Annotated in this window: 47 protein-coding genes and 5 pseudogenes (2 of these 52 only partly in view); 38 read left to right on the top strand and 14 right to left on the bottom strand. The window is 58.3% G+C overall.

Features of this window, described 5'->3' with window-relative positions; genetic code table 11:
• From LMTR21_RS24880 to rplJ, 7 genes are all read left to right on the top strand, one after another.
• Positions 1–1,058, top strand: partial view of a trypsin-like serine peptidase gene (locus LMTR21_RS24880; RefSeq protein WP_065754861.1) — the 3' portion only. Its footprint begins 127 nt before the window's first position; the window shows 1,058 of its 1,185 coding nt (coding positions 128–1,185); the start codon falls outside the window, past its left edge; its stop codon occupies positions 1,056–1,058.
• Positions 1,059–1,079: 21 nt separating this feature from the next.
• Positions 1,080–3,212 carry a trypsin-like serine peptidase gene (locus LMTR21_RS24875; RefSeq protein ID WP_141688471.1) on the top strand — a complete coding sequence of 711 codons (2,133 nt, stop codon included), beginning with the start codon at positions 1,080–1,082 and terminating at the stop codon, positions 3,210–3,212.
• The gene (locus LMTR21_RS24870) at positions 3,209–4,081 is read left to right on the top strand and encodes a hypothetical protein (RefSeq protein WP_065754863.1); all 873 of its coding nucleotides are present in this window, start codon (positions 3,209–3,211) and stop codon (positions 4,079–4,081) included. The genes LMTR21_RS24875 and LMTR21_RS24870 overlap by 4 nt, the downstream gene beginning before the upstream one ends.
• Complete coding sequence (locus tag LMTR21_RS24865; RefSeq protein ID WP_141688472.1) at positions 4,066–6,918, top strand: pYEATS domain-containing protein; 2,853 nt, start codon at positions 4,066–4,068, stop codon at positions 6,916–6,918. Before LMTR21_RS24870 ends, LMTR21_RS24865 begins: the two co-directional genes overlap by 16 nt.
• 674 nt (positions 6,919–7,592) lie before the next feature.
• Positions 7,593–8,852 (top strand): hypothetical protein, encoded by a 1,260-nt coding sequence (locus tag LMTR21_RS24855; protein WP_065754866.1) that lies wholly within the window; start codon positions 7,593–7,595, stop codon positions 8,850–8,852.
• 11 nt (positions 8,853–8,863) lie between these two features.
• Positions 8,864–9,985, top strand: a complete 1,122-nt coding sequence (locus tag LMTR21_RS24850) for a CHAT domain-containing protein (protein ID WP_065754867.1) — start codon at positions 8,864–8,866, stop codon at positions 9,983–9,985.
• Between the two features lie 49 nt (positions 9,986–10,034).
• Positions 10,035–11,453: a 50S ribosomal protein L10 gene (rplJ, locus tag LMTR21_RS41625; protein WP_347339125.1), complete on the top strand. Its 1,419-nt coding sequence runs from the start codon at positions 10,035–10,037 to the stop codon at positions 11,451–11,453.
• Here the strand turns inward: rplJ and LMTR21_RS24840 are convergent.
• Positions 11,399–12,556: a S8 family peptidase gene (locus LMTR21_RS24840; protein WP_065754869.1), complete on the bottom strand. Its 1,158-nt coding sequence runs from the start codon at positions 12,554–12,556 to the stop codon at positions 11,399–11,401. The genes rplJ and LMTR21_RS24840 overlap by 55 nt on opposite strands.
• A gap of 139 nt (positions 12,557–12,695) precedes the next feature.
• Between LMTR21_RS24840 and LMTR21_RS24835 the strand changes: the two genes are divergently transcribed.
• From LMTR21_RS24835 to LMTR21_RS24770, 14 genes and pseudogenes are all read left to right on the top strand, one after another.
• Positions 12,696–12,932: a hypothetical protein gene (locus tag LMTR21_RS24835; protein ID WP_065754870.1), complete on the top strand. Its 237-nt coding sequence runs from the start codon at positions 12,696–12,698 to the stop codon at positions 12,930–12,932.
• 272 nt (positions 12,933–13,204) lie between these two features.
• Positions 13,205–14,501: pseudogene (locus LMTR21_RS24830) on the top strand (DUF2130 domain-containing protein); the annotation flags it as partial.
• Positions 14,502–14,546: 45 nt separating this feature from the next.
• Positions 14,547–14,798 carry a hypothetical protein gene (locus LMTR21_RS24825; RefSeq protein WP_141688473.1) on the top strand — a complete coding sequence of 84 codons (252 nt, stop codon included), beginning with the start codon at positions 14,547–14,549 and terminating at the stop codon, positions 14,796–14,798.
• 448 nt (positions 14,799–15,246) lie between these two features.
• Positions 15,247–16,545 carry a hypothetical protein gene (locus tag LMTR21_RS24820; protein ID WP_141688474.1) on the top strand — a complete coding sequence of 433 codons (1,299 nt, stop codon included), beginning with the start codon at positions 15,247–15,249 and terminating at the stop codon, positions 16,543–16,545.
• A 31-nt stretch (positions 16,546–16,576) separates the two neighbouring features.
• Positions 16,577–16,912, top strand: a complete 336-nt coding sequence (locus tag LMTR21_RS24815) for an antitoxin Xre/MbcA/ParS toxin-binding domain-containing protein (RefSeq protein WP_065754873.1) — start codon at positions 16,577–16,579, stop codon at positions 16,910–16,912.
• Positions 16,909–17,469 (top strand): RES family NAD+ phosphorylase, encoded by a 561-nt coding sequence (locus tag LMTR21_RS24810; protein WP_065754874.1) that lies wholly within the window; start codon positions 16,909–16,911, stop codon positions 17,467–17,469. The genes LMTR21_RS24815 and LMTR21_RS24810 overlap by 4 nt, the downstream gene beginning before the upstream one ends.
• 78 nt (positions 17,470–17,547) lie before the next feature.
• On the top strand, positions 17,548–17,763 hold the full coding sequence (locus tag LMTR21_RS24805; RefSeq protein ID WP_065754875.1) for a hypothetical protein: 216 nt from the start codon (positions 17,548–17,550) through the stop codon (positions 17,761–17,763).
• Positions 17,760–18,296 carry an ATP-dependent metallopeptidase FtsH/Yme1/Tma family protein gene (locus LMTR21_RS24800; RefSeq protein ID WP_141688475.1) on the top strand — a complete coding sequence of 179 codons (537 nt, stop codon included), beginning with the start codon at positions 17,760–17,762 and terminating at the stop codon, positions 18,294–18,296. The genes LMTR21_RS24805 and LMTR21_RS24800 overlap by 4 nt, the downstream gene beginning before the upstream one ends.
• Positions 18,297–18,844: 548 nt before the next feature.
• Positions 18,845–19,458, top strand: a pseudogene (locus LMTR21_RS24795) (IS3 family transposase); the annotation flags it as partial.
• Between the two features lie 43 nt (positions 19,459–19,501).
• Positions 19,502–19,570, top strand: a pseudogene (locus LMTR21_RS41040) (hypothetical protein); the annotation flags it as partial.
• Positions 19,571–20,413: 843 nt separating this feature from the next.
• The gene (locus tag LMTR21_RS41905) at positions 20,414–20,569 is read left to right on the top strand and encodes a helix-turn-helix domain-containing protein (protein ID WP_430642468.1); all 156 of its coding nucleotides are present in this window, start codon (positions 20,414–20,416) and stop codon (positions 20,567–20,569) included.
• A pseudogene (locus tag LMTR21_RS41900) lies at positions 20,566–20,720 on the top strand (mobile mystery protein B); the annotation flags it as partial. The gene LMTR21_RS41905 and the pseudogene LMTR21_RS41900, both read left to right, overlap by 4 nt.
• Positions 20,721–20,870: 150 nt before the next feature.
• A complete protein-coding gene (locus LMTR21_RS40240; protein WP_065754877.1) occupies positions 20,871–21,113 on the top strand; it encodes a hypothetical protein in 243 nt (80 codons plus the stop codon).
• A gap of 301 nt (positions 21,114–21,414) precedes the next feature.
• On the top strand, positions 21,415–21,717 hold the full coding sequence (locus tag LMTR21_RS24770) for a DNA -binding domain-containing protein (protein ID WP_065754879.1): 303 nt from the start codon (positions 21,415–21,417) through the stop codon (positions 21,715–21,717).
• A gap of 389 nt (positions 21,718–22,106) precedes the next feature.
• Here the strand turns inward: LMTR21_RS24770 and tnpC (LMTR21_RS24765) are convergent, their stop codons facing one another.
• The 12 genes from tnpC (LMTR21_RS24765) to nodD1 form a co-directional block, all read right to left on the bottom strand.
• Positions 22,107–23,759, bottom strand: a complete 1,653-nt coding sequence (tnpC, locus tag LMTR21_RS24765; protein WP_065756977.1) for an IS66 family transposase — start codon at positions 23,757–23,759, stop codon at positions 22,107–22,109.
• Positions 23,760–23,805: 46 nt separating this feature from the next.
• A complete protein-coding gene (gene tnpB / locus LMTR21_RS24760) occupies positions 23,806–24,153 on the bottom strand; it encodes an IS66 family insertion sequence element accessory protein TnpB (RefSeq protein ID WP_065756978.1) in 348 nt (115 codons plus the stop codon).
• Positions 24,150–24,551: an IS66-like element accessory protein TnpA gene (gene tnpA, locus LMTR21_RS24755; protein ID WP_148636019.1), complete on the bottom strand. Its 402-nt coding sequence runs from the start codon at positions 24,549–24,551 to the stop codon at positions 24,150–24,152. The genes tnpB (LMTR21_RS24760) and tnpA (LMTR21_RS24755) overlap by 4 nt, the downstream gene beginning before the upstream one ends.
• A gap of 2,278 nt (positions 24,552–26,829) precedes the next feature.
• Positions 26,830–27,255 (bottom strand): hypothetical protein, encoded by a 426-nt coding sequence (locus LMTR21_RS24740; protein WP_065756050.1) that lies wholly within the window; start codon positions 27,253–27,255, stop codon positions 26,830–26,832.
• A gap of 192 nt (positions 27,256–27,447) precedes the next feature.
• A complete protein-coding gene (locus tag LMTR21_RS24735) occupies positions 27,448–28,539 on the bottom strand; it encodes an LLM class flavin-dependent oxidoreductase (protein WP_084030957.1) in 1,092 nt (363 codons plus the stop codon).
• Positions 28,540–28,792: 253 nt separating this feature from the next.
• Positions 28,793–29,902 carry a histidinol-phosphate transaminase gene (hisC, locus tag LMTR21_RS24730; protein WP_065756048.1) on the bottom strand — a complete coding sequence of 370 codons (1,110 nt, stop codon included), beginning with the start codon at positions 29,900–29,902 and terminating at the stop codon, positions 28,793–28,795.
• A gap of 607 nt (positions 29,903–30,509) precedes the next feature.
• Positions 30,510–31,616 carry a branched-chain amino acid ABC transporter substrate-binding protein gene (locus LMTR21_RS24725; RefSeq protein WP_065756046.1) on the bottom strand — a complete coding sequence of 369 codons (1,107 nt, stop codon included), beginning with the start codon at positions 31,614–31,616 and terminating at the stop codon, positions 30,510–30,512.
• A gap of 1,086 nt (positions 31,617–32,702) precedes the next feature.
• Entirely contained in the window at positions 32,703–33,410 is a 708-nt protein-coding gene (locus LMTR21_RS24720; RefSeq protein WP_084030956.1) for a MerR family transcriptional regulator, read from the bottom strand.
• Positions 33,411–33,555: 145 nt separating this feature from the next.
• Complete coding sequence (locus LMTR21_RS24715) at positions 33,556–33,768, bottom strand: hypothetical protein (protein ID WP_246174170.1); 213 nt, start codon at positions 33,766–33,768, stop codon at positions 33,556–33,558.
• A 234-nt stretch (positions 33,769–34,002) separates the two neighbouring features.
• Positions 34,003–34,200 carry a hypothetical protein gene (locus LMTR21_RS24710; protein ID WP_141688615.1) on the bottom strand — a complete coding sequence of 66 codons (198 nt, stop codon included), beginning with the start codon at positions 34,198–34,200 and terminating at the stop codon, positions 34,003–34,005.
• 162 nt (positions 34,201–34,362) lie between these two features.
• Complete coding sequence (locus LMTR21_RS24705) at positions 34,363–35,316, bottom strand: LysR family transcriptional regulator (protein WP_065756044.1); 954 nt, start codon at positions 35,314–35,316, stop codon at positions 34,363–34,365.
• 799 nt (positions 35,317–36,115) lie between these two features.
• Positions 36,116–37,060: a transcriptional regulator NodD1 gene (gene nodD1, locus LMTR21_RS24700; RefSeq protein WP_065756042.1), complete on the bottom strand. Its 945-nt coding sequence runs from the start codon at positions 37,058–37,060 to the stop codon at positions 36,116–36,118.
• 400 nt (positions 37,061–37,460) lie between these two features.
• Here nodD1 and LMTR21_RS24695 point away from each other — a divergent pair, with 400 nt between their 5' ends.
• The 13 genes from LMTR21_RS24695 (at position 37,461) to tnpC (LMTR21_RS24635) (ending at position 51,344) form a co-directional block, all read left to right on the top strand.
• Complete coding sequence (locus tag LMTR21_RS24695; RefSeq protein WP_141688614.1) at positions 37,461–37,889, top strand: hypothetical protein; 429 nt, start codon at positions 37,461–37,463, stop codon at positions 37,887–37,889.
• On the top strand, positions 37,886–38,518 hold the full coding sequence (locus LMTR21_RS24690; protein ID WP_065756040.1) for a NodA family N-acyltransferase: 633 nt from the start codon (positions 37,886–37,888) through the stop codon (positions 38,516–38,518). The genes LMTR21_RS24695 and LMTR21_RS24690 overlap by 4 nt, the downstream gene beginning before the upstream one ends.
• Complete coding sequence (gene nodB / locus LMTR21_RS24685) at positions 38,515–39,174, top strand: chitooligosaccharide deacetylase NodB (RefSeq protein ID WP_065756039.1); 660 nt, start codon at positions 38,515–38,517, stop codon at positions 39,172–39,174. Before LMTR21_RS24690 ends, nodB begins: the two co-directional genes overlap by 4 nt.
• A 15-nt stretch (positions 39,175–39,189) precedes the next feature.
• Positions 39,190–40,542: a chitooligosaccharide synthase NodC gene (gene nodC, locus LMTR21_RS24680; protein ID WP_065756038.1), complete on the top strand. Its 1,353-nt coding sequence runs from the start codon at positions 39,190–39,192 to the stop codon at positions 40,540–40,542.
• A 27-nt stretch (positions 40,543–40,569) separates the two neighbouring features.
• On the top strand, positions 40,570–41,193 hold the full coding sequence (nodS, locus tag LMTR21_RS24675) for a nodulation methyltransferase NodS (RefSeq protein ID WP_065756037.1): 624 nt from the start codon (positions 40,570–40,572) through the stop codon (positions 41,191–41,193).
• 9 nt (positions 41,194–41,202) lie between these two features.
• On the top strand, positions 41,203–42,912 hold the full coding sequence (gene nodU / locus LMTR21_RS24670) for a nodulation protein NodU (protein WP_148636008.1): 1,710 nt from the start codon (positions 41,203–41,205) through the stop codon (positions 42,910–42,912).
• 9 nt (positions 42,913–42,921) lie between these two features.
• Positions 42,922–43,836, top strand: a complete 915-nt coding sequence (nodI, locus tag LMTR21_RS24665) for a nodulation factor ABC transporter ATP-binding protein NodI (protein ID WP_065756035.1) — start codon at positions 42,922–42,924, stop codon at positions 43,834–43,836.
• A gap of 3 nt (positions 43,837–43,839) precedes the next feature.
• Positions 43,840–44,628, top strand: coding sequence for an ABC transporter permease (locus LMTR21_RS24660; protein ID WP_065756034.1), 789 nt, complete (start codon positions 43,840–43,842; stop codon positions 44,626–44,628).
• 94 nt (positions 44,629–44,722) lie between these two features.
• Positions 44,723–46,768, top strand: coding sequence for a carbamoyltransferase family protein (locus LMTR21_RS24655; RefSeq protein ID WP_065756053.1), 2,046 nt, complete (start codon positions 44,723–44,725; stop codon positions 46,766–46,768).
• Between the two features lie 391 nt (positions 46,769–47,159).
• Positions 47,160–48,149, top strand: coding sequence for a nodulation protein NodZ (locus LMTR21_RS24650; protein ID WP_065756052.1), 990 nt, complete (start codon positions 47,160–47,162; stop codon positions 48,147–48,149).
• Positions 48,150–48,897: 748 nt separating this feature from the next.
• Complete coding sequence (gene tnpA / locus LMTR21_RS24645; RefSeq protein ID WP_148636007.1) at positions 48,898–49,299, top strand: IS66-like element accessory protein TnpA; 402 nt, start codon at positions 48,898–48,900, stop codon at positions 49,297–49,299.
• A 23-nt stretch (positions 49,300–49,322) separates the two neighbouring features.
• Positions 49,323–49,643, top strand: a complete 321-nt coding sequence (gene tnpB / locus LMTR21_RS24640) for an IS66 family insertion sequence element accessory protein TnpB (RefSeq protein ID WP_430642467.1) — start codon at positions 49,323–49,325, stop codon at positions 49,641–49,643.
• 48 nt (positions 49,644–49,691) lie between these two features.
• Complete coding sequence (tnpC, locus tag LMTR21_RS24635; RefSeq protein WP_148636006.1) at positions 49,692–51,344, top strand: IS66 family transposase; 1,653 nt, start codon at positions 49,692–49,694, stop codon at positions 51,342–51,344.
• A gap of 143 nt (positions 51,345–51,487) precedes the next feature.
• Here tnpC (LMTR21_RS24635) and noeE read toward each other — a convergent pair whose 3' ends face one another.
• Positions 51,488–52,450 (bottom strand): nodulation protein NoeE, encoded by a 963-nt coding sequence (gene noeE, locus LMTR21_RS24630; protein ID WP_084030788.1) that lies wholly within the window; start codon positions 52,448–52,450, stop codon positions 51,488–51,490.
• A 742-nt stretch (positions 52,451–53,192) separates the two neighbouring features.
• Here noeE and LMTR21_RS24625 point away from each other — a divergent pair.
• From LMTR21_RS24625 to nifA, 4 genes and pseudogenes are all read left to right on the top strand, one after another.
• Positions 53,193–53,448 (top strand): annotated as a pseudogene (locus LMTR21_RS24625) (IS66 family transposase); the annotation flags it as partial.
• 434 nt (positions 53,449–53,882) lie between these two features.
• On the top strand, positions 53,883–55,061 hold the full coding sequence (locus LMTR21_RS24620; protein ID WP_246174169.1) for a leucine-rich repeat domain-containing protein: 1,179 nt from the start codon (positions 53,883–53,885) through the stop codon (positions 55,059–55,061).
• A 110-nt stretch (positions 55,062–55,171) separates the two neighbouring features.
• On the top strand, positions 55,172–55,894 hold the full coding sequence (locus LMTR21_RS24615) for an SDR family NAD(P)-dependent oxidoreductase (RefSeq protein ID WP_430642594.1): 723 nt from the start codon (positions 55,172–55,174) through the stop codon (positions 55,892–55,894).
• Positions 55,895–56,113: 219 nt separating this feature from the next.
• On the top strand, positions 56,114–57,671 hold the 5' portion of the coding sequence (gene nifA, locus LMTR21_RS24610; protein ID WP_065754580.1) for a nif-specific transcriptional activator NifA. The gene runs 266 nt beyond the window's last position; 1,558 of the gene's 1,824 nt are visible here — the first part of the coding sequence; it begins with the start codon at positions 56,114–56,116; its stop codon lies off the right edge, out of view.

Below are 57,671 nucleotides of genomic sequence, written 5' to 3'. Positions count from 1 at the left end.
GTAGTAGCGCCGGCTTGCCAAACGACGCAGATGCCAGGGCAATCGCAGACGCACTAAAGCGCGAGTCAGGGCGGCACGCGGCGGCTGGCCCGGTTGCCGGACGAGATCTCAACATCGAGGCCGATGCGATCGCGGCCCAACTTGTGGCGCGTGCGAACGAAGTGCTGGCGCAGCTGCGTGCCGGCGGCTCGCTCGGGGAGGTGTCCGCCGAGGGCGCCTACGCCTTGGAGTCTGTCATGCGAGTGCGCGGCCGTCCCGCGCTGAATGTCGAGGGCGATTCCATCGAGCCGATCGATGGCCAAAAACATCCGGGCTCGGAGTTCTGGCTGACGTTCCGCAGCGATTACGAAAACGATCTCGTCAGCGTTGCGAGCGCCACAGGCGCAGTGATGGTGAAGGATCGTATGGGCATTCAACCAAATTGGGTCCAGGGGACCGCCTGGCTGGTAAAATCCAACTTGGTGATGACCAATCGACACGTTCTATTCCCTCCATGGGGCATGCGATTGGCGCGTCGCACTCCGGGAGAGACCACGACTGCGCGCTTCAAGAGTGATCTTGAGGTCACTATCGATTTCTCCTTCGATGATCGCCAAGCCGGACGTCCCTTGACCTGCCCCGTGAGTGAGGTCCTGTATGTATCTCAAGACGCCGACCCAATAGACGTTGCCTTGATCAGGATCGGATCGCCCGTCGAAACCGCGCAGGAGTTGCCGGCGCCGCTTTCGATCTCGAGCAGTCCAGGCGACTATCAGTACATCTACGTGATGGGGCATCCGGGCAAAATGCCGAAGGTGCCTGAAAATGTGCTGGCCGTGTTCGGCACGCCAAATGAGCGCAAACGGGTGAGCTTCGGTGAGACGATCGACACCAGTGCGCCGGGACCCAACGAATTCCTGCACGATGCGTCCACGATCGGGGGATACTCCGGTGGTTGCGTCCTGCCTTTCCTGAAGAGGGAGGTAATCGGTCTGCACTACTACGGTGATCCACTGAGCGGTAACCGTGCATTCACAGCAGCAGCATTGCGCGCGCACCCAGTCGGGCAGTTCTTGTAAGTTTTTCGTACGAGGGCGAATTTGGAAACGTTGACTGTTGAAAGGAAGCAGCAACTCGCTGACCTGATCGCCAGGAACGTCTCCCTGGTGATGTTGGCCGACATTGTCAGCTCGCAGGGCGTCGTGGCGAATTTTGACGAAATCCGCAAGGCCGCACCACCAGATCCGCACGAGAATATCAAGAGCGTCGCGCTCGCGGTCATCGAGATCTATGAAAAATCTCAGCTGCTATTGCGTTTCATTCAGGAGCTCTATCGACGCGGCTGGTCCGATAGCGGTTTTGCTCAGGCAATGTCGGGCTTTCTGCCTCTCGACAGAGCCGGCGAACAGCAGGCTGCTTTCGCACTTCGTGCAAATTTCCTGCAGTCACCTCGGTTGAGCAGATTTCTGAACGACTGCGAACCAAAGCTCTGCGTCATTACGGCAAAGGCAGATCTTGGCGGTCACGTGCAATACAGCAACGGCACAGGCTTTCTAGTGGGGCCGGACTTGGTCCTGACTGCGCGACATGTCTTGAAGTATCACATTTCCAAGGATGGCCAGCAAATCACGCCCTCGCCAGGCCCATTGTACGCGTTTTTCGATCATCTCTTCGGTGAACCCATCATAAATATCGATGCTATTACGCCGCAGTTGCGGACGCGTGCTCGCGCGGTCGAGTTTGCCAATAATTGGCTGGTCGCCGCGTGCGACGACATCCCCGGGGAGGCGTTCGACGAACCGACTGCAGAACAAATCCTGGAGCTACAGGAAAAGCTCGATTACGCGCTGGTTCGCCTCGTTGAGCCGATTGGAGCCTACTCGCGGCATGTCTATGGCGGAACTCGTCGAGGGTGGTTCGATCTTTCACGCTTTCTTGAACGGACGCCGAGAAGAGACGACCGCATCATTATCCCACAACATCCCAGTGGCCAACCGCAACGTATCGATTTCGGTCGCTTCAACAAGCTCGATGCGTCCCTTACTCGGCTTCGGTATGACGCCGAAACTGCGGGTGGGACATCTGGGGCCCCATGCTTCGATCAGGACTACGAATTGGTCGGCGTGCACAACGCGGCGTACCGACCCCACAATATCGCCGTCTTCAATCAAGCCGTTCATCTCGCAAAAATAATGAACCAACTCCGCGACAAGTATCCTCCCAATGCGGATGCCGGCACGTCTGCTCTGTGGAGCGTCAGTCCGGATTCTCTCAAGCCGCGAGTCATCGTGGGGCGAAAAGCGCTAATGGACTGGATCAGCGGGGCAATGGCGGAGTTCCCGGCCAGCCGAAGCCAGCGGGTCCATGCGGTAGAGGCCGAGCGACGTGGTGGCAAGACATTCTCGATTGAGATCTTGAAGGCCGCGCTGAGAGATGCGTCAGATCGGATCGTCGAATTTGGCACCGGCGTGGAGAAGATCCCAACCACCCCCGCCGATTTTGCCTCCGCTGTTGTTACCCAACTCGGAATCCCACCCGAGAGCATTCCCGCGATGCCACCACGTCCTTCCGTTGAACAATCCGAAGGGCAGTCAGAGGATAAGCTCAATGATTGGTTGTCGGACGGGATTCCACGGTGGTTCAACAACATCCTCTTGGGGGCGCGTGAATTGAAGGGAAATCTGACTAAAGAGGCCAAGATGCGGATCGATAATCCAGTCCCAGGCGTCCCACCCGACCCTCGGGACTTGGACATAGCGAACGCAGTGCCGCCTATCACAGAAAGGCGCAGCCGCTGGAAGCGTATCTGGATCGTTATTGACAATGCCGCCAAGGAAAATATCGGCCCATTGAGTGAGATCATCACTGCGCTGGTAGGTTCCCGTCCTGAGGAAACTGCCGTGCCCAACGAGCTACGGCGGATCCGCTGGTTGTTCCTCGGCGAAAAGCCGGCCTTCCTCGGAACCATATCTTGGGAAAACCTTAACCCATCGGCAGTCCTGGCAAATAGCGAGGCGGTGAGGGAATGCATTCGCAACTTTGCATCGAGCTACAATTCGACTCCACAGGATCAGATGCTGGGGTTGGCTGCTATCCTTGTCGAGGAGCTCGTCAGCCTGGAGCCTTTGAAGTCTGAGTATGAGAACCCGCTCAAGCGGCTTGAGGCGCTGCAAATCGCTATCGGCTCGTTGCAATCAAAGTTCGCTCGTCTCTTTGGAGCATCTTTAACGTGAACGAAGATCAGTCCGGCACGAAAGCTGATCTGGAGCGCCGCAAGGCCGAATTAATCGCGCAGATTGATAATCCAGCGCTCCGCGAGATGTTTGCCACATTCAGCGATAGCCTGAAATCGGCACCTGTTCCTACCCCCACGTCAACATCGAACGAGCCGCCGCCGTTGCCAGAAACGGAGGCTGCGATTTATGCCGCCATTGCCCACACTTTCACGATCTCCCAGGCGACAGCGTCTGAGGAGGGGACCGGAAGGGGCCTTGTTCCAGAGACGCGTGGCATCCAAACGATAGGCGAGGACGAGCGTAGCGCCATTCTCGCCAATTCAACCCCCATCATGGTTGGTGGTCACCGACGTGTGCAGCTTTCCGACGAGGCGCGAGGGGATCTGCTGACTCGCGTTCATAATACCGAGCTTTTTGGGCGCCTTTTGTCCAGCGCGGCAAAGGTGGATGAAGATGATTTCGAGGAGGTGGGAAGAGACGATATTCGTCTACCGGGCGCATGGCTGCGCAGCTTTCTAATAGGTAAGTCGGGCGATGTGCTCGAGGCGCCGCCCCGTGAGGTGCGCGCCGCGGTGGATGCGTTGAGCCGGTTGCGGTTTGCGGGTCCTGGCGTCGTCAAAACCAAAGTCTCCCTTGCAGATGCCCAACGTGCTCTCGGGCTGAGCCAACTCCTCGAGCCCCTTCGAATTCTGATAGGCATGCAAGGCGGCTGGAACGGTGCACCCTTGAGGGATCGTTTCGTCGGCCGGCAAGAAGAACTCGCTCGATTGCGCGCGCCTTTGTCGACGAGCTCCACTCTGAGACTGCTTTCGAGGCGGTTACGCGAGGCTTCGATCGCCTGTTCAAGGGCGTGCGATACTATTTGAACATCGGCGAAGAGGCCGTCTTTTTTCTCATTGCGCGTGGAGGTATCGGCAAGACGACACTGCTTGCAAAATTCATGCTTGATCATGCCATGAATCAGTCGCGACAGTTTCCCTTTGTCTACCTCGATTTCGATCGAGCGACGCTTCATACGCGCGAGCCCCGCCAGCTGCTGTTCGAAGCGGCGCGTCAGGTGAGCTTGCAGTTCCCCGAAGTGGAGGCTGAACTTGCTGAGCTCACCGCAGGTCTACATGAGGAAATGGCGGCCGGTCGTTCATCTTCAATTACTTTCTTTGATCGCTTTCGCCATGTGGTTCAGAAGCTTACACGAGGAAGCCGCGCGTTTCTTATCGTGTTCGACACGATGGAGGTCGTACAATATGATCCGGCATCGTTAGCGGCAGTCATTAATTTCGTTACCTATCTCAATGGGTTCACGGCCGCTGGAGCATTTCCCGAACTGAGGATCGTTGCTTCCGGCCGGGCCGACGTGCCCGAATTGAGGACCGAGCAAGACCTGCGGTCCGACAGAAACCGCTTAATTCTGCAGCCGCTTTCGTGGTCGGACGCCGGTCTGATGGCCAGGAATGTTGGGCGCGACTTCATAGGCGATGAATGGCAAGCTCACTGGGAAAGTTTGGTGGCCGGTAACCCATCGGATCCGCCGGAGCGCCGTGAGCCGCTGGTCATCCGAGTTGCGATCGAACTCATTCGGTCATGCAAGCCTGAGGATCGCGAGCGCCTGGTGCAGTCCATTGCTAAAGATGGTGAGAATGCCAGCGACGGCTTCGTCGGGTTGCTTTACGAGCGGCGCATCCTCGAACATGTCCAGGAGGAGGAAGTACGCAAGCTGGCTTGGCCTGGCCTCGTCGCTCGTCGGGTGACGCGCAACATTATTGCGACGACGTTGGCGCCGATTTGCGACTTGGATCCTGATAAGGTCGATCAAGTATTCAAGGCCCTCGCAAATGAAGTCTGGATGGTGGAGGAGGAAGACAATGGCGAAGTGTTGCGGCATCGTACCGACCTTCGTTCGCGCACACTTCCGCTCATGCGCAAACGTGATCCAGAGAAGTTTGACAACGTAAACAGCGCGGTCCGGCAATACTATGAATCCCGGCAGCTAACACCCAAAGCCCGCGCGGAATGGCTTTACCACCGCTTGCTTGGTGGCGAGCATCCCGATCGCGTCGATCGCGACTGGACAGACGACATGGCAATGCTGCTGGCAGGGGCTGCCGACGATTTCGCCGCGGATAGTGAGGCGAGAGCCTACGTTATGGGCCGCACGGCCGAAGCGTTGCTCCCACCGCAATCCGTTCAGAAGCTTTCCCCGCGCTTGGCGCTCGATCATGTTGCACGGACAGGGGCGCAACTCGGCTCGTTCGACGACACGCGGATCGAACCGATTGTCTTGAGCTTATCTCAGCGCATAGCAAATCCACAGATCGCCTCAAGCTACCCGCACCCCGTCAAGGCTGTCCTGCTCGCCAAGACCGGGCAGTGGAATGTGCCTGCAAGTTTCGAAGGAGGAACAAGCGAATGGCGCGCGCACGCCGAATTCGCCAGGCTTTTCAAGCGGGCCCGAGATGCCGGCGAGCTGCAAGACGAATCGACGGAAACAATCGACGATAGACTTCCTCTGAGGACCCTCGTTCAGGAGCTTGCAGCAGCCCGAATTGCACGCTCACCAAGGGAATCTCTGCTCGACAGAATGGTGACGAATAGATTGCGTGAGGCCACAGGCTATGTACAACCTTCCGACTTCGCTACCTTGCGCACGGCTGTGGTGTTCGGCTGGCAGTCGTCTGTTCCGGCCGCTCGCGCATGGTTCGGCCTGCAGGACCTGCCCACCGCCCCGAAGGCCGTTTCGCTGGCTGAAATAGCCGCGCTCATGGACATCAATCGCTCGCAGCGCAGAGCGATGAGAAGCAGTCTTGAGCCTCGGCTCAAGAACCTCTCGATCAGCTGGAGCGACCTGGCCGCCAATGCCCGTACCAAGACGCCTAAAGTAGCTCGTATTGGGAATCCAGACTTTCGGCTGGCGGTATTGGACCAGGCGCAGAAATTGTTGGGCGGAGACAATCCCGACAACATCCATGTTCTTCGTCGCTTCTTCGCAGCCAGAAACGATGATTGGATAGTTCCGCTTGGCTATGCCGCGGCCCGTGTGCTCGGCGTGCCGTCCGAGATAGTTGATTTGTTCAAGCAACTTGTGCGTGAGGCCTATTTGCCAACGCGACCTGAACCGGGCTTTCGTCGACCAGACGATGCATTGCAGTTATTTCGGTGGGCCGATGAAGGAGCCAACCTAAATCGCACCGCGACGGCGGTTCTCGACTTGGCTTCAGGTCCGGAGGCGGCCGATCTGAGACAGATGCGACTGCATTTGCAGCGGTGGCGCGAACAGATAGATGAGCTTCTCAACCGCAACGAGGCTGAGGGTGCTGACGCCCCTCCCTCCCCAGGGGAGGTGGTGCATCCTGATGATCTGCAAAAAGGTCGCTGGGGAGGCAGGCCCGAACGCAATGGTCGTCGGCTAGAGGCGAAGATCGGAGAAGTTGATCGCGAATCTTTTGACGTGGATCTCACGGTACTTTCTACGGATGGTTCTCTCCTTGAGGGACCTGTGCTTTTTCATTTGCACGACTCGTTCCCGCGCAAGACGATCTACATTCGTCGAATTCGCGAGGGCAGCTCTGCTGTGCTCGAGGAGGTTAATGCTTACGGCACTTTCACGGTGGGCGCGCAAGTAAAAACTGCAGACGGGCGATGGACCGGCCTAGAACTTGATCTGGTCAACCTTCAGGGATTGCCGCGCCGCTTTATTGGTCGCTGACGGCGTTGAAAAAGTCAGCGTGACGACGAACGAGCTGATCAAGCTGACCGGATCAATTCATGATGCTCAACGACAGACGACACGGCCTCCGCTCAATATCCCGGCCTTGGAGCTGCTGGATGCCCAACTTGGTGCAGACGAACTGAATGGTATGATAGATGGTGAACGAGCGTACTAGGTTGGCGCCATGACGTTTATGAACGGCAGGATATCCGCCTGAGTAAAGCGCTCTCGACATGTGATGAAGCTCGCCAGCGTGGTGCACACTGGTAGGTCCAGAATGCGTTGAGATCGGTGGCTCCGTTGACAACGCTCAAAACTCCGAGATCACTTCCACATTTTCGAACTCGCCTGTTGGCTCGCTCGAGCAGGGTCGTTTCTCGTGCGTTAGTCCGCGCTCGGCTATTTGCTGTTCTTCGGTCAGCCATATCTGGCGGCAAACTTTGCTGTATAGCCTAAGGTCGCAGGACTTGGCCGTGAGGGACCAAAGGATCGTTCGCCGGCTTCATCCCCGGGGATTCCCCAGCTAGCCAACAGCCAATATCGGGTTATTGGGACGGTCGCCCCCGGGGCGAGGAAAGTTGTCTGTGGGAATGGCTTCAAATCTATGGCGTCTTGCGGTGCTAGAGACAAAATGATCCGGCGAATCAAATCGCAAACACCGAGGACCGGGAATGAGCCTCGTGGACCGAGAAGCTGGCTTGCAGCTTCCGTTGCCTATGGCAGCCGCTATCGGGGCAACCGAAGGGCGCTCGGTTTGGCTGTTGTCCGCCGGCAAGGACGATGCGGATGCGCTGCGGCGACGCTCGGGGGAAGGGACGGCTCGGCCGTTCCTGCTCGTCGATTTGGAGACCGGGGCCGAGGCTGTTTGTTCCTGCGACGTCCTGCTTTTGAAGACTGCGGACCGGCCCGGCCTAGACGTGCTGATCGATCCGACGTCCCTGGATGCGAGGGAAGCCAAAGCGCTGGCGGGCCGGATCGTGGCGTCTTTCCGGGCAAACCCAGATCGCTCGATCCCGCGTCGCTCGCTGGATCTGGGGCTAGTGAAGTTCGCCTCAAACACCCTGCGGCGCGATCGCAAGGGCTGGTCGCGAAGCGAGATCGAAAGCACCATCGACGTCCTTCTGGTCCGAGAGATGGCCGAAAGTGCCCGTCTGACCGAACGCCTTTGCGTCGAGCTCCTGGATCACCCCCAGCTCAATTCTCGATCCCCCCTCAGGGCCATCGCGCTGCGGATGTACGCGGACGCCATCCGAAGCGCAATGCTGAGCGACAGCGATCGGAGCTCGGCGCTTCGCCTGTATCGGCAGGCCGCCGATGGCTTCGCCGCGGCAGGAATGCCCGCACAGTCCGGCACCAGCCGAAGGTTGAGAACGCGCTTGACTGGCGAGGGCGAACAGCTCGATCTCTGGCCGGAGCTGGCAGTAGACGTCGCTCGCACGTTACCTCGCATAGGATTCCATATGCGGCGGTTCACCGGAATGAAGTTGCCGCTGGCCACTTTCGGCTTGCCCGCAGGCCAGCGCAGGGGAGGGCCGCTCAGGCACGCGGTGGTCGGAACGGTTGGATTGGAGCCGTCCATGATTGCATCCTGGCTGGCGAAGGACGCTTCCCCGTCCGCCGAAGTCTCAATGATCGTCCGGCCGCCGAAGTCTCTCAGTGGCATGGTAAGGGTCGACTTCGTCATAGACAGCGAGTTGGCTACACTTTCCGGGTTGGCGGGACGTGGCGCCTCGGGGCGACGCGATATTTATCGACTTGTCCCACGCAGTCCGACTTGCCAGATTTATCCGCAGTTCGCCGATACGAGTTTCGGCCGGCCGACGTCTTTCCTCATGGAAACTTCAGATGCCGCCCGCCACCTGATCCGATTGCAAGTCTTCACTCGCGATACTCCCCCAACGAGCATTGAATTCAACCTACCAGCCGTTTAGCCAGCCAACAGATGCCTCCCGCTGATCCAATTCCGGTCGTCGCCACCGTCGAGCTCATCGGTGACCGCTGGATATGGAGAATCGATTGCGGGCCAGATGGTGAGGCGATCGATTTTCAGAGCGGGCCTGTCGACGACGTTCGGGATGCATCTCGTGACATGAACGATTCGCTGCGGGCGCTTGTGGACGTCGTAAAGGGATGGAGCGACCTTTCGGAGGTTGCGAGAGCCGAGCACGTGAACGCTCTCAAACAGCGTGGAAGGCGTTTGGCCGGAGCGTTTTTCGATGGCAGGCAAGACGAATTCGCCAGATATCTGGGTCTGCTGACTTCTCCGGTCCTGACGCAGTACACCTATGGTCGCTCAGAACAGCCCTTGTTCGAGCACTGCTTACTGAACGACGGCAACGGCGAATTCTTCCTCGGAGAGCGATGCATCTGCCGATATAGAGTGATCAATGCCAAGCGAGCTGACCTGAGAAAGCACTATGAAGCGGCCCAGCTTTCTGGCCCGAGATTGGTGGGCTACGCCGAAGATAGTTCGCTAGATAGCGCATGCCGGATACACAAGAAGCCTGATCCCTCTCGGTCGGAGGAGGAGATCTCCATCCTGACGGATTTGGCGGGCGGCGAAGACAGCCTGTCGGTGCTCGACGCCCTGACTGAGTCCCTTTCGGATGCCGAGCTGGAGGTTCTGCGGAATTGGATTGCCGAGAAGAACCACGTCCTGCATTTCAATTGCCACACGGACCAGAGCTTAGAACTTCCCAGGCTGCGGTTGCGTTCCGGCGCGAAGATCGGGATTTTGGAAATGACCCATCCGATGAAGGCGGCGGACTTTCGCGGAACCCTGGTGTTTCTCAACGCCAGCTCGTCTGTGATCGGCAGAAGTAGCCTCAAGACGTCGATTGCCGAATTCTTTCGCCAGCGCCGGGCATCATGCATCCTCTGCACGACCGGACCGATCGAAGACCGCTTCGCGACGAGGCTGGCGAGAGTATTTTATGACTATCTTGGAGACGGCATGAACGTGGTGACCGCGCTCTTGGCTGCGAGACAGAAGTTGCTCGAGGAGGGGCATCCGATGGCGCTCCAGTATACTTTTATCGGCAACGACAACCATCGTCTGGTTTGAACGCATGGCTCCCGCTCAACCGCTTGCGAGACCTGAGCCTGTTCGTCTGATGCCGGCGGTCGCGTTCGGCCGCGCACCGGTGCGGCGGGCCGAGAAAGTAGAATTCGTCAACGGCCTAAGACGCGAGTTCCAGGAAAGCAGAAGCGTGATTGTGGCCGCCTATGCTGGCCTGTCCGTGCGAGAGATGCAGGCCTTGCGCAGGCACGCGAAGGCGAGCCAAACAAAGGTAAAGGTCGCGAAAAATCGGCTCGCACAAATTGCTGCCATGGGTACTGACGCCGAGGCGATCGTCCCCTTTCTGAAGGGACAGACACTACTTGCCTATTCCAGGGATCCAGTTGCCGCGTCGAAGGCCGCGGTCGAGTTCGCCAAGGATCACGAAAAGTTCGTCATCATCGGTGGCGCTATCGAAAATATGACGCTCGATGCCGACGGCGTGAAGGCCTTGGCGGAGCTTCCGTCGCTGGACGAGACCCGGGCCAACATCATCCGCCTTCTTTCGGCGCCGGCCGCCCGAATCGTCAGGTCCCTCCGGGAGCCTCCTGCCCACCTAGCCCGCCTGGCGGGCATTTTGGCTAGCCGCCCGGACCTTGCATTCGCCCAAAATAAGGATGAAATTAACGATAGGATGGTCCCGGTCGCCGCCGGAACCGCCCCCGAACTCGGATCGTTAGTCGACAGGCAACCTTTGCCATCGAGAATTGTGAAAAACCTTGAGTCCGGAGAGGTTGCGGAAAGGCTGGAAGGAATCAAGGAGGCTTCACTTTTTCTGCAGTCCCAGGAGGAGGGAGACAGCATGCGAAGCGGCAAGGCGCTGTCACCGGTTGAAGTCCTAGAGGGAGGCACCATTCCCGAACGTTTGTTCGAGCGCTTGTTCTCGACCAACGGAGATGAAGCCCGCCTGGCAGCCTATGCGCTCGTATCAGGTTCGCCGAGCTTCCGCGGCGGGTTGAACCCGAAAGCCTCGCCGACCGATTTGAACGAGAAGGAGCAGACTGAATTCGTAAGCGGCTTCCGGAAGCTTCTAGCCGCAGCCGGGCAGTCCCATTTCCCTTTGGTCGAAGTGCAATCCACGCCGCCAGAACCAGGCACGACTTGCCGGCTTCACGTGAGGGTCACTCTATCCCGCGTAGCGCCGTTCAGCGTCGGTGGCCGCTCGGTGCTTTTAGACGAAGCACCCATAGTGGATAAGCGCATGCGGATCGACAGCCCGCTTGCGGAGACCGTTAGCGCGACAGACTCGCATTTGCTGCAGAATGCCGATGGTCTCGTCGCAGTCGGCGAAACCGACATGACTATTCGTCCGGAGCATCTAGCAGGCCTGAAATTTCCGGTCGTCGTCCACTTCAACCACGGTGTTGATACTCTGGATTTCGACGTAGATGAATTCAAATCGGGCGACGAGCCGCCGGCCTATCCGGCTGTCGGTGCGGCCACGACACCTGCCCCGAAATCGGAGGGGTCGTAGTCCGCACTAAGATTGTCCCTGCGGGCAGTGTCCCGCAGCATTGCCCGCAACCGATCCGCATCGACCTTGCGGTCTCCCCGTCGCAGTCGTTCGAGCCAAAGGGCTGCGACACCTGCAGCGTGAGGGCAGGCCGCGCTTGTGCCGCTCGATAGCCTCAACCCGCCGCCTAGCCAAGCGGACAGGATACCGACACCGGGCGCTGTAATCGTGGGAAGGATGTTCGAGAAGCTGGCAATGCGCAGAAGGCTGTCCTGCTCGCGCGCCGCCGCAGCAACCGAGACCATGTCGGACGCTGCGGCCGGGAGCGAGACACCTATTTTGACTGCAGGTGTGCATTGGCGTCGGCTCTGGTTTCCGGCAGCTGCGACGATGAGGGGCGAGCACCCCAGCGCCGCTTGCTTTCGCATCAAAGCCGCTATGGCATCAAACATCCGAAGGTTCTTCCGATAAGAGATGAGACCATCCGAGAGCGCAAGATCGCGGGGCAATCCTCGTTCCTCGCTCTTCGATACCATGCCGAGATAATCGAACCCCAGGGACATCGAGATGATGTCTGCGCGTTCGCGCATAGCCCACAACATTGCCTCGAATACCATGTCGGACTCGATCTTCCCCGTGTCAGGCCTGACTTTGGCAATCAGCGCTCGCTTGATGCCTGGGGCGATACCTATCCTCGTCCCGCCGACGCTCTGCCCAAAGAGAATGCCAGCGCAATGTGTGCCGTGGCCGCATCGATCGCCTTTCCCCGACCCCGAGAAATCCCTTTCCAAGATCTTAAAGGGATCGAACGCGGGATGGTCGTTCACGATGCCTGAATCGATGATCGCGACGGTAACACCGGCGCCACTGAGATCGCAGGTCCCTGCGCCAACCGCCGAAATGCCCCAGTTGCCGCGATGATGTGGTGCATCGTCGAAGCTTTCGAAAGACTCGCAATGATCGATCAGCTCCATCGGTGCAACGGGAGCGACCTCGCGGACCGTGGGGTCCCTCTCAGCTTCGGCGACGTTCCTCTCACTGAGATCTGCAACCTCGATGCTCGCGTCCGTGAGTGCATATTCGCCCGGGTCGGACCCGCTCCGCAGGAGAACATATTTTTGCATCTCAAGCTCCTGCGATAGATTGCCCGATAGCCTATCCGCAACGCAAGCCGCGGCCGATCACCCCGCTTTGGCCGCATGTTGCGCTCAATGATAGTCCTCGCTAACAAGCCTTAGCCTCAAACGATCGATCGATTACATCATGCCACCTTTTGACGAGGAAGCCCTCAAAACAGCCATTGCAGGCGATATCGTGGGAGCCATTTCAATCGCGAGCCTCTCGGCCTTCGGCACAACGGCTAAATTCGCGCAAGGGTCTGTGGCGCAATTCATCAAAGACCTGCACATCGTGGTGCTGTCGGCGAGGGCTGGGTCGCGCATTCGGAAGTGCTGCGGCGGTATTTCGTGGTCGAGCCGCCGTTCTCTCGAGGTGAGCTGAAGAAGACAGAATTTCCGGATGCACTCGCGCTCCTGTCTCTTGAGTCCATCATACAACTGTGTTGCTGGTCAGCAGAGATAGGGACTGGCAAGCCTTCGCGGCCGCGTCAAAGCACCTGGTGGTCATAGCTGATCTCTCCGCGGCCTTGGATTACTTCAACGCTGCGGGGTCATTCGTCGTGGCGAAATGCCTTGCCTGCTCGCACCCGAGGAGCAGTCTGAACTTAGGGTGGACATCGAGGCCGCCCGCGAAAGCTTTCTGGAAACATTCGACGGCTGGAATTAGCCGAGCGCGACAAGCGGAGCGCTGTGGAATTGGCCAAGGCCCAGGTCAGCAGTGACCTGCAGAAGACCGCGGCCGCCAAGGACGCAGAAATCCAGGAGCTGGGGTCCAAGCTTGAGGGGAGCGCGGTCGCTCAGAAGCTGGCTGTCACCGAAGCGCTTAGCGCTGTGGAAAAGGAGCGTGACAGGCTCGCGAACGCGCTGGCCGATTCCGAGCGCGAAAAGAAAGCGGGCTCGGAGCTTGCTGACGCGCTGCTGGCAACCGAGCAGCACAAAATTGCCTCTGCCAAGGAAAAAGAAATCCAAGAGCTGAAGGCCAAGCTCCAGGGTGTCGAGCTTGAGAAAAAGCTCGCCGTGACAGAAGCGGTTGGCGCCATCGAGAAAGAGCGCGATGAGCTAAAGAACGGGATCAAGCAGGTACAGCTTGAAAAACAGCTCTCCGAGCAGTCGCTCAAGGACAAGTACGAAACGCAGATCAAGGATCGCGATGACGCGATCGAGCGTCTCAAGGATATGAAGGCCCGCCTCTCGACCAAGATGGTCGGCGAGACCCTCGAACAGCACTGCGAGACCGAGTTCAACCGGGTGCGCTCGATGGCGTTTCCGCGGGCGTATTTCGAGAAAGATAACGACGTACGGACCGGCAGCAAAGGCGACTACATCTTCCGCGACTCGGACGAGGCCGGTACCGAGATCATCTCGATCATGTTCGAGATGAAAAACGAGAGCGATAAAACCGCGACGAAAAGCAAGAACGAGGACTTCCTCAAGGAGCTCGACCGGGATCGCACCGAGAAGGGCTGCGAGTATGCCATCCTGGTCTCATTGCTTGAACCGGACAACGAGCTCTACAACACCGGCATCGTTGATGTCTTCCACCGCTACCCGAAAATGTATGTCATCCGGCCGCAGTTCTTCCTGCCGATGATTACGCTCTTGCGGAATGCGGCCATTAACTCGCTCAATTACAAGACCGAGCTGGCGCTCGTGAAAGCGCAGAATATCGATATCACCCAATTTGAGACCCAGCTTGAGACGTTCAAGACCGCATTCTCGAAGAACTACGATCTTGCTTCCAGGCACTTCCAGACGGCGATTACTGAGATCGATAAGTCAATCGATCACCTACAGAAGACCAAGGATGCATTGATCGGCGCGGACCGCAGCCTACGTCATCGCGAATGACAAGGCACAGGATGTGACGATCAAGAAGCTGGCCCGGGGGAATCCGACAATGGTGGCGAAATTTGCGGAGCTTAAGAGCCAGCCCGCTGAAGCGGCGGAGTGAGTTAGTCAAAGTTGTGCCTCGGTGCGCGTGAAATCGTGTAATCGCATGCACGATTTCAAGGCTCAATGCCGGAAGGGCGTTGCTCAACCGAAGCTATGGCCGAGCCACGCACCGATTCTCATACTGCTCGATCAGCTCGATCGGCCAAGGCAGATGACCGTCATCGACGTTGCCGCTGTCATTGCGCGGTCGCTTGATGCCGTCGCAGGGATTGCGACCGTCGAACAGCTCGTTTGTGATCGCCCATTTGAAGAGCTGGCTAACCGCGTTGAGAAAGTGCCGCGCCTGATTGTCTGAGCAGGATGACATGCCCTGTTCGATCTTCTGGCGCGTGATCGCGATAAGGGCTGATCGCCCGTCTTGGCCTCCATCTGCTTGTAGATCGGGCTGTGAGTGAGCCCCGGTTGCGGCCTCTATGAGCGATGTTCTTGTCGATGCCGGTTTCTTTCAGCGTCGGAATGATCGGGTTCCGGTCGGGACCGGCCCAAGAGCGTGCGGCTGCGCTGCGCAAGGCGCTGGAAACTTGAAAAGGCCCGGTTATCGTCCAGCGGTGGAAAAGATCAGGCGGATCGCGGAAGCGCCCGAGAGTAGATCGCGCGGCTGAGCGCAACCCGAGTCCGAATGAGATTTAGGTATTTTAATACCATTATAGGCCATTGACGTCACTGAAACGTCAATATATTCGTCAATAATAAAAGCAACTAAAAGGTCAATTGAAAGGTCACCTCATTTCTTGGAGGGCGCTATGGCCCCGAACGTCGTGCATTTGCCCCGTCCCGTCGCAGCTCGCGCTCCTCTCGATCCCTTCGGACTGTTTGTCCGGGTCGGGCGCAACGATCATCGAGAGCTGCTCGATTTAATGGCGACAGGGGAGCGCGGTATTTTCGGCTTCGTGATCGAGGCCCAGAACGTCGAGCGCCACAGCGAACTTGTCAGCGAAGCCTCGCGCCGAGGCTTCGACGTGGTCCTCGACCCCAAGACGCAGGCCATGGGCCTGCCGGGAGGTCACACCGACGGCTTGTCGGCGCTGCCGTGGGGTGAAGACCGTCACCACACCATCGCGGACTTCGACGGCGGCGCGGGGCGCGTGAAGGCGGAACAGATCGTCAAGTTCGCGATCAGGCACGGTTTCACTCAACTGCTCGGCCCCACACACGTGTTATCCACCCCCAACGATCAGTGGCTCCGGCGGGACATCGCGATGATGCGGCACACCGCCGACGCTATAGCGGCGTCGGGAAAGCAGCTCGGGCTCATCTACTCGCTGGCTCTTCCGATGGCAGTCTTTAGGAGGCGAGACGAGCGTCACGCCGTCACGTCAGCGATCGACGACGCGCCCTGCGACTCCATCTGGCTGAAAGTCGAGAACTTCGGGCGCACGGCGACCGGAGACAAGACCGCAGCATACATCGAGGGCTGTCGAGAGCTTCACGACCGCAGGATTCCCCTCGTTGGCGACCACATCGGCGGCTTGCCCGGCCTCGGAGCCTTGGTGTTCGGCGCGGTGGGCGGAATGGCGCACGGCGTGACGGTCAACGAGGATTTCTCGGCCGCCAACTGGCGGCGTCCTCCGGCATCATCGACCGGTTTCGGCTCGTCGCGGAGGGTCTATATTCCACAGCTCGACATGCTGATGAAACCCGCCGACGCCGGCGCGCTGCTGAAAGCGTCAACGCGCATTCGCGCCCTGTGCGGCTGTCGTGACACTCATTGTTGTCCGCATGGCGTGAAGGACATGCTCCAGCGTCCCGTTCGCCACGCTCTCTACCAGAGGGCGCGCGAAGTCGAGCAGCTTTCCGCGACCGCGCCCTCCCTTCAGGTGGGACGCTACATGGACGAGCGCGTTCGCCGCGTGTCCGACGACGTGGCGAGCATCGCCGCCATGCCCGGCCTGCCGGCGGAGGCTCAGAAAGGCATGGTGAAGAAGCAGAACGAGATGAGCCTGTTTCGGCAGGCGATGGCCCACCTTGCAGAATCATCGACGGGAGATTCTATGGCGATGCGGCCGCAGCGGCGTCAAGCCGGCGACGGTCGCGGAGAGTGAGTTTGACAGTGTTGAAGAGAAGGGAGGCGACATGGGCGCGGTCGCTAAGAGATTAGAGTCCATTCGGGTGAAAGGTGCGCTCAAGCACACCGACGTTGCCAACGTGCTTGGAACGCGCCCCGAGACCGTGTCTCGCTGGAATCAGGAGCGCGCTTATCCGCACGCCAGCACGGAGAGGACGCTTCTTGAGCTTGAGTTCATCGTGGATCAATTGGCCGACTTTTACGAGCCGAACGAGGCGCGGCAGTGGATTTTCTCACCGCAGAAGCTCTTGGGCGGCGAGTCTCCAGCCGTTCTGATCCGTGAGGGCAAGATCGAGGAGGTTCGTCGGCTGGTCGATCAATTGCGAGATGCGGTTCACTTGTGATCCACGACAAGGACCTTCTCGACCGATTGAGCGACCTGCCGCAGCGGCGGCTGGAGACGCGCGTCTACCGCGCGACCGGCCTCAGCAAGGACCCCGTGGCGGCCTCGACCGGCGGCGGTCGCTGGGCTCCGGTGTCAGACGGAACATTCAGCGTCCCCGTCCTCTACACGAGCTTCGAACGCGACGGCGCTTTGGCCGAGCTATCTTCCTTCTTGGCCTCCCTGACGCCGATCCCGAGAGCGAAGCGGTTGCTCAAGGTCAGCCGGCTGACCGTGTCGGTCGGCTGCGCGGTGCAGTTGACGAGCGATGATCTCGCCGCTTTGTCGGTCGACATGACCCGCTATGGCGAGCGTGACTACTCCAGAACGCAAGTTATCGGCGCGGCGCTAGCGTTCCTTGGCATAGACGGCCTTATCGCACCGTCCGCCCGGAGGCGCTGTGACAACTTGGTCATCTACGCGGATAACCACGCGATCACCGAAAGGCTCGACGTCGAGGAGGCCGAGGAGATGGACTGGATCACATGGGCCGAGGCTCAGGGGATAATCCCGTCGTAGATAGCGCCGCTTCCCAAGGAAAACGCAAAACCCGACCCGCTATGTGCTAATCGGGTCGAAAATGATGGCAATTCACCCATGGCCGAAGGCGATCCCATCCGCATCATCCCCCACCGTGGCGTAGACGACGACTGTGGGAGCCTTGAGGTGTGGTTCGCAGACGGACGGAAGTCGGTCAGGTTCTCCTGGGACAATCTTCTCTCGCGGCGACTGAACCCGAGCACCCTCACGCGACAAGACGCCACCGACAAGGCCACGGCGCTGGCGAAGGCTGAGATGGACAAGCCTGATTGACCGCAACGATGGAAGACGAGGAAGAAGACGATGAGCATGGCGTCGAATCGTTCGAGGCGCATTTCGACGCGAGGGATCGTGCAGTCGCGGTCCACGAGGCCGGTCACGCCGTCGTCGCGCGCGCGTTAGGTGCGCACGTCGTCTTCGTGGAGATCGATTTAATAACCGGCGACGGCAGGTCGCATTCTCAAAACTTCGTCGAACAGGTCAACAACCTTGCGGTCTGCGTTGCGGGCTGCATAGCCGAGCACGCTTTTGATGCGCGGTCATCGCCAGGAACAAAGATCAGTGACTTCAGGAAGATGCGGAAAATGCTGTCGGAGTTGCCCGAGGCGGACCGTCGCGCCGCACGCGCGGAAGGATACCGGATTGCCGAGGCGATGTTGAGAGAGCACGCGGACAAGGTGCAACGGCTCGCCGATGAGTTGATGGCGCGGCGATGGGGAGACGGGGCCGATACGGTCCGCATCGAGGGTGACGAACTGGTCACGCTGCTCGGAGCTACTGGTCATGATGAACGAAGCTCCGGATGATCGGCATACGCACCGGCCGGCGAAATATTGTCACACCCTAGTGGGCGGGGTGTGACAGGGGAACGAAAAATTTAATACTTTCAGGCGCGATGCTGCCGAATGGTGGGCCCGGCAGGACTCGAACCTGCAACCAGACCGTTATGAGCGTTCTGCCTCAGCAGAACACCCCTGTTTTTTACAGCGTTTTTCGCTGCGTTAATTTGCGATCTTCTGCGTTCGTTCTCGTTCATGCGCGACCCAAGCGGGACCCCGAGAGAGGCAGAAGAACAAAGGAGAACAGCGATTCCATCATATGCGATCAAGCGGCCATGCCAAAGCTTTGCCGCCAATGCTCTGAATCTACTTCCGTCTTCGGCGGCATAGCGGACATAGCTGGACTTGCTACTGGCGCGCCCCGGTCGCGAATGACACACTAGCGAACGTTCGCAAAATTACGCTGACGCTCCCGAACTTAGGAAAGCGCCCGCACGAGCCGCAGTGCGGTTGACCTTGCCCCACGGGCTTAATCCAGCTTGAAGTTTGTTCTGGCCCGCAACAAGGACCAGAGCATGAAGCGCAGTCGCTTTTCGGAAGAGCAGATCATCGGGATCTTGGCCGACGCCATGCTGGACAATGCGGCCTTGGAGGACCTCGTGGGAAAGAAATGGTGACGCCCGCGGCCAAGCGGAAAGCTGTCGCCCATCTCCAAGGCGCCTTCGGGATGAGCGAACGGCGCGCGTGTAAAGCCATCGGCCGCTGCCGCATGACCATGAGATACCAAACGACCCGGGCGGACGAAGCCGGCCTTCGCCAGCGCATGCGGGCAATCGCCCAGGAACGTCGTCGTTTCGGCTATCGACGCCTGCATGTGCTGCTCAAGCGGGAGGGCTATCTGGTCAACCACAAGAAGCTCTTCCGTCTGTACCGGGAAGAGAGGCTCGCGGTGCGCCGCCGTGGCGGCCGCAAGCGGGCGATCGGGACCCGGGCGCCGATGACGGTGGCGATGGCGCCGAACGACCGCTGGTCGCTCGACTTCGTGTCGGATCAGCTCACCGATGGCCGCCGCTTCCGTATCCTTACCGTCGTCGATGACTGCACCCGCGAGTGTCTGGCGCTGGTAGCAGACACCTCGCTCTCCGGCGCCCGGGTGGCGCGGGAGCTGGACCGGCTGATGATCGAGCGGCAAAGGGCACCTTACGCGACGTGACGACGCCGCATGGGGGCGCGACAAGGATGATGCCTTGGCGGCGAACTGGGATACGTTTCACTACACCAATGCCGCTCCGCAACACTAGGCGCTGCCCGAAAGCCCGCGAATCTGCGTCACCGCGCGCATAACGGCGGGACTGGGCGACGCCCATACGATGCCTTCCGACGGGGTGAGCTTGTGCTTGCTCGTACCGCGGTTGAGCTGAAGGAGCGCTTGCCGTAGTCGGAGGCGATGGTGATGCCGTCAAGCGCGGCCAAGTCGATATGCGGCTGAAAGTGTGTACATACGTCGTGGCCAGGTTGCCAAATGCGCGCGCATGTTCCTCGGTGTCGAACCCGCGAAGGCTGATCGAAATATTCGGGCGCCGTCGGCCGCGGCATTTCACCCTCCACGCTAGGCTGGGTCTCCGTGAGCGTGGCATCTGTCATCGGCAGCCAACGTAGGCGAACGACCGATTTGTGCTTTAACTGACCGGCACAAGCCATTGTTTTCACACGAAAAATCGACACTCTGCCCCAGAATCAAGTTGTGATCTTAACTTTCTTGATAAAGAGGCATTGTATCTTGATTTCATTAATCAAAATCAGGTCATAGGCTAATGAAAAATCGAGGAAATCGGTTTGGAAACTGAGAAACGACATCAAGACTCTCGCCCGCCAGCGGTTGGATGAAAGACTAGACGGGCTTAAACCAGCCGAGCGGTTCCGCATGCCGCCAAAAGGCTGGATCCGGGCCATACGCGAGGCCTTGGGCATGACCGGCGTGCAATTCGCCGGCCAGCTCCAAATCCGCCCCCTAAGCGTCGAGGCGCTCGGCCGCTCGGAGGCAACCGGCGCAATGCAGTTCAAAACGCTGCGCCGCGCCGCCCGCGGCTCTCGACTGCACGCCCGTCTGTGCCCTCGTACCGAACAACTCCCTGGAGCATGCCGTGCGCGCGCGCAAAATCGCCATGCGGGACCTTCGCCGTGTCGCTCACATCATGAAGCTGAAAGCCCAGGCGACCAGCGATGCCAATCTTGAAGCGCGCAGCGAGGCGTATATCCGCGACCAGATCAAGGAGCGCGACCTATGGAACGAGCCGTGAGCGATCTCTTCGAAGAGCCCGACGATGCCACGCCGCTCGCGCCGGGAGAACGCGATGCGCTGTTGCAGACCGGATCACGGATCGCGACGATCTCAATGAGGCGGAGCAGGAAAACATCGTTAAGGACGCGGCCTGGGCAGGCAGTCGGCGGGGCAACCTGCCGATCCGCTGAATGAGGATTTCGCAAAGATGCTCGGCCATCCGTCGCGCATGGAGGGCATCGAGGCCGTAGCGAACTTTTTCTGGCGCTGAGCCCTTCAAACGGCACCATGGGATTGACCTCCTCAACATCAGTGCCGAGATGCTCAAGCGGCGCATCGTCGACATCGCGCAGTGGACGCCGTTCTCCGAACTGCATGTCATCTTCGAGGTCTGCGGCCGCGCGGACGAACTGATTGAGCAAGCGTTCGCCGATTTCGGGATCGAGGAAGACGGACGGCCGATCCCCGTCGAATGCAATTTCATTCCCGAGCCCGTGCATCCGGCTTTGGAAGTTGCAGATTTTGTGCTGCACGCGGTTGCAGCCCTCGCTCCATGCCACTGATGAAGGCGCGATCGACGCCCATACGTTCTGCAACGGCTTCCTGGCTTAGGCCCTGGGCCCAAGCGAAATCGACGCGGATCTGCTCCAAAGACCTTGCGGATGTCCATCCGCAGGATAGGAAGCAATCGCGTATATGGCGCTAAGTGGTACATTAGGCGGGAAGGTCGACAAGCGACGTACGCAGCTCGTCCAATAGCTACTCGTTCTAAGTAATTATGCTCGACCTGATAACAATATGGCGGTTGTGTGCACATACTCTACGGACAAGGACTAAAATCGATCAATGGAGTTGATAGCACTCATGCAGACCCCGCTACTCGATACTGATGTCGCCGACTCAGCTCCGGTTGATCCGGTGCTCACGAGCTACGATGAACGGCATCTGGTGACGTATTTGCGGCTTCTCGATGCCGAGGCCGACGGCGCCGACTGGAAGGAGGTTGCTCGGATCATTTTGCATATCGATCCGGATTGCGAACCGTCGCGCGCTCGCAGTGCGTTTGATAGTCACTTGGCGCGAGCAAAATGTATGGCTGACCACCGTTACCGCGATTTGCTACGTGGCGGTGTGACCAAATGGCAACAATCTGTCGGTTACAACTAGCAATTGAGAATGGATTTTTCCCACTGACACGTGATCGCCTTCAGGTATCACGGAATGCACAATTAGTGACTTTCCGGGCAACCCAAGGCTTCATAGACATGCGCCGGAAAACGCCCTGCGGCAGGGTATCGGAGCAATGTCCGATTTCAACTGGCGCTTCGCCGGGCGCTTATCGGCACGCCATCAAGTCAGGGAAGGAGGTGACAGATTTCGCCGTTGGGAGCGGTCCGGCGAAGTCTCAACGATCGAAATGCTTACCCGGGACGCGCTCGAAGAGCGGGCAAGTAATTTCCGAATTCAAGGGAATGGGACGTACGCATACGACGAAGGCCGCCGGATTGACGCATGCGCGGGAGCGCGGCGAGCACTATGATTGCGTTGCGTGCAGGTCAGGCGGCCTGCTGATCGGTGGGCTCGCTGGCCTGCCGCAAAAGCTTCCATTCCCAGGGCAGCAGTTCGTGCAGACGCGAAGCGGGAAGATCGGCGATACGGGCGAGGACATCGGCGAGCCAGGCCTTGGGATCGACGTCGTTGAGGCGACAGGTCGTGATCATGGTCAGCATGATGGCGGCGCGGTCGGCGCCGCGCAGGCTGCCGGCAAAGGTCCAGTTGCGCCTGCCCAACGCGATGCCGCGCAACGCTCTTTCAGCGGCGTTATTGCTGAGGCAGATCCTGCCATCGTCGAGGAAGCGGGCGAAGTCGTCCCAGCGCCTGAGCATGTAGTTCATGGGCTTCAGGACCTCGGAGGAGCGCGATAGGGTTTCCCGCTCGCGGAGCAGCCAGACGTGCATGTCATCGAGCAGCGGCTTGCTCAGCTCCTGGCGTACGGCACGCCGCTCGTCGGCACTGCGGCCGTTGATGGCGCGCTCGATCTCGAACAGGGCGTCAAGACGCCTGACCGCCTCCAGCGCGATCGGGGAGACCGGTTTGCCTTTCTGTGGGTCCCGGGCGGTTTTCTCGATGTCGGCCAGCTCGAAGAAGCCCCGCCGCGCATGGGCCAGGCAAAATGCCGGCGTGATCGGCATCGCTTTCCTTTGTGGGTCGAACAACGGATCGAAGCCGCTATAGCAATCCGCCTGCAGGATACCGGCGAAGGCGGCCAGATGCTTCTGGGGATGTTCGCCCCGTCGGTCGCTCGAGGCGTAATAGGCCGCCGCCGGCGGCGCAGGCCCACCGTAGGGCCGGTCATCCCGTACATAGGTCCAGATTCGCCCGGTCGTGCACTTGCTCTTGGCCAGGATGCGGATGGTGGTGTCGTCGCCATGAAGGCGATCAGCCGCGAGCACATGACGCTCGATCAGCTGGAACAGCGGCATGACGGCAAGGGTTCCGTGGCCGACCTGGTCGGCCAGTGTCGATAGCGGCAAATCGATCCTCTCAGCCTTAAAGCGCACGCTCTGGCGATTGAGTGGGATATGCATGCCGAACTTGTCGAACAAGATCGTCGCCAGCAGTTGCGGACCGATGAAGCCGCGCGGCGTGGCATGGAACGGTGCCGGCGGCTGGCTGATCTTCTCGCAATCGCGGCAGGTGAACTTTTCCCGCACCGTCTCGATCAGCTTGAACCGACGCGGGATCTCCTCCAACGTCTCGGTCACATCCTCGCCCAGCTTCGCCAGGCGCGATCCGCCGCAGCATGCACAGCTCGTCGGGGCCTCGATGACGACGCGCTCGCGTTCGATGTCGTCCGGCCAGGGCTTGCGCACCGGCCGCCGACGCGTGAAGGCGCGCACGCTCTGGCTTTTCGCCGCGGCGGCCTGAGCGGCAAGCTCGTCCTCGCTCGCCGTGGTGACAAGTTCTTCGAGCTCCAATTCCAATTGCTCGATCAGCCGCGCCGTGCGCTCGGAGCGCTGCCCGTACAGTTCGCGCTTGAGCTTCTCGATCCGCAGCTCAAGATGCACGATCAGCGCCTCGTTGGCCGACAGCTCCGCCCGCGCACTGGCGGCTACCGCCTCGGCTTGCAGCCGCGCCTCACGCTCGGCCTGCAGCGCCGCCAGGGCACTCACGAGGTCCGATGGAAGGTCGTCCGGCTTCGATGTCATGAAGCCATTGAATCAGATCACGTTGCAGATTCAAACCGTAAAACGGCTATCCGACCCGCGTTGGTCGCAGCGTATCTTGAGGGTTGCGCCAATCGATTCCGGACAACAGGTAGTTCATCTGCGCCGGTGAGATCGTCACTGCTTCGCCCGCAACCGTTGGCCAGATGAACCTTCCTCTCTCGAGTCTCTTGGTAAACAGGCATGCCCCCTGGCCATCGTGCCAGATCACCTTCACAAGATCGCTTCGGCGACCGCGGAACACGAACAGATGACCGCTGAGCGGGTCCTTGCGCAGCACCTCCTGCACTTGGAGTGCCAACGACGGAAAGCCTCGGCGCATGTCCGTGTAGCCTGTCGCGAGCCACACTCGCGCGCCCGTCGGAACCGGGATCATCGGCGTACCAAAGCATCGAGAACGCGACGCAGTGCGTCTCCATCAACGTCGCCATCGACCCGGATCCGGTGCCCGCTACCAAGATCAATCTCGATGATGCCCTGGCTCTTCCGTCGACGCGCCGCCGTCGTCGTCAACGGCGCTTCGGCCACCTCCGGCGGCGGCACAGACGGCCCAATCGCGACCGGCACGAACGGCGCTCTACTCGTTTCACCGTGCTTGCAAAGCTCTTTGCGCCACCTGAACAGCTGGCTCACATGAAGGCCGGCCAGGCGGGCCACCTCGGAAACGCTGGCTCCGGGCCCGAGCGATGCTGCAACGAGCCGCTCCTTCTCATCCTGCGACCACCGGCGCCGCCGCTCGACCGATGTGATCACCTCCGCACGCGAAATCGTCATAGCGCTTCTCCTAGGATTACCCCTAGGACCTGCAGCGATCGCGTTCGTCGAACAAGGCGGCCTTTGGCGGAGGGATACAATGGGACGTCTGCTTTCGCTCATGAGCGCGTTCAACCTCGGCAACGTAAATGAAAGAGGCCGCTAACTGAGCGGCCCTTGTTGTCGTAAAGTCGCAAGCGCAGCTCGCTTGAATTCAGAGTGGCTGGCGACCGTCGCTGATGTTGCCAGCAACGACAACCCGCTAAAAAAGCTACGAAGTACCTGAAAATGGCAACCACTTACGACAGGCCGAGACGCAACTCTCTCACCGCGGCCGCGGTCCCGCTAAAGACGCCGGGATAGTCAATGTGCCCTTATCGGGGCTCTACAAGCTTTTCGGAAACCCTGGTCGATCGCAGCACGGGCGTCGGTGATGATCATCTCTTTCGCGGGTCCCAGCGGTGCTGGTGTCTGTCGCGCGCCGCCTTGGCCTCGAGCAACTCGTTTAATTTGCTACAGTACGCCTCCTGCAGCTTGGCAAGCGCGCTGCATTTACGGGCATACACTACTGCCATCTGTCGAAGCTCCGCCTCGATTTGTGAAACCTTGTCCATGAGTTGCCTATTATCATCTTTAGGTTGATGCGCTGGAATACCAACGTAATCGTCATCGACAGGTGGCGGCGCCTTATGCCGCTCGTTGCGAGCAGCATTCGAAAGCAAAGCGAGCTCCGCCACCACATATCAAGCTTTCGCGCGATGCCGCGTCATGACGCCCGCGCTTGCGGGATGATCCGCATCCTGAACTCCAGCGTCAGGTTGCAAATATTAGGGATCAGGGTCAACTATCACGCGAGCGCACGCGAAGCGCTCCTTGGCGAGGGCAAGAGCCTCAGCACCTGAAACGGCCGCAGGCATACTCATCGATGGTGCGCCTCATGCTTCGCGATATAGTCGAGAATTCGCGCCCTTGCCAAAAGAGGATCCTCATCGAGCAATGCGTGCATCGCGCCTCGAACGCATGGGAAAATCGAGCTCTCAGTATCGATCATGTGCCGAAAGCTCTGACACACACGATCGATTCTCGCGATCGAATCGCCTGCCGTGATTATTCGCTGTTCAGACACGGTGATCCTCCTTCTCGTCGTCAGTAGGTTGGGATTGGCATTCCTGCGTTCTTGGCGAGCCGAACGGGATCGTGTGAACGTTTGTTCAGCGCTCGAACATCATCGCGGCGCGCATCGACGTAACGCCGGATCCCGTTGCAATTATCGATGGGATCGCGAGATGTCTACCTTAGAAGCCGCAGATCTTCTTGAGGATTGCGCAGTGTTGCTTAATCTGGATGGCTTGCCGACGCCGACCGTTAACGCTCTTCGGCGCCGGCGATGAGCAGATGCTATGAGGCGGGACCCGTCTTCTTCGCGTTTCTGCGCATTGACGCGCTTTAGTTGGTCGGGAACAGAGTCGCTGAGCAGGTATCCATTCCGCTCTCGCTTGAAGCAGCGGACGAGCTTGATTAAGCCCGGCTGTTCTGTCTCTTGCGATGCCCGCCGAGTCTCTCGACGAAACGTCGCCATTTGTATCTACGCCCATTTAGCTTCAACTCCGTGGTTGAGGTGCAAATGCGGCCGAAGAGTGCCACGTCTAAAACATTCAGACGATGAGTTGCGTGAGGCTCGCGCGCGATTTGATCCGACGCCAAAACGCGCAATGTATGTGAGAGCCGCCGATACTGAGCGCTAGGCAAATAAAGGCGCCAGTGTCAGTGGTACAGCCGCGTCCACATGAGCTTGCAAAGTTCCCGCTCTGCTCGCGTGAAGTTGCCAACGTTGAAGTGAGTGCGCCGATACGCAGCAGCGCGTTCCGCTCGCGCCCCCATGACGCGGGGTCTCTCGCGCTTGTACATTTCGTCGCGTGCTTGGCTGAGTGCGCCGCGCACGGCATGTCGGAGTTCCCCTTTGGTTCGAGGGAATGTGGTTTCGGTGGGCCGAAAGCTAGTAAGCAGTTGCAGCGCGCGAGCCTTGATCTCCTCGAAATACGGACTAACGCGCACTTACGGTTCTCCTTCAGCGAATGATGATGCTGCATTATGTTCCTGATAGCCCGGTTAATGGCATCGATATGGCAATCAGACTCTGTGGATGAAAAGGCAGCCGCGCTGGCAGCTTGCCCAGCACGCATGCTGCGCAGCGCAGCTCAGGGTGCTCGTAGGTCACAAGCAGTTCGTTAGAGTGATTACGGGACCGATATGTCGAGTTGGCAGCCGATGGAATATCGCCAGCGGAGGCTCTAAGAAATCAACGCTGTTTCACCAGATTCCACTTCTTGATGACCGCTTCGCTCATCTGCTCAGCGTCGGCACAGGCGATTTCATCGACCTTCACCGAGATCCTCTTGCCGACTAGTGGCTTTAGCTGATTGGCTTGCGCCTCGCCAGTTGTAAGGAGGTGAAACATTACCGGTCCAGTCTCTAGCTTGCACAGCCCGTCCGGCTCAGGCAGCCGGCGCGGCGTGGAGATGATCTGGTAGGCGACCTTTTTGCCGTGCTTGGCACCGCGTATGCGCAACGCGTAGAGCTCGCCTGACAACACGTCGCCGACGTTGATCGGCACGCCCCCGTTCAGCCCCGCGTACGTAGGCTCCTCCGCGCCGGCGGCTCCAGGAAAGCTCGCCATCAGAATGAATGCAAGGGCAAAGCCCATGGCGAATCGGTCTTTCGTCATTAGTCAGTCCTCGTAGGTATGGTTAGAAAAACGTGAGTCTGCTGGATCGCTGCAACAGCGCACTTCGTTGACCCACGGACGTCGTGGTGAGCAAGTAGGAGCCGCTGATCGTGAGCGCATGCTGCCCGCCAACGGTACGGGAGGGGGCAGAGCGCTGCCACAACGCTTGATCTTTAAAGCCGGACGGGAAAATCATTGTCGGCCAAGTCCAGCCATGATTTCGGATTGGATTGCGGTTGCGGTGCACAGGGAAGCATCTAATGGCAGATTGCCAAATGCGAGTTGACAAAGAAGGTAATTGGCACCTGCCTCTTCCAGCTGATTTAGAAGAATTTGTCGCACAGAAGCTGGCGTTCCGACGACGCACAATTCGCTCTCGATTGCCGCATCGAAGCTCAGCGGCAGGTGTGGTGGTGTAGGGATGGCATTGAGCTCATAAAGGAACTTAAAGCTCTCGAGCCATCGTTCGTACGCAGATGCCGCGAGCGAATAGGCATCTGTGTCCGAACGCCCAATGACGACCATGCGAAGCAATCCAAGAAATGGCATTTGATCGTTAGCCTGACCGTTGGGCTCTCGATGAGCACGGAAGGCGTCAGTAACTTTGCGTACAGCAGAGGAGGGGCCTACGCACGCTAGATTTGCGCCATTGGCAGCGGCCCAAGCTGCGGACTCGGATCGATTGGTGGCAATCCATGTCGGCGGCCTTGGACGTTGATAAGTTCTTACCGTCAACGGAACGCTGTTTAGCTCAAAATGTTTGCCTTGATAGGATAGCGTCCCGCCTTTCATAGCACTGATGAGAATTTCGCTGGCTTCTTCATAACGGCTTGGAGCCGCGTCAGCTCTGATGCCGTAGTACCCCAATTCAAGCGGAAGAGAACCGCGTCCGATCCCCACCTCAAGCCGGCCACCGCTCAAGTGATCAAGCATACAGATCTCTTCAAACGCACGCAGCGGATGATAGAGGTTAAGCAGCATCACCAATGGCCCGATGCGAAGTTGCCGCGTGCGCTGTGCGACGCTCGACAAGAACAAATTTGGCGATGGACCTCTGCCATGCGGCGTACAGTGGTGCTCTGCCACATGATATGCAAAGAAGCCCAGTCGGTCGTACGCCTCTGCCAGGACGAGACGATCTGCGTATTGTCGGGCGATGTCGCGGCCGTCCTCGTCTAAGTGATCGAAGATGCCGAACGCTATTTTTGAAGAAGAAAAGACGTCTTTCACTGGATTGTCTCCAATTTTAGGTGTGAAGGCAGGAAGTTCGCTTGTTTTCGGCATCTGAGCGGCTCAAAGACGCCGACACCTCCTATTCTGGCCACACATTTTGCTCTCCTGTGCTTTTGTCTTCATCGCTGATCACGAGACGATTGTTCGTCCCTCTTGGACGCCTAAGCATCCGATGCCAAGGAGGATAGATCCGTTGTCACTGTTCGCGCACACTCACAGCAGATCTTCGCCATTGGCAGTAGCCGCTCTTATCTACCGCCGTGATACGTTCGCCTGGGTAACGGAGAAGCAGACTTAGCGCGGCTCACCTGGCCGATCTTCCTTGCTTTAAGCTGTCAGAAATGTCTGTGACGGCTCCCAGAAACGCATCCATTTGCGCTTTTGTCCCGATGCTCACGCGGATGCAATTTTCAAGACCGTCATCGGAAAGGAAGGCAACTAGTATTCTTTGCCTTTCCAAAGCGGCCTGCCACCATCTACCGTCGTGTCCCGCAGGCACACGCGCTAACAAGAAGTTTGCGTGGGAGGGCGTTAGAGAGAATCCAAGTTGCGACAGTGCGGTCGCAACCCGCTGTCGTTCATGCCTGATGTGCATATGGTTCTCTTCATAGACGGCGCGATGCGCAAGAATGCTGATGCCGACCGCGTGCCCAATTACATTCATGTTGAAGACGTTCTGGATGTTACGAAGCCGTCCAATAAGCTGCGGGTGGCCGAATCCGAAGCCGACTCGAACGCCAGCGGCGGCATAGCTTTTCGAAAGTGTTCTTAAGAGCAGAAGATTCGGATAATGGCTGAGGAGCCGCAGGCCATTATCAGGCGCAAAATCGACATATGCTTCGTCCAACACGACGAGGCGGTCCGATTGCGCCAGGAGGCGTTCGATATCGGCGATAGGGATGAACGTTCCTGTCGGGTTGTTCGGATTAGCCAACAGAATGAACTTGGCATCTTTTGCTGGTCCAAAGAGCAATTGCTCTATCGGCAACGACTGAGGTTCGCTACATCTGATTTCAAGCAGTTGAGCACCCTGCAACATAGCAAGTTTGCGATTGAATGAAAAACCCGGAGACAGCATTGCGACGCTGTCGCCGGGGGCAAGAAATGCTCTGTAGATGAGCCCGAGGAGCTCAGATGATCCATTGCCGGCAATCACATGATCGATGGCGACGCCGTAGGTGTTAGCCGCTGCTTCCCTCAGGCTAATGTTGTCATCTTCTGGGTACAGATACTGCCGCTCAAGCGCCGCAATTGCACTTTGCCATACGATTGTTGGCAACGGAAATGGGTTCTCATTCGTGTTTAGTTTGACGTAATTAGCGGCCGGCGCAGGCCGGCCGGACGGCAGAGCATCTAACTGTCTCGCTGCCTGCGAAAGAGAAGAGAGCACATTTTGCAATTTGGTATCGGACATAGGTTTCTCCCGTTGAACCGCCGAGCGCGCTTGCAGTTGTCAGCATGCCGGTCGGTCAGTCCCGTAGATGGCCGGAGACAGAGTTCGAGTGTTTGTGGGGACAGCGAGGACGGCCGCCACCAAAGTTTCCCTACGGGCAGCTCGGAATGCCCAATTTGTTCGAAGCTGGGATGAACCTGTCGCTCCACGCCACCCGAGAGAATAATCGTCGAGCGGATCAAGTGTCGTGCAGCAATCAGTCGCCTCGATCACGGAGTGGCATTGCTGTCATTTTTGCGTTGGCCGCAATGTCACTCTGCGTTGGTCCAGGTACCAAGTATTGGTCCTTAACGATTCGTCCTCAAATCGCACACTGGAAGTGCGGCAAAGAGCTAAACAGAGGTTACGCAGCGACATCGGCCGAGCTGTTCCACTGGGCATAAACTCATCCGCGGGTGCGTCGGCATCATTGGCTAGCTGCACGATCAGTACCGCGAGCGCGAAAAACGACGCGAGTACCGCGAGCGCGAGGACCGACCCGAGTAACACGTCATATCCGGAATTACGTTTCATCATTTCCATTACTTCGCTGAATGCCTAGGCCCGTGTGCGGTCGCAACGATGAGTTTTACTCGACGGCTTCGACAATGTTGTTATGCCACCGGTAGACGACGAAGCCGGGAGCGGCATTGTCTCCTTTGGTATTGAACCGGACCGGCCCGATTACTGTTTGGATTGGCTGCGAACGAAGCGCAGCTGCTACTTGCGGACCATCGAAGGTCCCGGCGCGCTTGACCGCGTCCGCCCACGCCTGAACGGCGGCGTAGGCGTAGAGCGTGTAGCCTCCCGCTGACATGTTGGAAGGCTTGAGCCTAGCTACGGCGTCCGCCGCTTGAGCATTCTTGGTGGGGTCGAGCATAAAGGTGAACAGTGTGCCGTTTGCTGCTTCGCCGGCGATCGCCGAAAAGTCGCTGGTCATCAACGGATCGTTCGCCATCACAGTGAGACCTGCGCCCGCTTCTGCGGCCTGACGCACAATCAAGCCGATCTCGTTGTAATAGCCGCCGATATAGGCGATCTGGATTCCGTCTCTTTTCATTCTTGAGACCAGGGCCGTGTAGTCCTTTTCACCGGCCACATAGCTTTGTCGAATGACCTTTTCGCCTGCTTCCTGAAGGCGTGACGCAACGACATCGGCAATGCCCTTGCCGGCGGTACTCTTGTCGTCAAGCACGGCAATTCGTTTGGTCGGATAATGTCGCAAGATGTACTCGGCGGCCACGAGGCCTTGTTGATCATCGCGGCCGCAGATCCGAAACACCGTCTTGAGACCACGCTCCGTTAGTTGAGGATTCGTTGAGCCAGGTGAGATCTGAATAAGGTTCGCTTCGGCGTAAACGTCGGAAGCGGGGATAGAGGAAGACGAGCAAAAGTGGCCAACGACCAACTTGGGCTGATCCATCGTCAGCCGATTGGCAACTGCGACGGCCTGCTTGGGATCGCACGCGTCATCGGCGACGCTCAATATGACCTTGATACCGGGAAGTAGGCCCGAAGCGTTTAACGCATCGATAGCCGCAGTAGCACCATCGCGCATTTGTACGCCAAGCGCAGCAGTACTTCCGGTCATCGGACCGACCACGGCGATACTGACGTCGGCAGCGGGCGCGGTCGAAGCCAAAGCACAAGAGAGGATTGCTGCACTTGCAGCTGAAGTGATTCGGGAAAGTGACACTTAGAGCTCCGGATGTTCGCTTGAGTTTGCTATCAGCCTCGCCGTTCCTGCGCATGTGAGGGTGCCGCTTGGTTATGAGATAGCGCCAGCTTTGGGTGCCTCAAGGCAGCGCATATGCCGCGGCCGGCCGACCCTCCGGTGCTGCCGTGACAGAGCGAAACAACCATTGGTTCGCCTTCGAAAGGCGCGGCGATAAGCGGAATTCCAACATGTCCGACGCGCTCCTGACGCTGCAATCGATCGAACACTGCGAACGCTTCGCATGTCCATCCCCGCCGCGGCGTCACGATGTGGAGTCTCGGGGTTCGTCGCCTGCATTCCATACTTTGTGAGGACCGGCGCCTGTGACGTCACATGCCGAACTCGGACCGAGCTCCCGTGCGTGTTCGGCAAGGGCGACGTGAATACATCCCGCCCTGATCTCTAGTTGGTCGTCCTGTTTTAGCTGCAAGTATGCCGACGGCAGCACCGCATCCAGTGCATAGACCGCCTTGACAATCCGCTCCTTGCGGAAGTGTTCGAGCCTTCTGACCGTCTCGTGGCGCGTGAGCCTAACAGCTATAGACATACGTAATCCTTAACTTAACTTTTTGAGCAGCAACCGATGAGCCAACGACATGATGTCGAGTCGAAGCCCGACTAGTCGTAACGAACGCTGCGTCAGTATCCAGTACACCCCGCGATCACCCGGACGGGAACGGCTCGCGCCGATCAAGCACTTGCAAGGCCACGATGATCATCCAGTGCGTCGAGAATGCCGGAGCTATTGCCCAGAAACTCTGAACGGACTGCAGGTCCATGCGTCCTCCCGCCTAGGCGGAGTTGTCCCTAGGTGGTATTGAGATCCTACAATTTGACGCCACGTAAGATTCAAGCCCCTTCGGGGGCTCGTCTCGATAAATTTGTCAAAGTCACGTCTCGACAAGGGAGCATCGCTGCAAAACGTAGAGAAGAGCGACAGGAGTCCTCAACCATCTGACGCAAACCACAACCGTCGCCTCCCTGGCGCTAAAAAGCTCAATTCATTCTCATAGAGGGAGAACACAGCAGGAGCGCACGCATTATGCGCGGCAGGTTCAGCGCAGTTCATCCGTTCAAGGCGGCAAGTGCGCGGTCGAGATATTGCATTAGGCAGGGATCCCAGCCAGCCATGCTGCGTGGCGCGCTCAACCGCGCAAGAACTTTCAGTATCGTTGAAACGGTCGAATCAGCTCCTGCAATTTCTGTGAGCAGCAAGCGCGCTCTAAGCGCCACAGCATTTGCCCGTTCGCTGCAGGGATGCTCGCCCCGATCCACACAATCGCGCAGCTCGTCGCGGATTTTCTGCCACCGCTCCTCTCGATCTGGGTCTATGACGCATGTGCATTGGAGCGGCTGAGGGCGTTCTTCCTCGACCCGCGACATTGCATCTAAAGTGGCAGGTAGCTCATCTACACTGACTTGCAATTCACTATCCGTCGTCATGTTGCGCAAACGATCTCGCAACAGGGTTGCACGCGCGACTTGAAGTTCAATTCTCTCCAAATGCTTGCGCAATAGGTCAGTAAGTGACGTTCTACCCTCAATCGCTCTACGGATCTCGTAAAGCGAGAAGCCAAGCTCACGTAGCGCTCGGATTTGATGTACCCGTTTGAGGCCTTCGCGGTCGTACATGCGGTGACCGCCGTCGGTGCGTTCCGACGCACTTAGTAAACCCGTGTGCTCATAGTGATGCAGCGTGCGTACCGTTACTCCGGTAGCCTCTGCAAGCTCGCCAATGCGCCATCGACGCCTTCGTGGTGTAGCTTTTGTCATGGTTCTCTAATTTCAAGCCTACAACCTGACGTCGCGTGAGATTCAAGCTATTTCAATGGTCTACCTGAAACCTGCTTCGTGTCAGGCGCAAGCGAAGCGGCTCTTCTGTCGCCAGCAACGTTGCTGCGGTCAGAGAGTCGCCTGATCAAGCAGCAGCAGTAATGGCGCCCATCAAGTTCATCAGGGATGCTAAGTTGGCCTCACCGGCTGCTGCACGTTGTAGAACAAGCGTGGCGATTGCCGTTCGATTTTCAGGTGTTCGCATAGAGGCCGGTAAAGCCGCGACTGCTTCATCAAAAATCCTTCCCAAGACCGAGAGGTCTTCCGGATCGTAGACACCACTGTATTGCTGCAACATTCGGCTCCGTGGTTAACGCTAAGGCGGCCGCACGTGGCTAAGACGTTTGGCCAAAAAAAGACAGACCCCGGTCGTGCAGCGACGAAGATGCGGTATACGTTGAAGTGATGCTGTCGCGCAACATAGGTCGTGCAGGCGATATTCACTAACTTTTCTCGGAACAATTGGCGAGCACCGCAGCTATCTGCAGCCGGATTGGGGGGACGAAGAAAAGGAATCGCGCATCATGCGCCGCTATTCTGACTCATGGCTGCAAGATTGCGCAGGCGCAATACCGAGCATTTGGTCGGCAGCTAGTGCTGATCCAACAACAATAATCCCGGAGTTTTCTGCTGCCTCAATATCTACCGCAAGGTAGGTGGCCGCTGTTTGATCCCCGTCGCAACGGATCCGGCCACCGTAAATGAGACTTGGAGCAAAGCGGTAAGTCATGACGTGCTCGTTCGGCTTCGCTGGAATACCAAATGACCAGTGCGCTGAGCGCATTAGATACAAGACACGTAGCACGCTTTGCGAAACCGCGCTTACGATGGATGGGAATCGGTTCGCATTAGGGATCCAAGGGTAAGCGTATTACGAGGAAGAGGAGGCGCGTTAGGTGAATTTATGGGCATCTGGATCCTTCGTGATGTCCGGCAAAGGACTCATCCGGGACGCCTCTTCCAACAGTATCTCTCGCAACCAGATGCTTGCCGGATCACTATTATGAAAAGTGGGCCATTGGACAGCCTCGGTAAATGCGGGAAGTGATCGCGAAAGTTCGATGGTCTGCAGGGGCATCGTGTTTTCGAAGTGCTTAACCAGCCTTGAGGGCATCATACCTATGCGGCCAGTGTCCAATAGTACAGGTGGGATCATGCCAAAGCTCTGCACGACGACCTCGATGCGTCTATTGAGACCGTGCTCGAGTAAAAACCATTCCTCGATGGAGGGCTTCCGCGTAAGCCCGAACTTAACCGCCACGTGTCCCATGGACATGTATCCCTCGAATGTAAGCTGCGGTGGTAGCTGCTTGTTCGTGCGGCATCCGACGCATACGAGTCTGTCCTTGAACAATGTCGCTTTAGGGTGAGCGTTCGACATGAACAATTCCGGCAAGATAAGAAAATCGACTTCACCGCGCCGGAGAAGCTCGTCGGTCGCATCGGCGAGTGGCAGCAATTCGAAACTGACGGCGGGAGCTTCCCGTGCGACACGGTCCACGACCTTTCGAAAAAATACGATTGTCATGAAGTCAGACAGGAGGATCCGGAAGCGGCGATCCGATTTGGAAGGGTTGAACACATCCTGGGAAATGATGGAGAGCTGGATGTGCAGCAGAGCCTCGCGAATAGGGGCGGCGAGCCCTTCGGCGCGCGCTGTTGGAACAAGTTCCCGGCCTCTCATCGTAAATAGGTCATCGCGGAAATAGGCGCGTAGTCGGGCGACGGCGGCGCTCATGGCCGGCTGGCTCAGCTTGATGCCGCGTGCCGCCGCGGTGAGGTTACGCTCGGTCATCAGAGCATCGAGCGCAACAAGAAGATTTAGATCAAGGCCCTTAAAACGCATACCGTCTCCCGTTGAAAGCCTTTGCGTTGTAAACATTGAGCAACAATGGTTCCTTCGATGAAGGTCCCAGTCGCCCCCGAGCTAGGCTCTTTCCGGGTCACCGCGCCGATCGCACAGAAGGCTCTCGTACTCGACGCAAGCATGTTGGTTGCGCAACGGAGAATCGAGCGGGCGAGGAAGTCACCCGCGGCTTGAAGTAGGGCCTTTGGTGCGCTCAGAAATCGCTCCCAGCGCTACATCGATCACTATGAACCGCTGAGAGTAGGGCGCTTTGCCCACCATTACGCCAATAGTGCCGCAGATGCGCTATCGACGCTCGCGTGGCATAGCTTTGCTCGTCGTTTGTGAGCCTACAACCTGACGCAGTGTGCGACTCAAGCAATTTCAGTGATGTAGCTGAACATCATTTCATTCGACAAAATGCGTCTGGCGCAATATCTGAACTACGTCGCGAGCACAGGTGCCAAATGCAGCCCGCAACAATCGCGTAAAATCCCTCCGCTGCACTCCTTTCCTACTTCCAAGAACATCTTGCGGGGGGGGGGCTGGCAGGTGGCGGGCGCAAAAAACAAGATTAAAGCGCTACTTGATCAAGCGGCAACTCAAGCGCGCCAATTCGGGCGCGCGCTGCGGCTGTCAGCGAATTGCAGGGGTTCTTCTGCATGCAGAAGTGGCGTACGTACCTCTTGCAGTGCGGGCTTCCGAGACATTGCAGCATAATGAGAGCGGCCCGAGCGAGCAGGTGATCTTGAAGCATCTGGATGGCCGAGACCAGGTGTTAAGAGACCTCGAGCAAAACCTAGCAGCGCCTGCGATTTCGGGGGGGCTCACGCGGAGAAGCCATGCGGGCCGCCTCCTGCAACATTATCCGCCGCATCCAAATGCTTGCCGGATCAGTATTGTGGAGAGCGGGCCACTGGATAGCCTCGGTGAATGCGGGAAGTGGGAGAGGAGTTTCGACGATCCGCAGGGGCATCGTCTTCGCGAAATGCTGGGCCAACCTTGAGGGCATCGTCGCTATACGCTCAGTCCCCGATAGCATGGGAGGGATCATCGTAAAGCCCTGCACAGCGACCTCGATACGTCTCTTAAGACCGTGCTCAAGCAAAAACCATTCCTCAATATTGGGCCTAAGCGTCTGTCCGAACTTCGCTGCAACGTGTCCCATTGATATGTATTTGTCGAATGTAAGCTGCCGTGACAGCTGCTTGTTAGTGCGGCAGCCTACGCACACGAGTGTCTCCTCGAACAGTGTGGCTTTAGGATGCGCGCTCGACATGAACAATTCCGGTAAGACAAGAAAGTCGACCTCGCCGCGGCGCAGAAGCTCATCGGGCTCATCGATAAAGGGCAGAAATTCGAACCGGACGGCGGGAGCTTCCTGCGCGACACGGTCCAGTATTCTTCGAAAAAAAACAACTGTCATGAAATCGGAAAGCAGGATCCTGAAGCGGCGGTCCGATTTGGCTGGGTTGAACGTGTCGCGGGAAATAATGGAGAGCTGAATGTGGACCAGAGCCTCGCGAATCGGTGCTGCGAGCCGTTCGGCTCGTGGTGTTGGGACAAGCTCCCGGCCCCTCATCGTAAATAGTTCATCGCGGAAATAGTCGCGTAGCCGGGCTACGGCCGCACTCATGGCCGGCTGGCTCAGATTGATGCTGCGTGCCGCCGCGGTGAGGTTGCGCTCGGTCATCAGAGCATCGAGCGCGACGAGAAGATTTAGATCAAGTCCTTTGAAGCGCATAGCGTGGAGTTATCCATCCTTTGGATGAGTTCAATAAAAACAATCGATTTTACCAATGTTGCCGAATGGCGGATAGCAAAGCCGTCGGTCGGGACAAACAAAAATTTCAGGCATATCAGGAATGCTTATCAGTCGTTGCCCTGGCTCCGCGAAAAAGTCTCGGCTGCACCCCGAGTGTCGATCGAAGCGCAGGTCCATTGGAGGCAGAGTTTTCAATGGGTTGTGCAAACTGCGTCGCAGCGGCTCGACGCGACAGATGTGCCGCAGGTCTCCTCACCGCTCACTACCGGTAAACGTTCGTATAGCTTCTCTAGTCGTTCCTATATTGGCCGTTTACCTCCGTAGAATTGATGCGGCCCGCAATTGCGCTCTAACGTGGCGATCAGTCAGGAGCTGCCGATTGCAGGCGCCAAATGCCTTTGCGACCCGGCCAAATGTATCGCGTGTCGAAAGCAGTCAAATCGTGCGCAAAATGCAGGAGAAGTCCCCAGTGGATCTGGTGCGAATGGCACATGCGCTCGATGTAATCTCCGTCGTGGATAGCGATGCATCGGTCCGTAAAGCGCTGACAGGCGCACTCTGTTTGACCGGCGAAAAGTGCGAATCTGTCCAGCGCGCAGATGAGCTATTGCAATCTAGCCGTCCTCTCAGCCCGTCCTCCTTGATAGCGAATGTTCAGTGGACCGGAGTGGCCGGGCCCCTGCTATGCCAGCATCTGGCCGCAGCTAGCGTTTCCCAGTCCCCGGTGAAGCCATTCATCGAAAGCGAACGACTCGCGTTCATCAAGTCCATCGTCAAACGCCAGACAGTGAATGCGAGGCAACTATGAATATTGCCGTGTCCAGCTCTACGGCAGGTGTGTCCATGCGTTCGCCGGTGCGGTGGAAGGTGGTCTGGGAAAATGAACTGCGCCTCGCCGACCATATCGAACTCTCCGACTTCTTCCGAAAGACCTATGGTCCCACCGGCGAGTTCAATGCCAAACCATTCGGAGATTATCGAAGTTGGGCCGGCGCGAGACCTGAGCTCCGTGCAATCGGCTACGACGCACGCGGCGTAGCGGCTCATATCGGCGCGCTACGCCGCTTCATCAAGATCGGAGACGTCGATCTACTAGTGGCCGAGCTAGGATTGTACGGGGTACGTCCGGATCTTGAGGGACTCGGAATCACGCACTCAATGCGCGTGATGTATCCAGTACTGCAGAAGCTCGGCGTTCCGTTCGGTTTCGGCACGGTTCGGCATGCGCTGAAGGAACATCTTACAAGGTTGCTGGCCCGCCGCGGTCTGGCAACCATTATCTCCGGGGTTCGCGTGCGGTCCACCCTTTCGGATGTGTATCTGAACTTGTCGCCCACGCGCGTGGAGGACGTGCTCGTCCTGGTTCTGCCGATTGGACGGCCGATCAGCGAGTGGCCGACTGGTACGATAATTGATCGGAACGGGCCTGAGCTGTGACATACCTCGAACGCTTATGCGAAGTGCGCAGCGAATACGCTGACCGCACTGAAGATCGCGGCGTCTATCTGACGTTTGACGACGGTCCGCATCCACTGTGCACTCCGGATGTCCTGGATGTGCTCGCGGAACACCGAGTGCCCGCAACGTTCTTCGTCATCGGCGCGTACGCGGCGGACCAGCCGAAACTAATCCGACGAATGATCGCAGAAGGGCACGAGGTCGCAAACCACACGATGACGCATCCGGACCTGTCCAGATGCGAACTCACGGAAGTGCAGTATGAAATACGAGCGGCGAGCAGGGTCATCAAAATGGCGTGCCCCCAGGCCCAGCTGCGGCACATGCGTGCGCCTTATGGGATGTGGAGCGAAGAGGTGCTCACCACGTCGGCGAGGACTGGACTGGCCGCCCTGCACTGGTCGGTAGATCCGCGAGACTGGTCTCGTCCCGGCGTTAACGCGATTGTCGACGCTGTGCTGGCCTCTGTCCGGGCGGGTGCAATCGTGCTCTTGCACGATGGATGTCCTCCCGAGGAGTTAGGACGGGCTACTCATGCTCGTGTTCGCGACCAGACCGTCTTGGCGCTTTCCCACCTGATTCCAGCATTGCATGGCCGCGGATTCTCAATTCGCTCGCTTCCTCAACCTCACTAAACAATCGACACACTCATGAATCTTCTTGCTACGACCAGCACTGTCGCTATTTCATTGTATGCGCTGCTCTCGACTTTCTATAAAAGCGCTCAGGTGCTTTATGCTCTGCCGACAAACGTTTCGTCGGCTTCGGATGACGTGGTCGTCTCCGACGCTTTGCCGAGCGTGGATGTCATCGTCCCCTGCTTCAACGAGGACCCGCGCACGCTATCGGCGTGTCTGATATCCATTGCAGGCCAAGATTACGGCGGGAAACTGCAAGTCTATGTGGTTGATGACGGTTCCGGAAATCTCGAAGCTGTAGCACCCGTTCACCACGCCTACGCCGACGACCCGAGGTTTAGCTTTATTCTTCTGCGAAAGAATGTCGGAAAGCGGAAGGCGCAGATCGCTGCGATACGCAGGTCGTCTGGAGATTTGGTGCTCAACGTCGATTCGGACACGATACTCGCCGCCGATGTAGTCACGAAACTTGTACGAAAGATGCAGGATCCGGCGATCGGGGCGGCCATGGGTCAGTTGACGGCGAGTAACCGAAACGACACCTGGTTAACCCGGTTGATCGACATGGAGTACTGGTTGGCTTGCAACGAAGAGCGCGCGGCACAGGCTCGCTTCGGCGCCGTTATGTGCTGTTGCGGCCCATGTGCCATGTACCGCCGTTCCGCGCTCCTTTTGCTGCTAGATCAGTACGAGACGCAGTTTTTTCGCGGAAAGCCAAGCGACTTCGGTGAGGATCGCCACCTCACGATCCTCATGTTGAAAGCAGGATTTCGAACGGAGTACGTTCCCGACGCCGTCGCGGCAACAGTGGTTCCGGATAGGCTAAGGCCGTATCTGCGTCAACAACTCCGTTGGGCACGCAGCACTTTCCGTGACACCTTCCTTGCGCTGCGCCTGTTACCCGAACTGGATCGCTATCTAACGCTAGATGTAGTCGGACAGAATCTCGGCCCGCTACTTCTCGCCGTTTCAGCGCTAGCGGCGCTCGCGCAGCTCGCAATCACAGCCACAGTACCGTGGTGGACAGGACTGATTATCGCATCAATGACCGTAGTTCGCTGCAGCGTCGCAGCCTTTCGTGCTCGCGAACTGCGCTTTCTCGGCTTTTCTCTGCACACACTCATCAACATCTTTCTGTTACTCCCCGTGAAAGCCTATGCACTGTGCACATTGAGCAATAGCGATTGGCTGTCGCGCAAGTCTTCAAACTTATCAAACGAGGGTGAAACACAGGTCGTCATCCCAAACCCGATGGCTGGACCAAACGCTAATGGAGGTTCGGTCATTGCTGGGTCAGTTCGCAAGGATCTTTCGCGCCGGTCTTCGAGTTTCGTGGCGTCGAACAGTATTTGCAGCGGCAAGTGAGTTGAACGCTATTTAGGTGCACAAGTCGTGAGCCGGAACAAGAAATATCAATCGTTAGATCTCGAATTGGCGAGCGACGATCCGTGGCGACTCGACGGTAATCCGTTCGAGCGGGAGCGTCACACACAAATGCTCCGGCTGTCGCTTGCCCAAGGGGTTATTACACATGGTCTGGAAGTCGGGTGCGCAGCCGGCGCATTCACAGAAAAACTGGCACCCCACTGTCAACGGCTCACGGTGGTTGATGTTATGCCGCGAGCGATCGGTCGAGCGTGCCAACGGACGAAGAGGTGGTCGCACATCAAGTGGATAGCTTCCGATATCCAAGAGTTCTCGACCCCAGAGCTGTTCGATCTGATCGTCGTGGCGGAAGTTCTCTACTACCTCGACGACTTAACTGAGATACGCGCGGCCATCCGCAATCTGGTGCAGATGCTTGCGCCAGGTGGGCGTCTGCTCTTTGGATCGGCGCGTGATGCCGCGTGCAGGCGTTGGGGGCACGCTGCTGGTGCCGAGGCGGTCATCACCATGCTCAATGAAACGTTGATCGAGGTCGAGCGCGTACACTGCCAGGGCGAATCGACTAACGAAGACTGCTTGCTCGTCTACTTTCGGAATCCAGTTCGAGTGTCCATTAAATCCAATTGCTGAGGAGACACTATGCGCATCTGCGGCATCAAGCTGACGCATGACGGGGCGATTGCTCTGGTTGAGGACGGACGGCTGGTCTTTTGCATCGAGCAGGAGAAACGGAGCAACAATCCGCGGTATCAAACCATCGACAATCTTGACGCAGTTGTTGTCGCTTTAGCGGAGCATGGTCTGGATCCGCGGGATGTTGATCAGTTCGTCATCGACGGCTGGGACGGGCAGGTCGAGTCGCAATTCCAAGTCCTCAGCGGGGTCGCGCCTATCACTCTCAAAGGGGCGCCGTATGTTGAACGGAATGCCAATGGCCTTCTCACGTCGCGCGACGGCTTTAACCTGATGCTCGACGGCCGGGTCTTTCCTTATAAAAGCTATCCGCACGTCACAGGCCATGTTGCCTCCGCATACTGCACGAGTCCTTTTGCCAAAGCCGGACAACCCGCCTTCTGCCTGGTATGGGACGGCTGCATCTTTCCACGTCTCTACTACGTAGAACCCCGCGGCGTGCGGTTCATCGAATGCCTGTTTCCGATCATAGGCCATGCTTATGCTGTCGCGGGCCATCACTTCGGACCTTATAGGCAGGCGAGCCGTACTAGCTGGGACCTAGGTGTTGCGGGCAAGCTGATGGCCTATATCGCGCTCGGGTCAGTTGATGAAGGCATTGTGGCGATGTTTCAGGAGCTCTACGAGGAGCGCTTTGCGGGCGACACGGAGCATGCTCGTCGTCATCGTGCGAAGGTCAATAGCGAGGAGGCCTCACTGGAGGCTATGCACGACTTCTTCGACGCGAGCGAGCTCCGATTGAAAGATAAGCTACCCGAAGATGTACTTGCATCGTTTCATTGTTTCCTCGAGCGTCTCCTTATCCGCCAAATGGCCAGTGCTTTGGAGCGGCATTCGTGTTTTCCGGGGCCGCGCAATTTGTGCATAGCCGGTGGCTGCGGTCTCAATATCAAATGGAACAGTGCATTACGTGCGGCTGACCTGTTCGATGATGTCTGGGTGCCGCCTTTTCCGAATGACAGCGGCTCGGCAATCGGTGCCGCTTGCTCCGCAATGGCAGCGGCCAAGGGCTTCGTGCCGCTGCAATGGTCGGTCTACAGTGGACCGGCACTAATACCCAGCGATGTGTCGTCCGAATGGAAGGCTGCGCCATGCAGTATGCGTGAACTTGCGACCATCCTCGCGAGCAACAAGCCCGTGGTTTTTCTCGCCGGTCGCGCGGAGCTTGGACCGCGAGCATTGGGTGGCAGAAGCATTCTGGCAGCCGCGACTTCGCCGGCAATGAAGGATCATCTCAACGACATCAAGCTCCGCGAACTCTTTCGGCCAGTCGCGCCGATATGCCTGGAGGATCGTGCGCCGGAAATTTTCAGTCCCGGAACGCCGGATCCTTACATGCTTTTCGATCACCAGACACGGGCAGAATGGTGGAACAAAGTCCCCGCTATTATACACCTGGACGGATCTGCGCGTTTGCAGACCGTTCCCAGAACCTCTCCGCACAAAATCGCGGAGCTCCTCATCGAATATGAAGAACTCACGGGCATTCCGCTGCTGTGCAATACGAGTGCCAACCACCATGGACGTGGGTTTTTTCCGGATGCCGCAGCAGCATGCCAGTGGGGACGCGTTGAACACATATGGTGCGACGGCCTGCTATGGACCAAAACGGCCGTAAGTGAACGATCGCCGGCCGAACGCCTTGTTTCGGTCTAAGATGAACATATGTCCACCGTAGCAATCGACCTTAGCTGCGTAAGGAAGTCGTATGGCGACAAAATCGTCGTCAATGGGCTGTCCCTTGCTGTCGCGTCGGGAGAGTGCTTTGGCCTCCTCGGACCAAACGGGGCGGGCAAAAGCACGATTGCACGTATGGTTCTCGGCATGGTAGCGCCGGACGCCGGCAAGATGACCGTACTCGGCGAGCCCGTACCGGCGCGTGCTCGCCTGGCACGTGCGCGCATCGGCGTGGTGCCGCAGTTCGATAACCTCGAACTGGAATTCACCGTCCGCGAGAACCTGCTGGTATTTGGCCGCTACTTCAACATGAGCGCACGCGAGGTCGAGGCAGTTGTGCCAGCGCTGCTCGAGTTCGCTCGCCTGGAGAGCAAGGCGGATGCTCGCGTCGCCGAACTATCCGGCGGCATGAAGCGGCGGCTGACGCTGGCGCGTGCGCTGATCAACGACCCACATCTGCTAGTGATGGACGAGCCGACCACCGGTCTAGATCCGCACGCGCGCCACCTAATTTGGGAACGCCTGCGATTGCTGCTGGCACGAGGCAAGACGATTCTTTTGACCACCCACTTCATGGAAGAGGCCGAGCGGTTGTGCGATCGGCTGTGCGTGCTTGAAGCAGGACGCAAGATCGCAGAAGGCGAGCCTCGCGCATTGATCGATGAGCAGATCGGCTGCCAAGTGATCGAGATCTATGGCGGCGATCCGCACGAGCTATCTTCTCTGATCAGGCCCTATGCCCGGCATGTCGAAGTGAGCGGCGAAACGCTTTTTTGCTATGCGCCAGATCCGGAGCAGGTGCTCGTGCATCTGCGCGGGCGCGCAGGTCTACGCCTTTTGCAGCGTCCTGCGAATCTCGAGGATGTCTTTTTGCGGCTGACCGGGCGGGAAATGGAGAGTTGAACGATGCGCGAAGGTTACGCTGCCGTCATGCCCGCCAACGCGTACAACTGGGTCGCTGTATGGCGTCGCAACTTTCTGGCGTGGAGGAAAGTCGCGCTTGCATCGGTTCTCGGCAATCTCGCCGATCCCATGACTAATCTGTTTGGCCTCGGCTTTGGCCTTGGAGTAATTGTGGGGCTCATCGACGGCACTTCATACATCGCGTTTCTGGCTGGTGGGATGGTCGCGACTAGCGCTATGACCGCAGCCACCTTCGAAACGATGTATGCGGCGTTCGCCCGCATGCGTGCTCAGCGCACTTGGGAAGCAATCCTGTGCACACAGCTCACGCTCGGCGACATCGTTCTCGGTGAATTGGCGTGGGCAGCTACTAAATCCGTTCTGGCCGGAACAGCAATTGCACTTGTTGCCGCGACCATGGGTTATGCAGCTTGGACATCCATCCTCTATTCGATACCAGCAATCGCAATCACTGGCTTCGTCTTCGCGAGCCTAGCGATGATCGTCGTATCGCTTGCGCCAAGCTACGATTACTTCGTGTTTTACCAGACTCTCGTCGTCACACCCATGGTGTTCCTGTGTGGCGCAGTCTTTCCGGTGAGCCAGATGCCCAGCGCATTTCAGCGCGTGGCGAGCTTATTGCCGCTGGCACATTCGGTCGACCTCATCCGCCCAGTGATGCTTGGGGTCCCGGCAGGCGGCATAGGCCTTCATATCGGTGCACTGTGCATTTACGCGGTGCTGGCGTTCTTTCTCTCGATCGCGCTGTTTCGCCGGCGCCTGATGCGCTAGCCCAATATTCCACAAACGCAATGGTGAGACACGATGCAGTACCGCGAATTCGGCAGGCCAATTGGGCCTCGTGTCACGATAAATGGAGAATGAGATGTTCTGTCTAGGAGTGAGCGGCGGGCTAGACAAAGTCCATGAAGACACACGTGAGTTTTCGAACACATTTCTGCACGATGGCGCTGCAGTGCTCGTCCGGGACGGACGCGTGATAGCGGCCGTTGAAGAGGAGCGCCTCAATCGGATTAAGCACTCCAACAAATTCCCAAGCCGTTCGATAGAATACTGCCTTGCAGCCGCAGGGATCCAACTCAGCGACGTCGATCGTATCGCGTTCTACGCGACCGAGACCTATTGCAACGCCATGCTCGAAAGCCTGTTCGGGTCCCAGCCGGACGCTTCCATTCCTCTGGATGCCAAACTGGTGATGCGTAACTTGCTAGCGCAGGAGTTTGGTACCGAGGTCGATCCGTCGCGTGTCTCTTTCGTAAGTCACCATCAGGCGCACGCCGTAAGCGCCTTTGCGATGTCTGGCTTCGAGCAAAGTCTAATCCTCGCGATCGATGGCGGTGGTGATTGTCTCTCCGGCCTCTTAGCTATTGGGTCTGGAACCGAGGTTACCCAACTCGCGAGTTTCCCGGAGAATAATTCCCTAGGGCTATTTTATCTCGAGACGATCCGGTGTCTGGGCTACGGCTTATTCGATGAATACAAGGTCATGGGGCTTGCCCCCTACGGGGATCCGGCTCCCCATCGTGAGCTCTTCGAGCAGTTCTACGAACTTTTAGATAACGGCGCCTACCGCGTCTATCTCGACCGAATCGGTCCGACGCTGCGCCGGGGCATCCAGGTCCGGCGAAAGGGAATGCCATTCACGCAGCAGCATCGAGATGTGAGTGCTTCATTGCAGGAAGCCTTGGAGAGGATCGTCTTTCACATTCTCCGTCATCATCGCGAAGCCACGGGTATGAAACGGTTGTGCCTGGCTGGAGGGGTAGCCCACAATTGCACCATGAACGGCAAGCTGCTGTATTCAGGGCTTTTTGAAGACATCTTCGTGCAACCAGCGGCGCATGACGCTGGCTGCGCATTGGGCGCTGCACTAATGATGTCTAATGAGCTGGGCCGGCCCGCGCCACGTGAGCGGCTGCAGGAGGTCTACTGGGGTCCTGATCTCGCGAGCGAGAGCGCCGTGCAGCAGGAACTGGATGCATGGGGTGGACACCTTGACGTCGAACGTAGCAACGACGTGGCAGGTAGTGCAGCCGACTGGGTGGCTAATGGTGCCGTGATCGGCTGGGTGCAGGGTCGTTCTGAGTTCGGGCCACGTGCGCTTGGCAACCGCAGTATTCTCGCCGATCCTCGGCCTGCCGCAAACAAGGACCGGATCAACGCGATGGTCAAAAAGCGCGAAGGCTATCGACCGTTCGCGCCATCAGTGCTGGAGGAGGATGCGAGCGAATTTTTCGACCTTCCCAACGGCACGCGCAAATTTCCCTTTATGAACTTTGTCGTTCGCGTGCGCGACTCCAAGCAAAGCGTGCTCGGTGCCATAACGCACGTCGACGGCACTGCGCGATTGCAAACAGTATCGCGCAAGACAAATCCCGCCTATTGGGAGGTGATTAATGCGTTCAAGAAGCGGACGGGCATCCCAGTTCTGCTCAACACGTCATTTAACAACAATGCCGAGCCGATCGTGGATTCGGTTGCAGATGCGATTACCACATTTCTGACGACAGAGCTGGATGGACTTGTGGTCGGGCCGTTCCTCGTCAAAAAGCGGGTGGCAACGTTGGAGGATTGGACCGCGCTCGCGGTTTCATTGCCGCCTTATGCACGACTCCAAGGAGTCCGCGCTTATATAGCGCGAGATCGCCAGGAGACGGTGTACCAAATCCGTAAAGGGCACTCCAGCGGTGACAGTGTGCGTGTTTCACAGGACGTGTTCGATCTACTGATGCAGATCGAGGGCGAAGCCGTGCTTGGGGATCTCCTGGATACTAATACGTTCGATCAGGCTAGGCGTGAAACTGTCGTTAAGGAGCTCCGGCGGCTATGGGAGAAACGCTGCCTCCGGCTGCATCCTTCACATGCTGCTCGCGTGCATCAAAACAATGATCAAATGCTGGAGAAAGTATAACGCCCACCATGAATATTTCGGTGTGCATGTCTCCGAATGCGAGGGAGCGCGGGCGGGCATATCCGGTGACTGGACTCATGCTTACTAGTCCTGGGCGCTGCGCCAAAGCACGAGCTCAGGACTGCAAGCGTCCCAGCACAGCAGTTCTATTCGACATCGTACATGCCGGAAAGTGCTTCGAAGAGCTGCTGCAACAGGCGGATAGACTGAAATCAAGCATGTCGACTGCAATAGTTTCGCCTGGCTCCTCCATGGTAGCAGGCTATGAAGTTCTATCAGCCAAGTTGGCTAACATCACCATCGCTGACGACAGTTGCATCGGGCGAAGCCATACTTAGAGTTTCCGTAAACTCCTATCTCCATGCGGTATTCCCTTAACGAGAAAACACAAATGCTTGTTGGCGGCTTGATGAACGATCGGTTCGTTGTTTCTCGACGGCGTACTGGTTTCGGTGATTGCCTGTGGTCGCTGGCATCAGCTTGGCGTTACGCGCAGCGGACGGGGCGGACGCTGGCCATCGATTGGCGTGGCTCCTGTTATCTCGATGAACCCTTCAGGAACGCCTTTCCGGTGTTCTTCGAGCCAATTAAAGATATTGCTGGCGTGCGGGTTATTTGCGATGACGAGATCAACCAGCTCTCGTTTCCGGGTCCTTTCTTCCCGTCATGGTGGAATAAGCCATCCATCGACTGCGTTTATCGCCCGGATGCACAGATTTTCCGAGAACGAGATGAGCTGAGTGAGCTTTTCCAAGCCGAACATGATAGTGAAGCCAACACCGTGGTGTGTGACGCTTGTTTGATGTGGCGTTGCGACCAGGATGCCGAACGACAGATATTTCGGAGCATCAAACCAAGGTCTGAAATTCAAGCTCGGATTGACGCCCTATATCAAGAGCACTTTGAAGGGCGCAGCGTAATCGGGGTTCATGTTCGACACGGCAACGGCGAAGATATAATGGGGCACACGCCCTACTGGGCGGATCCGGAGCTCGCCTTGCGGCAAGTATGCACTGCCATTGATACAGCCAAAGCGCTATCACATCGAGGACCTGTGAGGGTATTACTGTGTACGGACAGCGCGCAGGTGCTTCACAAGTTGTCGGGTGTGTTTCCTGATCTTTTCACGATTCCAAAACGGTTCCAGGCGGATCAGGCAGGGCCATTACATAGTGCAGCACTGGGTTCCGACGGCGGGATCTCCGCTCTCATCGAGATGTATCTTCTCGGGCGATGCGATACCGTGATTCGCTTTCCACCGACTAGCGCCTTCACGCGCTATGCCCGTCTCTTCGCGCCACGCATTATTGAGTTCGATTTGAACGATCCTAGTCGGGTGATCTTGATTGATGAATCCTCCGAACGTCTCCTGGATTTATGAAACTTGCAACCCGCACCGTCGTCACTCATATCGGCGCGCCCTTCCATTGCGCAGCATCGCCGTTCGTGATGTCGGATGCGTCTTTCGTTAAGGTTCAGAACTGCGACAAAGAACGTGGCCGCATTATCGCCATCGAGCAGCCGATCCCTATTCGTCTAGAACACAATAGCATCCCATACCGGAGTCGACAGTTTCAATAAATCAGCGGAAAAACAGCTCGTAGTCGAGCTACGCGATCAACTGCCGGTCAGATCGCGCCGGGTACAAGGCTTTCAGCAGCGGAGCCCACAACAGCCGCTTGGGCAGAAGGAACGGCTTTCGGGGCGTAATGGGCTTTCGACGTTTCGCGACAGGTCCTTCAACGCTGTCTCAATGGGTTCGAAGCCCCGCAAGGGGAACGCGCTGCTTCAACTGCTCGTAGCTGAATATGCCTTCCGCCGACTCATCTTGCCCGCGGACGATGCCCCGCAATGTCTCGATGGTGACATCGCGATCACGAATGGCATTCGCCCCTACGAGTGATCTTTGACGGCGTGAGCCCCTGTTCCAACGGCCGCCATCGAATTCGCCAGTTTCAAATTCTCCGCCATCTTGGACTCGGCTGGACGTTGCGACTGCCGAACTATGGAGGGGTATCAAAAGGCGAGGAGGAGTTCTCTCCGTACGCATCCGACGGGGGCCGTCTTGCGTGACGGGTGGTAATTCGCGAAGCGTGTGACCTTAAGTCCAGCTTTAAGGTCATCAGGCGATGCGGGTCGAGGTTTTGGGCGGGCTGGAGCGGCGGCGGCGCTGGTCGCAGGACGACAAGGCACGGATTGTCGAGGAGACGTTGGCGCCGGGCGCGAAGGTGACTGAGGTTGCGCGTCGCAACGGAGTAGCGGCCAGCTTGGTGTTTACCTGGCGTCGACAAGCACGGACATCGGAACAAGTTGTACCATCTTTTACGCCGGTGCAGATCGCCGCCGTAGCAGCATCGGCTGAGGAAACTCCGAAGCTTTTGCCTACGGTTGATGGCCGAGTTCGCTCCGTGGCAGCCGCGCGTACCGGATTGATAGAGATCGATCTCGGCAACCGACAGTGCATCCGGGTGGATGCGCACGTCGATCCGGAGGCGCTGGCGCGGGTCCTCGATGTGCTTGGACGCCGATGATTGCGATACCGGGGAATGTGCGAGTGTGGCTCGCGACAGGCTACACGGATATGCGCAGAGGCTTTCCGTCGCTGGCACTCCAAGTGCAGGAGGTGCTGCACAAAGACCCGCTCAGCGGTCATCTGTTCGTCTTCCGCGGTCGCCGCAGCGATCTTGTGAAGGCGATCTGGCACGATGGCCAGGGAGCCTGCTTGTTCACAAAAAGACTCGAGAGAGGAAAGTTCATCTGGCCATCGGTTGCCGGTGAATCGGTAACGATCTCGCCGGCGCAGTTGAGCTATCTGCTGTCCGGGATCGATTGGCGTAACCCACAAGAAACCCATCGGCCGACGCGGGTCGGATAGCCGCTTTTTACGGTTTGAATCTGCTGCTTGATCTGATTCAATGGCTTCATGATATCGAAGCCGGACGATCTTCCATCGGACCTTGCGAGTGCCCTGGCGGCGCTGCAGGCCGAGCGTGAGGCGCGGCTGCGAGCCGAGGCGGTGGCTGCCAGTGCGCAGGCGGAGCTGTCGGACAACGAGGCGCTGATCGCGCATCTCGAGCTGCGGATCGAGAAGCTCAAACGCGAACTGTACGGGCAGCGCTCCGAGCGCTCGGCACGGCTGCTCGAGCAGCTGGAGTTGGAGCTCGAAGAACTCGTCACCACAGCGAGCGAGGATGAGCTTGCCGCGCAGGCCGCCGCGGCGAAGACGCAGAACGTCCGCCCCTTCATGCGCAAGCGGCCGGTGCGCAAGCCATGGCCGGACGACATCGAACGCGAACGCATCGTCATTGAGGCTCCAACGACCTGTGCCTGCTGCGGTGGATCGCGGCTGGCGAAGATCGGTGAGGATGTGACCGGGACGCTGGAGGAGATCCCGCGCCGCTTCAAGCTGATCGAGACGGTACGCGAGAAGTTCACCTGCCGCGATTGCGAGAAGATCAGCCAGCTGCCCGCGCCGTTCCATGCGACGCCGCGCGGCTTCATCGGCCCACAATTGCTGGCGACGATCCTGTTCGACAAGTTCGGTATGCATATCCCGCTCAACCGCCAGAGTGCGCGCTTCAAGGCCGAGGGGATCGACCTGCCGCTGTCGACGCTGGCCGACCAGGTCGGCCACGGGACCTCCGCCGTCATGCCGCTCTTCCACTTGATCGAACGCCATGTGCTCGCGGCCGAGCGCCTTCATGGCGATGACACCACCATCCGTATCCTGGCGAAGGGCAAGTGCACGACCGGGCGGATCTGGACTTATGTGCGGGATGACCGGCCCTTCGCCGGGCCTGCGCCGCCGGCGGCGGTCTATTACGCCTCGAGCGACCGACGAGGCGAGCATCCCCAGAAGCATCTGGCCGCCTTCGCCGGTATCCTGCAAGCCGATTGCTACAACGGCTTCGAGCCGCTGTTCGACCCGCAGAAGAAGGTGCTGCCGATCACGCCGGCGTTTTGCTTTGCCCATGCGCGGCGGGGCTTCTTCGAGCTGGCTGACATCGAGAAAAATGCCCGCGAAGGTAAGAAGGGCAAACCGGTCTCTCCGATCGCGCTGGAGGCGGTCAGACGCCTCGATGCGTTGTTCGAGATCGAGCGCGCCATCGACGGCCGCGACGCCGACGAGCGGCGCGCCGTGCGCCAGGAAAAGAGCAAGCCCCTTCTCGAGGACATGCACGCCTGGTTGCTGTGTGAGCGCGAAACCCTCTCGCGCTCCTCCGAGGTCCTGAAGCCAATGAATTACATGCTCAGGCGCTGGGACGACTTCGGCCGCTTCCTCGACGATGGCAGGATCTGCTTGACCAACAATTGCGCTGAGCGCGCATTGAGAGGCATCGCCTTGGGAAGGCGCAACTGGACCTTCGCTGGTAGCCAGCGTGGCGCCGACCGTGCCGCCATCATGCTGACGATGATCACGACCTGTCGCCTCAACGACGTCGATCCCAAGGCCTGGCTCGCCGACGTCCTCGCCCGGATCGCCGATCTTCCCGCGTCGCGCCTGCACGAACTGCTGCCCTGGGAATGGAAGCTCCTGCGCCAGGCCGATAAGCCCGCCGGTCAGCGGGCCGCCTGACCATCACCCAACCGATCATAGAGCTCACTGTGCCCGCGCGCATGCGTCAATCAGGCGGTCTTCGTCGTATGCGTACTTCTCTCCAGCTTGCCAAACAATGCTGATTGGCGCAGCCTCTACGGAGATATAGCACGAGCTTCTCACTAGGGGCGGCGCGAATCCCACCAAGTTCGAAATACCTGGCGATACTGTTCGGTTACAGCCCGACCTCTATCCACGATCCCGGCTTGCTGAACGTGCTGAAGTTCCTGCTCATACCCGAGCTCTATCAAAAGCTCGGCGCCAATTGCATCCGTAATTGCTTGCATCTCTTGGATGCTCAGTTCGGTTTGCCAAGTGTGGACTGAGCGGTCATCGACTGCCTTTCTCTCCAGGATTTTTCGATCCCCGAAGCGACTGGACCGAAGATATTCCGGCTGCTCCATCGTCGCCGATGCAATGCCCCTTGGATCGTAGCCGAGGCCAGCGATCACGCGCTGGATTTCCTCGTCGGGGCGCGCCACCAAATGTTCGTACCGCACGGTCTGCGCCTGCGTTCGACCGCGGTGCGCCGCGAGCGTAGGCAGGCCCAGAACGAGATCTGCGAGAGAAGATGCGATGTCAGCGGGCAGGCTGAGCACAAGATCGGAGAGACCAGATAGGCTCGCGGGCGGCCAAGTTTCCGGCACGAGCGGGATGCCCCATGTCGATTTCAGTGAAGCGGCAACAGCGTAGGGATTACGGAACAGAAGTATGTGTGGCGCTTCTGGATAGAGAGAATCCAAAAAATCGAGCACCATCCAATAGCGCGGCGTCTTGTCTATGAAGGTACGCTTGCTCGCTGCTGCCAAATATTGACCGTAAGCCGTATCGGCAAAAGCGCGACTGACAATCGTATGATCGATTCGGCTCAAAAACTCGGACGTTGCATCCTGAATCAGTGATGCCCCCGCTGGATGACGGTGGTCCACCCTGCCAAATGCCTCAAGTGCCAGCATCAACCAGGGCTCAGGCGGCGCCATAATATCTGGGTGCTGCTGCAGCAAATGCGACAGCAGCGTCGTCCCCGACCGGGGAAGGCCAAGGAGAAAGCAGACCGCAGGCAAATCGTTGGCATCTCGGCTCATGATTCCCTCATGTCACAAAGCGAGCGGCCGCCCAAGCCTCCCTGTGTCCGGTTCAAAGAAATAACGGCAGCCGAGCTGTTCCACATGTGACCGCGTGCGCAGCATCGTGACATGAGGAGGACTTCGCCTGCATCTTCCGCATGATCTGCGAGCTATAGAATTCGAGTCCATTTGGCCGGATCGCAGAAGCATTTGGCACCTGCAATCGGCAGCTCCTGATTGCTCGCAAAGCAAAGGCGACGTCGAGAGTTGGTTCAATTGTACGTAGATAGGCGGGTGATACAAAAAAGGTTGGAAAAGCTATACGGAGGTTTATCGGAGGCAAATGCTTACGCGACGCGGGGGGCACTTGTCGGGTTAAGCCGGCGCGGTGCAGCTTGCGTCGCCGCCGGAGAAGGTGGCCGCAATGGGCATGCGGCTCGGTTGACACTCGCCGCCGCACGGGAGAGATCTTCTCAGAGCCATGGTGAACATCGATAACCATTCTGGATGCCTGAATTCAATTTCTCCAACTGACTTTTTGCTATGCGTTTCTTCCCATTCGTAAAATCGATTGTTTTGATGGAATGCATCCGCGCGCTGGATAAGTCCGGATCATGCGTTCAGGGCCTCGATCATCTAAATCTGCTCGTCGCGCTCGATGTATCGCTTCGGTGGCGGCTGCTTTGTGAAGTTCGGTCGTGTTTCTGAGGTTCTTAAGTCTAGCTTTGAGGCCATATGCGAATGCTGGTGAAGGTATTGGGCGCCGCTCGCGTTTGCCCGTCCAAAAGCCGCGAAAGACGAAGCGCTGATCGCCCATCAGAAGCTTAGGATCGGCAAGCTCGAGAGCCAGATCTACGCTCATCGATCGGAGCCATCATCGCGGCTGATCGACCAGTTGGCGCTGACCTTCGAAGAGCTGGAAATTGGCGCGACTGACGAGCTGTCTGCGGAGCAGGTTGTAGCCAAGACGACGAGTGTGCGCGGATTTACGCGAAAGGCGTCCCGAACGCCAGACCGTCACTAGTTTTCCTTCAGTAGACCCCGTTGACGCTGCAGCTTCGAGAGTCGATGGGCTTTCACCGGCGCATTATGAGTCTTCCGAAACTCGTCAGTTTTTCGACAGGTAAGTCTTATAGCATTGAGATACTGTCTATCTGAACTGCGATGTGCGGCTTGATCTGCTGCAGAGGAGAGGGGGGATGTATTGCCTAACGAAACAACCCTGAACCCTTTCGTTAACCGTCGATTCCGTCCGGACGTGCTGGTCTTGCTGCAACTGCCCTGTGGGCGAATGGCGCAGCGTGTTCGGCGGTTCTGTGGTTGCAACCGCGCTCCGTGATCGCCTGCTTCCTCGTTAGTCGGTGATCACCATCCCTGGTGAGAGCTACCGGCTTCGAGAAGCACGGCTCCGGCGCATTCCCTTCATTTGGCTACCGAGGAGACGGCATCAATGAATGCAGAACGGGCCCAGCTTGGCGCTGGCACTCCTTCCGAAACTTCCGAATCAGAAACCTCCGAACCAGGGTCCCCGGCCGCGGCGCAGTGGGTCGAGGCCTTGACCGAGGCGGAGGCGTCCGCCGCCGACCCCGCCTCGTCGCAGGATCAGGTCCTGACGGGCCGGGCTGCCGAAGAGGGGCAGGGCGAAGACGAGAATCGGCAAGAGGCTGTAAGTCGAACGAGGGCTTGGCGGGAGGCGGGCGATGTCGATCAGCCGCTGGATCTGTCGTCCCTGTCCCTGACCGCCTTGTCCGCTCCCCTACCGCCCGAGCTCCGGCGCCTGAACGTCGACAACAATCAACTGACCAGCCTGCCCGACCTTCCAGCCGATCTCCAGCGGCTCCGCGCCAGCAACAATCGGCTGACCAGCTTGCCCGACCTTCCGGCCGGGCTTCGGCGGCTCTACGCCATCGGCAATGGGCTGACCAGCCTGCCGGCAGACCTGCCGCTCGGGCTCCGGCGTTTGAGGGTCGACGACAATCAGCTGACCAGTCTGCCCGATACTCTTCCGGCAACGCTTCAGGATCTCGACGCCAGCGGCAACCGGCTGACCAGTCTGCCCGATCTTCCAGCCGGGCTCCAGCGCCTGAACGTCGACTACAATCAGCTGACCAATCTGCCCGAGCCCCTCCCGGCTGAGCTCGAATGGCTCAGCGCTAGCTACAACCAGCTGACTAGCCTGCCCGAGACGATCCCCGCCGAGCTCCTATGGCTCGGCGCCAGCAACAACCAGCTGACCAGCGTGCCAGAGACCCTGCTGACGCAGCTGGGCCGTGAGTCCAGCGTTAATCTGGAGAATAATCCGCTGCCCGAGGGGGTATTGACCAACCTGGCGACAGCCATGCATGCCGGGGGCTATGCCGGTCCGCAGATCTTTTTGTCTATAGCCGGGGGAGCGGTGCAAGTCGAGCCGCAGGTCGTGCCGCGCACATTACGCGAGACTCGAAAATCGGCTTGTGCACCTGCGTTTGCTATTGTCCGAAAGCATACGCGCCCGATGTGTGGAACCCGCCAAGCTGTTGCGAGCGCGACATTGGGCCGCAAAACGCGTGAGCGTTCCTTCGCATCGCGCTGGCCCAAATCCTGCACCGCGTTCACGGGTGAGGGCAAGAGAATTGGGAGGCGTGTTTGAGTCTCGATCTGAGAAACGACGAAGCGGTCGCTAGTCCACCGTCGGCGACCGACGTGGGCTGTCCGTTTCACACCGATAGAGTCCGCATCCAGCAGGGAGAACAGAACACGCTGGTGCTAACCGGCGCGTCGCGCGGCATTGGTCACGCCACCGGAAAGCTGTTTTCGGAAGCGGGCTGGCGCATCATTTCTTGCGCGCGCCAACCATTCGATGGCGGGCGCTGCCCGTGGAAGTCAGGGGCCGACAACCATATCCAGGTCGACCTCAGCAACCATCGCATGCTGCCGCGCGCCATCGCCGAGATCAAGGAGCGCCTCGCAGGCGCGCCATTGCACGGCTTGATCAACAATGCCGGCATTTCACCGAAGACGCCGAATGGCACTCGACTGACGGCGTTGACGACGTCAGTCGAAACCTGGATGAAGGTGTTCCACCTCAATCTGGTGGCGCCGATTCTGCTCGCGCAAGGCCTGTTTGAAGAGCTCAAAGCAGCGTCAGGATCGATTGTCAACGTGACCTCAATCGCAGGGTCCCGAGTGCACCCGTTTGCCGGCTCCGCCTACGCGACATCGAAAGCCGCGCTCGCGTGTCTCACGCGCGAAATGGCGCACGACTATGCACCGCATGGCATTCGCGTGAATGCGATCGCGCCCGGCGAGATCAAGACCGATATTTTGTCGCCGAACACGGAAGCGCGTCTTGTACCAAATATTCCGCTGCGCCGAGTGGGCACACCCGAAGAAGTCGCGAAGGTCATCTTCTTCCTATGCTCGGATGCGGCAAGCTATGTCACGGGCACCGAGGTGCCGATCAATGGCGGCCAACACCTGTGATCGACTGTACCTGCAAGAAACAAGTCGCACTTGATTTGATCTACATCAATGGAATTCGTGTTCCCACGGAATGCGCGCGACGAGTTCGCAAGAGCAGAGAATAAGCAAGTCAAAGCACACTGTAAGTTTACCGTCGTGTCGCGATGCAGTTTTACCATCGTGCCATAATAAGAAGTTATCTCTTGCGTCATCCTAAAATGGGGCGAGATCGAGGATGACATGCAACACAATATTCGCAAATCCGAACAGGATGACAGGGAGGATGGTCATAACAACGGAGACGTCGTCATGCTGCATATCCCTTCCGTGCGCGAAAGGCCTAACTCAAACTCCGAGACGGACGACGCGCTCCCTAATGTGCCGTTGTACGAGAGCGCGATTATCGGGATCTTCGAAATATCGAAAGTGCTCACCGCACCCTGCCGGCTAGAAGTCACGCTGGCCAACGTCGTCGATCTTCTGCAATCGTTTGTGCAGATGCGGCACGGCATCGTCTCTCTGTTCCACGATGATGGCGTGCCGGACATTACCGTGGGCGCCGGCTGGAGCGAAGGGAGCGACGAGCGCTTCCGGATGCGCCTGCCGCAGAAGGTAATCGACGAGATCGTGGCGTCCGACAAGTCGCTCGTGGCCGAAAACGTAGCAGTGCATCCGAGCTTTAGTGCTGCGGACAAGGAGGTGCTCGGGGCCTCCGACGACACGCCAGTTTCGTTCATCGGCGTTCCCATTCGCATCGATGCGAATGTCGTGGGCACGCTGACGATCGATCGCATCCTAGACAACGCGTCGAGCGACCGGCTCGATTACGACGTCCGGCTGCTCACAATGATCGCCAACCTAGCGGGGCAGACAGTGAAGCTGCATCGGCTGTTCGCGTGTGACCGCGAGCGACTGATGGCGGAGAAGGACCGGCTGCAAAAGGAATTGACCGAGCTCAAACAGCCTGCGCGGGAGCGCAAGAAGGTTCATGTCGAGGGGATTATTGGCGACAGCCCGGCGCTGCGCAGGCTGCTCGAGAAGATCGCGGTCGTAGCCAAATCAAACAGCACGGTGCTGTTGCGCGGCGAGTCGGGTACCGGAAAGGAGCTGGTCGCTAAGGCCATTCACGAGCGGTCGGCGCGCGCCAAGCGGCCCTTCATAAAACTCAATTGCGCGGCGCTGCCTGAGACGGTACTGGAATCCGAATTGTTCGGTCATGAGAAGGGGGCCTTTACCAGCGCGTTCACTGCGCGCAAAGGCCGCTTTGAGCTCGCCGACAAGGGAACGCTATTTTTGGACGAGATCGGCGAGATCTCGGCCTCATTCCAGGCAAAGCTGTTGCGCGTACTGCAGGAGCAGGAATTCGAGCGCGTCGGTGGCAACCAGACCATTAAGGTCGATGTTCGCGTGATTGCCGCCACGAATAAGAACCTGGAAGAGGCGGTGGCAAGGAACGAGTTCCGCGCCGACCTCTATTATCGCATCAGCGTGGTCCCCTTGTTGCTGCCGCCGTTGCGCGAAAGGCGCGGTGATATTCCGCTCCTCGCGACCGAGTTTCTCAGGAATTTCAACAGAGAGAACGGCCGCACGCTTACCTTCGATGCAAGCGCGGTTGAAGTACTGACGAACTGCGGTTTTCCCGGAAACGTCCGCGAGCTTGAGAATTGCGTGCAGCGTACCGCCACTCTGACACCAGGACCATCGATCGTGAGAGACGACTTTGCCTGCTGCCACGGCCAGTGCCTTTCCGCGATGCTGTGGAAGAGCGGATCGGAAGAGATGGCGCTGCAGTCGGGGC

Source organism: Bradyrhizobium paxllaeri (assembly GCF_001693515.2).
Taxonomy (GTDB): Bacteria; Pseudomonadota; Alphaproteobacteria; order Rhizobiales; family Xanthobacteraceae; genus Bradyrhizobium; species Bradyrhizobium paxllaeri.
This window is presented reverse-complemented; position numbering and strand designations above follow the sequence as displayed.

What these genes read in the sequence shown, in the direction of transcription:
- LMTR21_RS24740 (WP_065756050.1), bottom strand. Translation starts at nt 27,255, where the DNA reads ATGACGAAAGACCGATTCGCCATGGGCTTTGCCCTTGCATTCATTCTG.
- LMTR21_RS24855 (WP_065754866.1), top strand. Translation starts at nt 7,593, where the DNA reads ATGAGCCTCGTGGACCGAGAAGCTGGCTTGCAGCTTCCGTTGCCTATG.
- LMTR21_RS24850 (WP_065754867.1), top strand. Translation starts at nt 8,864, where the DNA reads ATGCCTCCCGCTGATCCAATTCCGGTCGTCGCCACCGTCGAGCTCATC.
- nodC (WP_065756038.1), top strand. Translation starts at nt 39,190, where the DNA reads ATGAATCTTCTTGCTACGACCAGCACTGTCGCTATTTCATTGTATGCG.
- LMTR21_RS24735 (WP_084030957.1), bottom strand. Translation starts at nt 28,539, where the DNA reads ATGCCGAAAACAAGCGAACTTCCTGCCTTCACACCTAAAATTGGAGAC.
- LMTR21_RS24705 (WP_065756044.1), bottom strand. Translation starts at nt 35,316, where the DNA reads ATGCGTTTTAAGGGCCTTGATCTAAATCTTCTTGTTGCGCTCGATGCT.
- LMTR21_RS40240 (WP_065754877.1), top strand. Translation starts at nt 20,871, where the DNA reads ATGCTCAAGCGGCGCATCGTCGACATCGCGCAGTGGACGCCGTTCTCC.
- tnpA (WP_148636019.1), bottom strand. Translation starts at nt 24,551, where the DNA reads ATGACGATTTCGCGTGCGGAGGTGATCACATCGGTCGAGCGGCGGCGC.
- tnpC (WP_065756977.1), bottom strand. Translation starts at nt 23,759, where the DNA reads ATGACATCGAAGCCGGACGACCTTCCATCGGACCTCGTGAGTGCCCTG.
- LMTR21_RS24620 (WP_246174169.1), top strand. Translation starts at nt 53,883, where the DNA reads ATGAATGCAGAACGGGCCCAGCTTGGCGCTGGCACTCCTTCCGAAACT.
- LMTR21_RS24710 (WP_141688615.1), bottom strand. Translation starts at nt 34,200, where the DNA reads ATGACTTACCGCTTTGCTCCAAGTCTCATTTACGGTGGCCGGATCCGT.
- LMTR21_RS24825 (WP_141688473.1), top strand. Translation starts at nt 14,547, where the DNA reads ATGCACGATTTCAAGGCTCAATGCCGGAAGGGCGTTGCTCAACCGAAG.
- hisC (WP_065756048.1), bottom strand. Translation starts at nt 29,902, where the DNA reads ATGTCCGATACCAAATTGCAAAATGTGCTCTCTTCTCTTTCGCAGGCA.
- LMTR21_RS24650 (WP_065756052.1), top strand. Translation starts at nt 47,160, where the DNA reads ATGCTTGTTGGCGGCTTGATGAACGATCGGTTCGTTGTTTCTCGACGG.
- nodU (WP_148636008.1), top strand. Translation starts at nt 41,203, where the DNA reads ATGCGCATCTGCGGCATCAAGCTGACGCATGACGGGGCGATTGCTCTG.
- LMTR21_RS24815 (WP_065754873.1), top strand. Translation starts at nt 16,577, where the DNA reads ATGGGCGCGGTCGCTAAGAGATTAGAGTCCATTCGGGTGAAAGGTGCG.
- LMTR21_RS24660 (WP_065756034.1), top strand. Translation starts at nt 43,840, where the DNA reads ATGCGCGAAGGTTACGCTGCCGTCATGCCCGCCAACGCGTACAACTGG.
- LMTR21_RS24835 (WP_065754870.1), top strand. Translation starts at nt 12,696, where the DNA reads ATGCCACCTTTTGACGAGGAAGCCCTCAAAACAGCCATTGCAGGCGAT.
- LMTR21_RS24715 (WP_246174170.1), bottom strand. Translation starts at nt 33,768, where the DNA reads ATGTTGCAGCAATACAGTGGTGTCTACGATCCGGAAGACCTCTCGGTC.
- tnpC (WP_148636006.1), top strand. Translation starts at nt 49,692, where the DNA reads ATGATATCGAAGCCGGACGATCTTCCATCGGACCTTGCGAGTGCCCTG.
- LMTR21_RS24720 (WP_084030956.1), bottom strand. Translation starts at nt 33,410, where the DNA reads ATGACAAAAGCTACACCACGAAGGCGTCGATGGCGCATTGGCGAGCTT.
- LMTR21_RS24690 (WP_065756040.1), top strand. Translation starts at nt 37,886, where the DNA reads ATGAATATTGCCGTGTCCAGCTCTACGGCAGGTGTGTCCATGCGTTCG.
- tnpA (WP_148636007.1), top strand. Translation starts at nt 48,898, where the DNA reads ATGCGGGTCGAGGTTTTGGGCGGGCTGGAGCGGCGGCGGCGCTGGTCG.
- rplJ (WP_347339125.1), top strand. Translation starts at nt 10,035, where the DNA reads ATGCCGGCGGTCGCGTTCGGCCGCGCACCGGTGCGGCGGGCCGAGAAA.
- LMTR21_RS24770 (WP_065754879.1), top strand. Translation starts at nt 21,415, where the DNA reads ATGCAGACCCCGCTACTCGATACTGATGTCGCCGACTCAGCTCCGGTT.
- LMTR21_RS24840 (WP_065754869.1), bottom strand. Translation starts at nt 12,556, where the DNA reads ATGCAAAAATATGTTCTCCTGCGGAGCGGGTCCGACCCGGGCGAATAT.
- nodD1 (WP_065756042.1), bottom strand. Translation starts at nt 37,060, where the DNA reads ATGCGCTTCAAAGGACTTGATCTAAATCTTCTCGTCGCGCTCGATGCT.
- tnpB (WP_065756978.1), bottom strand. Translation starts at nt 24,153, where the DNA reads ATGATCCCGGTTCCGACGGGCGCGCGAGTGTGGCTCGCGACAGGCTAC.
- LMTR21_RS24820 (WP_141688474.1), top strand. Translation starts at nt 15,247, where the DNA reads ATGGCCCCGAACGTCGTGCATTTGCCCCGTCCCGTCGCAGCTCGCGCT.
- nodI (WP_065756035.1), top strand. Translation starts at nt 42,922, where the DNA reads ATGTCCACCGTAGCAATCGACCTTAGCTGCGTAAGGAAGTCGTATGGC.
- LMTR21_RS24655 (WP_065756053.1), top strand. Translation starts at nt 44,723, where the DNA reads ATGTTCTGTCTAGGAGTGAGCGGCGGGCTAGACAAAGTCCATGAAGAC.
- LMTR21_RS24805 (WP_065754875.1), top strand. Translation starts at nt 17,548, where the DNA reads ATGGCCGAAGGCGATCCCATCCGCATCATCCCCCACCGTGGCGTAGAC.
- noeE (WP_084030788.1), bottom strand. Translation starts at nt 52,450, where the DNA reads ATGAGCCGAGATGCCAACGATTTGCCTGCGGTCTGCTTTCTCCTTGGC.